This is a genomic window from Magnetospirillum sp. WYHS-4, assembly GCA_039908345.1.
In the GTDB taxonomy this organism is placed as follows: Bacteria; Pseudomonadota; Alphaproteobacteria; order Rhodospirillales; family GLO-3; genus JAMOBD01.
On sequence record JAMOBD010000025.1, the window covers coordinates 1 to 57671 of the forward strand.

The following is a 57671-nucleotide window of genomic DNA, read 5'->3' on the forward strand; positions in this document are numbered from 1 at the left end:
GGCAGGCTGTCGCCGCCCAGGGCCGCCGCCAGGAACGGGGCCGCCGCCCCCAGGCCGACGCCGACCGCCGTCCCCAAGGCCGCCACCGCCATCGCCTGCAGGAAATAGACGGCGAAGACCAGCCGGGCCGGCGCCCCCAAACCTTTCAGGATCGCGATGCTGCGGGTCCGGTCGTCCAGATGGGCCTTGATCGCGTTGCCGACCCCGACGCCGCCCACCAGCAGGATCGCCAGGCCGACGAACCCCAGGAACAGGGTCAGGCGGCGGATGAAGCGGGCCACGCCCGGCGCCGCCTCGTCGGTGGTGCGGGCCTGCCAGGCCGCGGCTTCGGGGATGGCGGCGCGCAGATCGGCGATCCAAGCCTCCCCATCGGCGCCGGATGGCAGAAGCACCTTTTCGTGGAAGCGGATCTGGCTGCCCGGCTGGACCAGGCCGGTGGCTTGCAGGCTGGCGGTGGAAATCAGAAGCCGCGGCCCGAAGGTGAAGACATCGGCCACCCGGTCGGCTTCCTGAAGGACGACGGCGCGCACCGTCACCGTGGCGTCGCCGACCCGGATGCGGCCCCCGATGCCGATTCCCAGGCGTCCCAGCAATGTCGCGTCGGCCGCCGCGCCGCCGTTGGCCAGGACCTCCCCGATGTCCAGCGGCGGATCGAAGCGCAACGGCTTGACCAAAGGATAATGGCCGTCCACCGCCTTCAGTTCGACCATGGACCGTCCGTCGCCGCCTTCTCCCGGGAAGGCCATGGCCTTCATCTCGACCACCCGCGACAGGGCCCGGGAATGGTCGCGCAGCCAAACCGTCTGGTCGGCCGTGGCCGGCCGGTGCAAAAGCCGCAAATCCACGTCGCCGCCCAGCAGGGCGCGGCCGTCGGCCTTCAGGCCTTCCAGCAGCGAGGCCCCCAGGCTGCCCACCGCCGCGATGGCGCCGACCCCCAGCACCAGGCAGGCGAGGAAGATGCGAAACCCGGCAAGTCCGCCGCGCAGTTCCCGCGCCGCCAGGCGGACCGCAAGGGCGATCATCGCCCTGCTCCACAGGGGGCGCGGCCCAAGTCGGTGCCGTCCGGCAGGCGGACGGCGGCGACGATGCGTCTTCCGTACTTGTCGGTCTGGGCTTCGAACAATTCCACTTCCCCTTCGCCAGGACAGCGGCCCCCCGGTTCGGGGGCGTCGATGTCGGCCACCCGTACCAGACGGCCTGCGTGCTGGTCCAGCCAGATGCGGATGCGGGCCTTGAAAGAATCGCCGGGCGGTCAAAAGAAAGGCGCGTCGGGCGGGGCGATGCGGCCGTCGGCCAAGCGCACCAGACGGCTGCACCGTTCCGCCAGGGCCGCTTCGTGGGTGACCAGCAGCAAGGTGGTGCCGCGCCGGGCATGCAGGTCGAACAGCAGGTCCATCACCCGCCGGCCGGTGGCGGCGTCCAGGTTGCCGGTGGGTTCGTCGGCCAGCAGGACGGCGGGCTCGGCGACGAAGGCCCGCGCCAGGGCCACCCGTTGCTGCTCGCCGCCCGAAAGCTGGCCCGGATAATGGGTGAGGCGATGGCCGAGGCCCACCGTCTCCAGCACCTCCCGCGCCCGGGCGAAGGCGTCCCCGCGCCCGGCGAATTCCAGGGGCAGGGCGACGTTCTCCAGGGCCGTCATGGTGGGTACCAAGTGGAAATCCTGGAAGACGATGCCGATGTTGTCGCGGCGGAACAGGGCCAGTTCATCCTCGTCCAGGCCTTCGATGGCCCGCCCCGCCACCTGGATGCGGCCCGAGGTCGGCTTCTCCAGGCCGCCGATCACCATCAACATGCTGGTCTTGCCCGATCCCGACGGCCCCACCACGCCCACCGTCTCGCCGCCGGCGATTTCCAGGTCCAGCCCGCGCAGCACGTTGACGGGCCCGGCGTGGCTGGGCAAGGTGAGGGTGACGTCCGAAAGGCGGACGGCCGGGGGCGTCTCGGTCATGGGGAAGTCCTGGTCATGGGTCGAATCCTGTCAACTCTTGGAGTCCTGGCGGCGCTTGTCAACCCGGCCGCGGCGGAACCGGTGCGCGTCGTCGCCCTGGGCGACAGCCTGACCGCCGGCTACAACCTGCCCCGCGACGCCGCCTTCCCGGTCCGGCTGGAAGCCGCCCTGCGGAAGGACGGCCTGGACGTCCGGGTGGAAAACGCGGGCGTCTCGGGCGATACCACGGCCGGCGGCCTGGCTCGCCTGGACTGGGCCCTGGGCGGCAAGCCGCAGGCCGTCGTCGTCGAGTTGGGGGCCAACGATGCGCTCCGCGGCGTCGATCCCCGCCAGACCGAGGCCAATCTGGATACCCTGCTCGCCCGTCTGAAGGCCAGGGGCATCAAGGTTCTGCTCGCCGGCATGAAGGCGCCGCCCAACTGGGGGCCCGAATACCGCCAAGCCTTCGACGGCCTCTATTCCCGCCTGGCGGAAAGGCACGGCGTCCTGCTCTATCCCTTCTTCCTGGAAGGCGTCGCCGCCGTGCCGGGGCTCAACCAGGACGACGGCATCCATCCGACGGCGGCCGGCGTCGACGAGATCGTGCGGCGCATCCTGCCCTTCGTGAAATCCTTGTTATCGCGCTGAAGGGGGCTGGAAAAGCCTGGCCGGGTCCACTACGTTCCCCTCCACCGTCCAAAACAACGAAGAGGCAAAGACCGTGAGCAGCACCGTGTTCAAGGATATGGTTTTCCCCAGGCACGTTTCCGACCTGATGACCATCATGCACATGATGGTCTTCGACGGGACGGACGGGGAGGAACGGTGGGACACGCTCCTCAGCAATGCCCAGAAGGAATGCGTGGCCCTGGGACTGGCGCTTTACTACCAGTGCGAACACTGCATCGACTATCACATGAAGGTCATGCTCCGGGTCGGCGGGATCGACCAGGACGTCCTGTCGAACAACATCAATTCCCTGATTCTGTTTCTGCGCACCGATGTGGAACGGATCGGCGAGAGCGAGAAAAAGCGCTGGGTACAGGCCTGGCAGGAATATGCGATGAAGGTCTCGCGCCGCAGCGGGGACGAAACGCGTCCCTACCTGATCGGCCTTGCCATCGGCATGGCGCGCGACGACGGCTTTCTCATCGACTACTGCGGCCGCGAGGTGAGACGGCGCTTCGAGGACGCGGGGATCGACGCCCGCCAAGCCATCGGCGAACTGGAATCGGTGGTCATCTTCATGAAGGCCGCCGCATCCAAGAACCGCATCGTGCCGAAGATCGAACGGATCTTCGCCGAAAGGGTGCAGGACGCCGTGGCCTGAAGCGGCCTGCCTGCGGAGAGTCGGTGAAAGGCATGCCGTCTTCCTATATAGTATGACCGTATGACCCTTTTCCGCTCCTCGCACGCCGCAGCCGACGACTGGGCCCATGCCGCCAAGGCCTGCGCCGATGGGCTGTTGCCCCTGCCGTCGGGTGCCAACCTGGGGTTCGTCTACGCCACCGACCATCTGGCGGCCGACCTGGGCAGCGTGCTCACCTACCTGAAGCAGAAGACCGGTATCGCCGACTGGGTGGGCAGCGTCGGACTGGGCATCATGGGCGACGGCACGGAATATTTCGACGAACTGGCGGTGGCCGCCATGGTCGGCGCCTTCCCACCCGGTTCCTACCGCCTGTTCCAGTCCCTCGCCAAAAGCGTCGACGAACTACCGGCCGCGGAGCGCGCCTGGATGAAGGCGGCGCCCGCGGCTTTCGCGCTGGTCCATGCCGATCCCTCCAACCCCCAGGCGCCCGACCTGGTTCGCCAACTGGCGGAGGCCGGCGACGCCTTTCTGGTCGGCGGCATGACCTCGTCCCGCGAGGCGACGCTGCAGGTGGCGAACCGGCTGACCGGCGGGGGCCTGTCGGGAATCCTCTTCGCCCCGGAGGTCGGGGTGGCGACCGGCCTCAGCCAGGGCTGCTCGCTGCTGGGCCAGAGCCACGTGGTCACCGATGCCCTGGACGACATCCTGATGGGCCTGGACGGCCGCCCGGCCCTGGACGTGCTGCGCGACGACGCCGGCACGCTGATGGCGGACGATCCGGCCAAGGCGGCCATGTTCCTGCACCTCGCCCTGCCGGTGGAAGGTTCCGACACCGCCGACTATCTGGTGCGCAACATCGGCGGCATCGACCCGGTGCGCGGCTGGCTCAGGGTGGGAGCCCACTTGCGGGCCGGCGACCGCATGCGGTTCGCCCGCAGGGATTCGGCATCGGCCGCCCAGGACTTGGCGCATATGGCGGAAAAGGTGATGAAGCGCGCCGGCGGCAAGGCGCGGGGCGCCGTCTACGTGTCCTGCCTGGGGCGGGGCGCCCGCATGTTCGGGGAACACAACCGGGAACTGGCCATCCTGCGCTCGGTGCTGGGCGACGTGCCCCTGGTGGGCTTTGCCGCGGGCGGCGAGATCTTCGCGGGCAGGCTTTACGGCTACACGGGCGTTCTCAGCCTCTTCGTGTAGAAGGTTTCCCTTCGCCCCCGATTTGGTCTAGAAGAGGCCCGCCGACAGGGAGGATACCGCATGGCCAGCTACCAGTACATCTACGTGATGAAGAACCTCACCAAGATCTTCCCCGGTGGGCGGGAGATCCTCAAAGGGGTGACGCTGGCCTTCCTGCCGGGGGTGAAGATCGGCGTGCTGGGCGTCAACGGCGCCGGCAAGTCGACCCTGCTGAAGATCATGGCCGGCATCGACCACGACTTCGGCGGCGAAGCCTGGGCGGCGGAAGGGGTGCGCGTCGGCTACCTGCGCCAGGAACCCGAACTCGATCCCGCCAAGGACGTGCTGGGCAACGTGATGGAGGGCCTGGGCGCCACCAAGGCCATGCTGGACCGCTTCAACGAGGTCAGCGCCCGCTTCGCCGAACCCATGGACGACGACGAGATGAACGCGCTGCTGGCCGAGCAGGGCGAGTTGCAGGAAAAGATCGACGCGGCGAACGGCTGGGAGCTGGAGCGCACGGTGGAAATCGCCATGGACGCGCTACGTTGCCCGCCGGGCGACGCCGACGTGACCAAGCTGTCGGGCGGCGAACGGCGCCGGGTGGCGCTCTGCCGCCTGCTGCTGGAAAAGCCCGACCTGCTGTTGCTGGACGAACCGACCAACCACCTGGACGCGGAATCGGTGGCCTGGCTGGAACGGCATCTCCACGACTACCAGGGCACGGTGATGATCGTCACCCATGACCGCTACTTCCTGGACAATGTCACCGGCTGGATCCTGGAACTGGACCGCGGCCGCGGCATTCCCTACGAGGGCAACTATTCCTCCTGGCTGGACCAGAAGGAAAAGCGCCTGGGCCAGGAGGAAAAGGAGGAATCCGCCCGCCAGCGCACCCTCAAGCACGAACTGGAATGGATCCAGGCCTCGCCGCGCGCCCGCCAGGCGAAAAGCAAGGCCCGCATCACGGCCTATGACAACCTGCTGGCGCAGGCCAACGAGGCCCGCGGCGACACCGCCCAGATCGTCATCCCGCCCGGGCCGCGCCTGGGCAACGTGGTGATCGAGGCGGAAGGCCTGACCAAGGGCTACGGCGACAGCCTGCTGATCGACCGGCTGGACTTCCGGCTGCCGCCGGGCGGCATCGTCGGGGTGATCGGGGCCAACGGCGCCGGCAAGACCACGCTGTTCCGCATGATAACCGGCCAGGAACAGCCGGACGCGGGCAAGCTGCGTCTGGGCGAGACGGTGGTGCTGGGCTACGTGGACCAGTCGCGCGACAGCCTGGAGGCCAACAAGACCGTCTGGCAGGAAATCTCGGGCGGGCTGGACGAACTGGAACTGGGCAAGCGCAAGATGCAAAGCCGGTCCTACGTCGCCCAGTTCAACTTCAAGGGCCCGGACCAGCAAAAGAAGGTGGGCCAGTTGTCGGGCGGCGAGCGCAACCGGGTGCATCTGGCCAAGATGCTGAAGTCGGGGGCCAACGTGCTGCTGCTGGACGAACCCACCAACGACCTGGACGTCGATACCCTGCGGGCGCTGGAAGACGCCTTGGCGGAATTCGCCGGCTGCGCGGTCATCATCAGCCACGACCGCTGGTTCCTGGACCGCCTGGCGACCCACATCCTGGCCTTCGAGGGCGATTCCCAGGTGGTCTGGTTCGAAGGCAACTTCCAGGACTACGAGGAAGACAAACGCCGCCGCCTGGGCGACGACGCGGTCGAACCCCATCGCATCAAATACAAGCCGCTGACAAGATAGAGGGCGGCGATGCCGCAGGGGGCCCTACCCGGCGCCCCCTTGGGCCCGCCTTATCTCTTTCGTTTGCCCGAATGCAGCTCCTGCCGACATGGTCGGCGGGATGATCCGCCGTGGAAGGAGAGGGGGGATGCGATAATTAGGAATTATCACAACACGGGAGGATGGTCGAGATATACGATATTAATCGTCACCGTATCGCACTTCAAGCCCTTGCGACCGGCCCTTGCGACCGGCGGCAGGCAGGTTGTGGAGCTTGGGGGGGCCGTCCGTCGCCGTGGCCGATGGGGGGATCGCACTCTGCAACGTCTCCCTGGCAAACCCCCCCCGACATCCCATATAGTAGGGCAGTGGACGGTCCTTGAGAAACGGATGGACCCGGAAAGCCCAAGAACATGGGAACAGCACCGATGAACGATCAATCGCCCGAGGAGGCCGTCGCGGCCGCCCTGCATGTCGCGTCGTCCGCCGCCGCCTGCAAGTCCTGCCAGCCCGATCCCGCCGCCGCCGATCCCGCCCGCAAGGAGCCGCTCGACCGTTATCTGATGGACGGCAGCAAGATGCTCTGGCACCTGGACCGGGTCATGGCCTGGCAGCGGGGCGAGCGCATCGCGCCCATCCATATCGACGCCGGCCTCAGCAAGGGCTGCAACATCCGCTGCCACTACTGCTACGGCGTCACCCAGGGCAATTTCTTCCGCAAGGGTTCCGACCGCGTGTTCCCGCGCGACGCCCTGCTGCGGTACATGAAGGACGCGGGCGAGGTGGGCGTGCGTTCCATCGCGCTCATCGGCGAGGCCGAGCCCCTGCTCAACCCCGCGGTCTACGAGGCTATCGTCACGGGCCGCAAGGCCGGCGTCGACATGTCCATGGGGACCAACGGCATCCTGCTGGACACCGGCGCGGCCGGCGAGGAAGCCCTGGAACACCTGACCTGGCTTCGCTTCAACATCTCGGCGGCATCCGACCATGCTTACCGGCGCATCCACGCCAGCAAGGAATTCGAAACCGCCCTGGACAAGATCCGTTTCTGCGTCGCCACCAAGCGCCGCAAGAACCTGAAGACCACCATCGGCCTGCAGATGGTGCTGACGCCCAAGAACGTGGACCAAGTGGTGCCCCTGGCCAGGCTGGGCCGGGAGCTGGAGGTGGACTACCTGGTCGTCAAGCAGTGCAGCGATACGGTGGAAGGCGACATCGGCGTCATCGACCAGTTGGACCGCTACGTGGATTTCTCCGATACCCTGAAGGAAGCCGAGACGCTGTCCTCGGGGGACTACCGGGTGATCGTCAAGTGGGGCAAGATCCTCAACGAGGGCAAGCGCGACTACGACAACTGCCTCGGCGCTCCCTTCCTGCTCTATACCTCGGGCGACGGGCGGGTCTATTCCTGCGGCATGTGGTTCGACAGCCGCGAGGCGGAATTCCGCATGGGCGATCTGACCGAGATGTCCTTCAAGGAGATCCTGGAAAGCGACCGCTACTGGGAAATCGCCGCCAAGCAGACTTCCTGCGTCGACGTGCACAAGGAATGCTACGCCAACTGCCGCACCCACATGGTCAACGATTTCCTGTGGAAGCTCAGGCATCCGCCCGAGCACGTCAACTTCGTGTGACGGAGGGCACTTCCAAGGGGCCCGCGGTTCTGGTATCCTAAGGCACGCTCAGATCAGAAGGATCGAGGCCAGCCATGTCCGATATCGTGAAGACGCCCTACACCGGCGGAATAACCGTTCTTTCCCAGGTTTCCCAGAAGGGTATCAGCCAAAGCCGCCTGCTTTCGCAAATGTCCTCCGGCCAGCAGAAGGTCGCCGAGGAGAAGATAGGGGCGATTTCGGGCCTTTACGAACAAAAGATCGCCCGGCTTGGCCGCGAGGAGGCCAAGTGGAAGGGCTTGGTCACCGACGTCGGCAAGGCGACTTCCGACATCAGCAACATTGTCGGCCGCCTGAAGTCCATGAGCGGCAAGATCGAAAGCATGATCCGGTCGGTCAACAAGGCCGACCAGCGGGATCAGGAAGGCCAATACGTCAATCCCGCCGGCTATGCCGCGTCCTTCGATTCGATCCTCAAGGGCCTGCACCAGGATGCCATCAAGGGCGACAAGCAACCCAACATGCTGGGCGCCGATGGCGTGTCCTATTCCTACCGCACGAGCATCAGCAACGACGGCAACAAGGTGATGGGGGCCTATCTGGGCTCCGAATACAAGATCACCGACAGCGAAGGAAAGATCTGGGCTGCCGACCTGAGCGCGGGGCTGGTCCAGCGATACGACGACTATCCGACCGACAAGGCGGCCGAGTCCGGCAACATCGTCAACGGCATCCGCCTCGATTCCCAAAGCGGCGATTCCGTCACCTTCACCACGGCGCCCGATACCGCCAGCCCCCAGCAGTTCAGCGGCACCATCGAACGCAAGGGGCTTCGGCTGGTCAATTCCTGGTTCTACGAGGGGTTCTCCACCGAAGGCGGACGCAGTCGCGCCCTGGCCGACCTGAACGACGCCAAGGAAGCCGTCAAGCTGGAAATTGCCCGCTACGAGCTTTCCCTCAAGACCGCCAAATTCTACGAGGCGCGTGCCCGCAACGAAGCCAAGGGCTATCGCAACCAGGGGAACGCGCTGCAAATAGAAAGCGCCCAGGAAATCGCCAAGGCCCAGAAAGCCCTCGCCCGGGAATATAATGCCGCGCAAGGTCTCGTCGCCCAGGCCCTGGCCCAGAAGACCGGTTACGCCAAGATGTTCCAATCCACGGGCGGCACGGCCCTGGGCAACAAGCTGGTCAATATCCTGACCTGAAATCGTTGAGAATGGCGGGGATCGGTATCGACGACCTGATCGGCGATTCCTTCCGGGCGCGGCATCTTCGTGACCAGGTGGCGGCCATGGTGGCCGCCGGCCACCTCGACGGCGCCTTGTGCCTTCAGGCGGCCCGGCTCTGCTTGGCCTGCGGGAATCCCGCCCGTGCCGGCTGGTTCCTGGCGGTCGGTCTCGGTGCCGGCGGTGCGACCGAGGACTGGTGCGAGCCGGTGTCCCTTGCCCTTGCGGCAGCCGGTCCCGCGACGCCTCCCGAGGTGTTCCGTAGCCTAGACCGCCTTGCCGGCCCTGCCCACTGGCGCCTGATGCAGGTGGCCGTCGAGGGCTTGGCCCGGCGGCATCCTCTTCCGGCTTTGCCGGCCGAACCGGCCGACGGCGAATCGCTTCTTGGGCTGTGCCTGGCGCGGTCGGTCCTGGCCGGAGACTTGGCGGCGGCGACGGAGGTCGGCGGCCGGTTGTCCCTTCTTCCCCGCCTCAAGCGATGGAGCCACCAGGCCCTCGGGAAACTGGCGGCCATGCAAGGAGACCTGGCCGGAGCCGAGGCCCGGTTTCGTGCCGGACTGGCTGCCGACGGCGAGGCCCTGCGGACTTGGGGGGACTTGGCCGCGGTGTTGTTCTGCCAAGGCCGGGAACGAGAAGCGCGCGAGGCCCTGTCCCGATCCTTCGTCGGTCGGCCGGAGGACTCGGATGATCCGCGCCAGCAGGCTTGGCGCGACCAGCTTGCCCAGGCCATGCGCGACGGCCTCCGGGACGGCGGCGAGGCGGGGCGCATCGGGGCCGCCCTCAACTACACCCATCCGGACCGCCTGCGGCGGTACTGGGACGCCCATCGCGAGGAGGCCGGGGAAGAAAACGGTCTTCGGACGGTCAGCGCCTTCACCAACGATTTCATGTTCGGCCGCATCGACGCCCTCCTTGCCGCCCATCCGGAAGTTGCCAAGGTGGTGAACTACGGCACGCTTTGCGGGGCGCGCGAGGCCGCCTTCGCCCGCCGCCATCCCGCCCGCCTGATTGCCGGCTACGACATTTCCGAAGAAGCGACGGCGCTCAATCGCCAAGTCTTCACGGCGCCCAACCTGGCCTTCGAATCCGATCTTGGCCACTTGGCCGCCCGTCTTGGGGAGCGGCCGGGCGACAGCCTGTTGGCCCACTGCCGGACCCTGGACATCATGTTTCCGGCGGCGGTGCGCGATCTCTACGCCTGGTGCCGGGGGGCAGGCGTCCGTTTCGTGCTGTCGGCCGAATACTTCGCCGCCCGCATCGCCACCTTCGACTATCCGGATTTCGCCGCCGATCCGGTGGATACGGTACAGTGGGAAGGCATCGTGATGATCCACGATATCCCCAGACTGCTGGCCGAGTCGGGCTACCGGGTCCGGGAGACGTCCTTCCATCCGCTGCCGCTGCTGGTCAGCGCCAGCGGGGAAGGCCTGCAACCCGCCCAGTTGATCCAGTACGTCCTGGCCGAGCTAATCCTTTAGGCGCTTGTCCAGGTAGGTCCCGACCTGCTTGCCCACGTTCTCCAGATGGTCCCGGAAGAAGTGGTCGCCGCCGTCGATCACCTTGTAGTCGATCTTGATGTTCTTTTGGGATTGCAGCTTCTGCGCCAGCTTGTCCACGGTGTTGACCGGGACCACCTCGTCCTTGTTGCCGTGCAGGATCAAGCCCGACGACGGGCAGGGCGCCAGAAAGGTGAAGTCGTAAAGGTTGGCCGGCGGGGCGACGCTGACGAAGCCGTTGATTTCCGGGCGGCGCATCAGGAGTTGCATGCCGATCCAGGCCCCGAAGGAGAATCCGGCCACCCAGCAGCCGGTGGCGTTGGGGTTGTAGCCCTGCATCCAATCCAGCGCCGAGGCGGCATCGGACAATTCTCCGTGGCCGCCATCGAACTGGCCCTGCGACCGTCCGACGCCCCGGAAGTTGAAGCGTAGCGTCGAAAACCCCCGATCCACGAATGCCTGGAACAAGGAGTAGACGACCTTGTTGTTCATCGTTCCGCCGTGCTGCGGGTGGGGATGCAGGATCAGCGCGATGGGCGCCGCCGTGCGCTTGGAATGATGATAACGGCCTTCCAGCCGGCCTTCGGGTCCGTTGAAGATAACTTCAGGCATGCGCGATTGCCCCGCCAGACGTTGCCATATCCGACAACTGAACTTGGATAAAAATTCCCCACAAATCGGGTCTGTTACCGGATATTCTTGACCACCCTTGTCGGGCATCATATATATTAGTCGACGACCAAGTACGGCTCGGGCGCTAAAATAGCCAAGGCACCCAGGCGAGCCAGCTTGTATCGACAACGCCCATAACATAGCCGACGGCCCATGGTTTTCAAGACCCTCCGCGAAGACATCGACGCCTTCATGAGCCGCGACCCCGCCGCGAGGTCGCGTTTGGAGGTCCTATTGTGCTATCCCGGCCTGCACGCGCTTCTCTTCTACCGCCTGACCAGCCGCCTTTGGCGGGCCGGCTGGTGGCTGACCGCGCGCTGGCTGTCGCACGTGGCCAAGATGGTCACCGGGGTGGAAATCCATCCCGGCGCGACCATCGGCCGGCGCCTGGTCATCGACCACGGCACCGGGGTGGTGATCGGCGAGACGGCCGAAATCGGCGACGACGTCACCCTGTACCAGGGCATCACCCTGGGCGGTACTGCGCCGTCGGTGGATTCCAAGTCCCAGGCCAACAAGAAACGCCATCCGACCCTGGAAAACGGGGTCATCGTCGGTTCGGGCGCCCAGGTGCTGGGGCCGATCACCATCGGCCACGACGCCCGCGTCGGGGCCAATGCGGTGGTCACCCACGACATGCCGCCGGAAGTGACGGCGGTCGGCATTCCGGCTCGCATCGTGATGCCCCGCGACCGCAAGAAGGCCCACGAATTCGTCGCCTACGGTACGGCCGAGGACATCCAGGACCCCATTCTCCGGGATCTGCACAGCCTTCGCAGCCAGATCTCGGCGCTCAAGGAACGGATCGGGGAACTGGAAGGCCAGCGTCCGGCACCCCAACTCAAGGAGGGCCAGGAGGTGGATTCCGCCGGCGCTATCGCCGAGGTCGCCGCCCCCAAGACACGCGGCCGGCGCGGCGCCACCGGCGCTCGCGGCGGAAGGAGGTAGCAGGTGAGACTCAGTACGAAGGGACGCTACGCGGTGATGGCCATGGTCGACTTGGCCACCCACAGCAACGGCAAGCCGGTCGCCCTGGCCGACGTGGCGGAACGGCAGGAAATATCGTTGTCCTACCTGGAACAGTTGTTTGGCAAGCTGCGCAAGGGCGGGCTGGTGCGCAGCGTGCGCGGCCCCGGCGGCGGCTACCTGCTGGCCCGGCCGGCCCCCGACACCCGGGTTTCCGACATCATCATGGCGGTGGACGAGCCCATCTCGACCACCCGCTGCCATTCGGGCTCGCCCATGGGCTGCCACCTCAACAAGAGCCGCTGCCTGACCCACGACCTGTGGGAGGAACTGGGCAACCAGATATACCTTTACCTCAGTTCGGTCTCGCTGGCGGACATCTGCGAACGCCGGGTGCTGGGCTCCAGCCGCGTCGGCCTGCGCCCCGGCTCCCAGGCTGCGGAATAGGGCCATGACCCAGACGGTCTATCTCGATCACAACGCGACCACGCCGGTGCGGCCCGAAGCCGCCGCCGCGGTCGCCGAAGCCTTGGCGGCGGGCGGCAACGCCTCGTCGGTGCACGGCTTCGGGCGGCGGGCGCGCCGCCTGATCGAAGAGGCCCGCGAACGTGTCGCCGCCCTGGTGGGCGCCCCGTCCGTCTCCGTCGTCTTCACCAGCGGCGGCACCGAAGCGAACGCTTTGGCCCTGCAAGGCTGCGGCCGTCGTCGCATCGTCGCTTCGGCCGTCGAACATCCCTCGGTGCTGAAGGCGGTACCCGGCATCCAGGCCGTCCCGGTGGATGGCGATGGCGTCATCGACCTGGAAGCGCTCGATCGTCTGCTGGGGGCGGCGGCGGAACCGGCCCTCGTCTCCCTCATGCTTGCCAACAACGAGACCGGCGTTCTGCAGCCGGTGGCCGAAGCCGCCCGCATCGCCCGCCGGCACGGGGCGTTGGTCCATTGCGACGCCGTCCAGGCGGCGGGCAAGATTCCTGTCGACATGCCCACGCTGGCTGTCGATTTCCTGACATTGTCCGCCCACAAGCTGGGCGGGCCCCCTGGCGTCGGCGCCCTGGTGGCGGCCGAAGGGGCGCCCCTGGCGGCCCAGGTCCGGGGCGGCGGTCAGGAACGGGGCTTGCGCGCCGGCACCGAAAACCTGCCCGGCATCGCTGGCTTCGGCGCCGCCGCGGCCGCCGTCGATCTGGGAGCCTTCGCCCGCCTGGCGGCTTGGCGCGACGATTTCGAGGGACGGGCGCGGGACCGGATTCCCGGCCTGCGGATCGCTTCGACGGGCGCGCCCCGCCTGCCCAACACCAGTTGTCTGCTGGCCCCTGGCCGGGACGGGGCGACCCAGGTGATGGCCCTTGATCTGGCCGGGGTGGCGGTGAGCGCCGGGGCTGCCTGCTCCTCGGGCAAGGCCGTCCCCAGCCCGGTGTTGCGTGCCCTGGGCAGTTCCGATGCCGAAGCGGCCTCGGCGATCCGGGTCAGTCTGGGCTGGACCAGCCGGGCCGAAGACCTGGAATATTTCTTGCTACGTTGGGCCGAAACGGCGGCACGACGCGCCGCGGCGTGACGAAGACCGACAACGGAAGGACCCGAGACCCATGACCGACAAGAAGAACCGCAAGTCCCCGGTCTACCTGGACTACCAAGCCACCACCCCCTGCGATCCGCGGGTCGTCGAGGCCATGCTGCCCTACTTCACCGAGAAGTTCGGCAATCCCCATTCGCGCAGCCACGCCTACGGCTGGGAAGCCGAGGCGGCGGTCGAACAGGCCCGCGAGCACATCGCCACGCTGATCGGCGCCGATCCGAAGGAGATCGTCTTCACCTCGGGCGCCACCGAATCCAACAATCTGGCGCTCAAAGGCGTGGCCCACTTCTACAAGGACAGGAAGAACCACGTCGTCACCCTGGTCACCGAACACAAGTGCGTGCTGGACACCGGCCGCCACCTGGAACAGGAAGGCTTCCAGGTCACCTATCTGCCGGTGAGGAAGAACGGCCTGGTGGACCTGGCCGAACTGGAAGCCGCGATCACCGACAAGACCGCCATCGTTTCCATCATGGCGGTCAACAACGAGATCGGCGTCATCCAGCCGATGGCGGAAATCGGCGCCCTTTGCCGCAAGAAGGGCGCTTTCTTCCATACCGACTGCGCCCAGGCGGTGGGGAAGATCCCGCTGGACGTGAATGCCATGAACATCGATTTGATGAGCATCTCGGGCCACAAGATATACGGGCCCAAGGGCATCGGCGCCCTCTACGTGCGCCGCAAGCCGCGCGTCCGCCTGGTGGCGATGATCAACGGCGGCGGCCAGGAACGCGGCATGCGCTCGGGCACCTTGCCCACGCCGCTTTGCGTCGGACTGGGCGAGGCCTGCGCCATCGCGACCCGCGAGATGGCCGCGGAAACCGAGCGCCTGCGCATGCTGCGCGACCGCGCCTACCGGTCCATCATGGGCCGGCTGCCGGAAGTCTACCTGAACGGCGATCTGGAAAGGCGCATCCCCGGCAACCTGAACATCAGCTTCGCCTTCGTCGAGGGCGAGGGGCTGATGATGGGCATCAAGGATCTGGCGGTGTCGTCGGGGTCCGCCTGCACCTCGGCTTCCCTGGAGCCGTCCTACGTGCTGCGCGCACTGGGCGTCGACGAGACCCTCGCCCATACGTCGTTGCGCCTGGGCTTCGGCCGGTTCACCACCGAGGAAGAGGTGGACTACGCCGTCGAACGTATCGTATCCGAGGTATCGCGGCTGCGCGAAATGAGCCCGCTCTGGGAGATGGCCCAGGAAGGCATCGACATCAAGTCCATCCAATGGGCCGAACACTGAGCCAATCCAAGGAGGTGCGACAATGTCGTACAGCGAAAAGGTCGTGGACCACTACGAGCATCCCCGCAATGTGGGCTCGCTCGACAAGAATTCCGGGGACGTGGGCACCGGCTTGGTCGGCGCCCCCGCCTGCGGCGACGTGATGCGCCTGCAGATCAAGGTCGGCGAGGACGGTGTCATCCAGGACGCCAAGTTCAAGACTTTCGGCTGCGGTTCGGCCATCGCGTCCAGTTCCCTGGTCACCGAATGGGTCAAGGGCAAGACCATCGACGAGGCGGCGACCATCAAGAACAGCCAGATCGCCGAGGAACTGGCCTTGCCGCCGGTGAAGATCCATTGCTCGGTGTTGGCCGAGGACGCCATCAAGGCCGCCGTCGAGGACTACAGGAAAAAGCGCGGCCTGTCCGGCAACAAGGGGGAGGCCGCCGAATGAGCGATCTTCCCGCGCCCCTCACCATCACCGAGGCCGCCGCCGAACGGGTCCGGCAGATGATCGCCAAACGGGGCAAGCCCTGCGCCGGGGTGCGCATCGGCGTGCGCACCAAGGGCTGCTCCGGCCTGTCCTACACCCTGGAATTCGCCGAGGAGAAGAACGAGTTCGACGAGGTGGTCGAAATCAACGGCGTCACGGTGCTGATCGACCCCAAGGCGACCATGTTCATCATCGGCACCGAGATGGACTTCGTCACCGACAAGCTGAATTCCGGCTTCGTCTTCCGGAACCCCAACGAAAAGGGGCGTTGCGGCTGCGGCGAGTCCTTCCACGTCTAGCATGATTGCCCAGGCCGCCCATCCCTGCTGGTCGTGCAAGGGGCCGGTGCCGGCCGGCGCCCCTTTCTGTTCGACCTGCGAGGCCGTGCAGCCGCCCGGCCAAGTCGACCATTTCGCGCGGCTGTCCGTCGAGGCCCGCTACGAACTGGACCTCGCCGAACTGGACCGCCGCTACTTCGCCTTGCAGCGCCGCCTGCATCCGGACCGCTTCGCCACCCGCACGCCCCGCGAACGCGCCTTGTCGCAACAACAGGCGACCAGCCTCAACGAGGCCTACGAGACCCTGAAGGACCCCTTGCGGCGCGCCGACTATCTGGTGCACCTGAAGGGCGCCGGAGTGCTGCCGGAAGGCTGCGACCTGATCGCCGATCCGGTGGTGCTGATGGAGGCCATGGAGATGCGCGAACGCTTGGGCGAAACCGAAAGCCCGGCCGAGGTGGACGCCATCGCCGACGAAACCTCCCGCGATATGCGCAATTGCGTGGACGAGCTGCGGTCGGCCTTTGCCGCCAACGAACTGGCCACCGCCTGCCGCCTGACCACCCGACTGAAATACCTCACCAAGCTGGCCGGCGAGGTCAAGGCCCGCCGGGCCCGCCTTGCCGCCTCGTGACCGGAGCGACCATGGAAATCCTGCTGCAGATCCACGAACCCGGCGAATCCCCCGCCCCCCACGAAGGGACCGAGGCCCTGGCGGTCGGCATCGATCTGGGCACCACCAATTCCGTGGTCGCCATCGCCCGCGACGGCAAGACCGAGGTGCTGCGCGGCCCCGCCGGCGACGCCTTGGTGCCTTCGGTGGTCTATTACGCCCCGGACGGCGCGGCGACGGTGGGCGAGACGGCGCGCGAGATGCTGCTGGACGCCCCCGAGCGGGTGGTGAGTTCCATCAAGCGTCTGATGGGCCGGGGCGTCGAGGATCTGAAGGCCCTGGCCGGCACGCTGCCCTTCGACGTGGAACCGGCGCCCGCCGGGGCCAACAAGATGGTGCGCCTCAACGTGGCGGGCCATCGCCTGACGCCGGTGGAGATTTCGGCCGACATCCTGAAGGCCCTGAAAGCACGGGCGGAGGACATGCTGGGCCAGACGGTCGAAAAGGCGGTGGTCACCGTGCCCGCCTATTTCGACGACGCCGCCCGCCTCGCCACCAAGGACGCCGCCCGCTTGGCGGGGCTTGAGGTGCTGCGCCTGGTCAACGAACCCACCGCCGCCGCCCTGGCCTACGGTCTGGACAAGGAGACCGAAGGCGTCTACGCGGTCTACGATCTGGGGGGAGGAACCTTCGACATTTCCATCCTGCGCATGGAAAAGGGGGTCTTCCAGGTTCTGGCCACCGGCGGCGACGCGGCCCTGGGCGGCGACGATTTCGACCATGCCCTGGCCGAGCACTTCCTGCAGGAGCGCGCGGCCCGCTTGGGTGCGGCGACCATCACCACCGCCGAGGCCAAGACCGCCCTGATGACGGCCCGTGTCGCCAAGGAATGCCTGTCGGCCTGCCAGAAGGGCGAATGGATGCTGGACGTGGGCGGCCAGCCGACCCGCCACGGCATGGAAAGGTCCGGTTTCGAGCACCTGATCTCCCCCTTTGTCGAACGCACGGTCAAGCTCTGCCGCGACGTGCTGGAGGATGCGGGACTGGAACCGGCCGAGGTCCATGGCGTCGTCCTGGTCGGCGGTTCCACCCGTGTACCGATGGTACGCCGCGCGGTGCACGACCTGTTCGGCCGCAAGCCTCTGGCCGACATCGATCCGGACGAGGTGGTGGCGGTCGGCGCCGCCTTGCAGGCCGAGGCCCTGACCCGGGGGTCCGATACCCTGCTGCTGGACGTGACGCCGTTGTCGCTGGGGCTGGAGACCATGGGCGGGCTGGTGGAAAAGATCATTCCCCGCAACACCCCGATTCCGGTCGCCAAGGCCCAGGAATTCACCACCTTCAAGGACGGCCAATCCGCCATGGCGGTGCATGTGGTGCAGGGCGAGCGCGAGATGGTCGACCAGTGCCGCTCGCTGGCCCGCTTCGAATTGCACGGCATCCCGCCCATGACGGCGGGGGCGGCGCGCATCCGCGTCGCCTTCCAGGTGGACGCCGACGGCCTGCTGACGGTTTCCGCGCGCGAGGAATCCACCGGCATCGAGCAGCAGGTGGAGGTCAAGCCCTCCTACGGCCTGTCGGAAGACGAAATGAGCAAGATGCTTTACGACAGTCTCAAGCACGCCAAAGAGGACATGGAAGCCCGCCTGCTCACCGAGGCCCGTGTCGAGGCCCGGCGCGTGGTCAACGCGGTGGCCGCCGCCCTGCAGGCCGACGGCGACCTGCTGGCCGGCGCCGAGAAGGCCCCGATCGAAGCCGCCATGGCGAAACTGGAAGCCGCCATCGCGGGTCCGGATCGCGATGCCATCAACGGCGGGGTGGAAGCCCTGGACGTGGCCACCCGCGATTTCGCCCAGCGCCGCATGGACCGCGGCATCGCCAAGGCCCTCACGGGGCACAAGGTGGACGAGTTCGGAAGCTGACCGGCGACCGTCTTGATTCGGGACGGGGTAAGTGGTTCTCTGGCGTCCGGTTGCCGGATTAGCTCAGCTGGTAGAGCATCTGATTTGTAATCAGAGGGTCGCGGGTTCGAGTCCTGCATCCGGCACCAATATTTTCAATGATGCCGTCTCCGGCCGGTCCCGGTCGCCTGTTCCTTATGGCCAAAAAAAGCCGGGCCACGAGGGCCCGGCGAGTCCAACAGGGAGGTTTTTCGTCGCGAGGACGAAGGGGCCGGTACCGCAACGGGAGGAAGACGGTGCGCGGTCCCCGTCGACCGTGCGGCAAACATGGGGCGTTGCTGCACGGCAACATGTGTATTTTCTAATATACGCATATACAAACCGCAAGAGCTTTTTTCACCGGTCTCCCCTCCCGCCGTTGGCCTGGGCGGCCCGGGCGTTGCGGACCAGACGGTCCCGCCCGGTCCGTTTGAGCGGCGAGCCGGCGAAGACCTCGCGGAATCCTCCGTCGTCAAGGTCGATCAGGTCGGCCAGCCGGGGCGCCAGAAGCTCGGCACGGGGAAGGAAGGCCTCCTCGCGGGCCGGGCGGGCGAACTTGTTCCACGGACAAGCGGCCAGGCATTCGTCGCAGCCGAAGACGCGGTTGCCCAGGCGCGCCGCCAAATCCGGCGGAATTTCCCCCTTGTGTTCGATGGTCAGATAGGAAATGCAGCGCCGGGCGTCGATTCGTCCCGGATGGTGGGGATCGAGGGCACCGGTCGGGCAGGCCTTGACGCAGCGGTCGCAGAACCCGCAGCGATTGGTCTCCGGCGCGTCGGCCGGCAATTCAAGGGTGGTGAAGACCTCGCCCAGGAACAGCCAGGAGCCGAACCTGCGCGACACCAGATTGGTATGCTTGCCCTGCCAGCCCAGGCCGGCCCGCGCCGCCAGGGGCTTTTCCATCACCGGAGCGGTGTCGCTGAAGACCTTGACCTCGCAGGGCCAGCGTTCCGCCATCCAGCGAGCCAGCCGTTTGAGCCGCGTCTTCATCACGTCGTGGTAGTCGCGGCCCCGGGCATAGAGGCTGACCGCTCCCCGGTCCGGCTGGCGCAACACCGCCAAGGGATCGCCGCCCGGCATGTAGTTCAGACCGAGGACCACCACCGAGCGCGCCTCGGGCCACAAGGCCTGGGGCGAGGCCCGCCGGTCGGCGTTGGCGGCCATCCAGTCCATGCCGCCGTGACGGCCTTCCGCCAGGTAGGCGGCCAAACGGCGCCCGTCCTCGGGATCGGCGGCGGAGGAGGCGAAGCCGACGGCGTCGAAGCCCATAGCGAAGGCCTCCTCGCGGATCGCCTCCCTGGCTTCCATCAGGCGCCGCGCAAGGGCCGCATGCGGTCGAGCAGCCCGTCCTTCAGCCGGTACTGGTGGCGCAGCGCCGCCGCCACATGGGCGACGAACAGGACGGCCAGCACCCAGCCGAAGGCGCTGTGCATGGTCTCCATGGCCTTGTGCAGGGCCTCGTTCTTTTCCACCAGGGTGGGCAGCACCAGACCGAAGACGGAAACCGGCCGGCCCCCGCTCTGGGACATGACGATGCCGCCCACCGGCAGGCCGACCATCAGGACGTAGAGCAACGCATGCCCCGCCTTGGCGGCCAGGCGCTCGACCGGACCGAGGCCGCCCGGCAGGTCGGGAACGGGACGCAAGGCCCGCCAGGCCAGGCGTGCCGCCACCAAGGCCAGAACGACGACGCCGATGGCCTTGTGCAGGCCGAAGACCTGGGCCCGATAGTCGCCCTTGGGCAGGCCCTCCATCCAATGGCCGAGGATCCAAAGGCCGACGATCAGGGCGGCGATCAGCCAATGCAGGCCGATCATCATGCCATCGTAGCGGGCGGGCGCGGCGGGCTCGTTCATGGAGCGATCTCCTTGAGGGTGACAGGGCCGTTCCATGCTGCCGCCCGGGGGCTGAACGGCGGCTGAACGTTATCCGGAGCCCCGCAGGGTTTCCAGCACGAAGACGCGGATGGCTCCCGACAGGCTGCCGCTCCGGTCCGCGTCGACCTCGGCGATCAGGTCGTTGAGGGACAGGCCCCGCCGGACGGCGATCTCCTTCAGTCCTTGCCAGAAGGCGTCCTCCACCGAAACGCTGGTGCGATGCCCGCTGAGCAGCACGGAACGCTTGCGAAGGGTCGTCGGAGGCATGGCGTCCATCTCGGGTCGGGGGTTGACGGCGCTTCCCGGCAAAGTGCCCCCTTATCGCACGATTCCAGTGGCCGGAAATCAAGTTTCGCCCCTTCAGGAATCGTGAGACGCGTGTTATATGTCCCGACCTATCAACAAAGTCTCGCCACATTCAGGTGGCAGACGAGGGAAACCGGTCATCACTCTCAACGGGAGGAATATCGAAATGAATCGTTCCATTCTTCGCGCGGGCCTCGCCGCCCTGGCCGTCGTCGTCGCCGCGGGCCTGGTCGTGCCCGCCGCCCTCGCCGACGGGCCCGCCGACATCGTCGACAAGCGCATCAAGCAGATGAAGAAGATGCGCACCGCCATGACGGGCATGAAGCAGGTGGTCGCCGAGTCCGCCCTCGACAAGGCCAAGGCCGAAGACTTTTCCAACACCGTCGCCACCGAGAGCAAGGTCGTCGTGACCCTGTTCCCCGCCGGCTCCAACGTGGCGCCGACCGAAGCGCTGCCCGCCGTCTGGGACAAGCCGGCCGACTTCAAGGCCGCCGCCGACAAGGCCACCGCTGCCGCCGATGCCATGCTGGCCGCCGCCAAGTCGGGCGACATGGGCAAGGTCAAGGAGACCTACGAGGCCATGCGCAAGGCCTGCGACGGTTGCCACGACAATTTCCTGAAGAACTAGGCCCGCTCGACATTCCGGCCCGGCCTTTCCGCCAAGCGCCTGAGACCTTGGTGGGAGACCGGGCCGGATTTCGGTTGCGCGCCCGCCCCATGATGGGGCACCTTTCAGCGACGGGTCGGCTGAGGGGACCGAGATGACATGCGCGTCCTGATAGCGGATGACCATTCCATCGTTCGCAGCGGCTTGAAGCTGCTGCTCGCGGAACTGGCGGACGACGTGACCGTCGTCGAGGCCACCACCTTCCCGCAGGCCCACGAAGCCGCCGAGGGAACGGAGGCCTTCGACCTTGCGGTGGCGGATCTGCGCATGCCCGGCTTCGCGGGTCTCGACAGCCTGACGGAACTGGCCGACAAACTGGCGCCGGCTCCGGTGGTGGTCTTTTCCATGTACGAAAATCCGGACGAGATGCGGGCGGTCCTGGGTTCCGGGGTCAAGGCCTTCATTCCCAAATCGACCGACGACGGCCTGATCGTCAGCATCCTGCGCCTGGTGCTGGCCGGGGGAACCTACGTGCCGCCGGTGCTGGGCGGCATCGGCGCGGCCACCGCCATCCCCGCCATTTCCGCCATGGCGCCGGCCGCCGCGCCGCCGGGCGCGCTGGCCAACCTGACCCGCCGCCAGCAGCAGGTGCTGGGCCTCCTGGCCCAGGGGCTGTCCAACATGGAAATCGGCCGGCGGCTGGGGTTGAACCTCAGCACGGTGAAGACCCACGTCACCGGCATCCTCAAGGCCCTGGGGGTGGAAAACCGCACCCAGGCCGTCCTGGCGTTGCGCGAGATGGGACGCGAGGATTAGGGGGAATGTCGGTGCCGGGGATTCCCGGCGCCGTTCGGAATGCCCCTCAGGGACCATAACAACGATTGCTTACGAATACATAAGGCGCGAATAAGTCGATTTAGTGTCGTATCATGACGGGGCCCGTGGGTATTTATATCAATGTACCGCCTTGTCTCCCCTCATGCTTTACGGCTTAATCTCCTTCTGCGGAGAGGCGAGCGGACATTTCCGTTTCGCTTGCTTTGGGGTGGAGGTAATACATGGCTCCGAGGGATGGCTGGTTCGACGTTGGCGATGGCGGAACAACGGGGCGGCTCTGTCTTCTCGCCCTGGAACCCCGCATGATGTTCGACGCCGATTCCCGGTCCGACGTCTCGGGAGCCCTGGCCGAGGCGCCGCCGTCGGCGTCCGAGCGCAAGGAAGTGGCTTTCGTCGATACGTCCCTTGCCGATTGGCAGACCTTGGCGAACGGCCTGCGCGCGGGCATCGAGGTTATACAGATCGACGGTGGCCAGAGCGGCCTGGCGCAGATGGCCCAATGGGCCGCCACCCATTCCGGCTACGACGCCATCCATATTCTTTCCCACGGGTCGGAAGGCCAAATCGCCATTGGCACCGACATCCTGAACGATGCCAGCCTTTCTTCCCCGGTGGCACAGGCCGGGCTTACGGTTCTGGGGCAAGCCCTGAACGGGGAAGGCGACATCCTGGTCTATGGTTGCGACGTGGCAGGGGGGGCCGACGGCCTTTCCTTCATTGGCCGGCTGGCGGCCGCCACAGGCGCCGACGTCGCCGCTTCCGACGATATCACCGGCGCCAGCGGTGACTGGGTTCTGGAAGGAACTAGCGGAACGGTCGCGACGGAAACCGGGCTCACGGCCGCCACTCAAGTCGTTTACAGCCATGACCTGTTGAGCGTGAACCTTGGTTTCGGGGGAACGTCGAGCGACACGGCGTCGGCCATCACGGTGGACAGCTCCGGTAACATATACGTCACCGGCACCTTCGAGGGCACGGTGGACTTCGATCCCAGTTCCTCCGTTTCCAGTTTGACCAGTGCCGGCGGCGCGGATGTCTATGTGCTGAAACTGACGTCGGCCGGCGCCCTTTCGTGGGCCAAGTCCATTGGCGGCACATCCGGCGAAGGCGTTAACGGGATCGCCGTCGACAGTTCCGGCAACGTCCACGTCACCGGCTTTTTCCAGGACACCGCGGATTTCGATCCCAGTGCGGGAACCTCGAATCTGACCAGCGCGGGCTCCTACGACATGTTCGCGTTGAAGCTGTCGTCGACCGGCGCCCTGTCCTGGGTCAAATCCGCCGGCAGTACGGGGGCCGACAACGGCAACGGCATTGCCGTGGATAGTTCCGGCAACGTCTATATCGCCGGGTATTTCTCGAATACCGTGGATTTCGATCCCGGGGCGGGAACCACGAACCTGGCCAGCGCCGGCGGTTACGATATTTTCATCCAGAAGCTTGATGTGAACGGCGATCTGGTCTTTGCCAAAGGCATGGGCGGGGCCAGCGACGATATCGCCAAGGCCATTGGGGTGGACGGTTCCAGCAACATCTACACGACCGGATCCTTCCTCGGCACGGCGGATTTCGACCCGAGCGGCGGAACCAGCAACTTGACGAGCGCGGGCGGGTCCGACGTCTTCATTCACCAGCTCGCCGCGGCCGGCGGGCTTGGCTGGGTCAAGCAGGTCGGCACGACATCGAGCGAAACAGGCCGTGCCATCGCGGTCGTCGGTTCCAACGTGTATACAGCCGGCGAATTCCTGGGCACGGTCGATTTCGATCCCGACGCGGGAGACACCAGCCTGACCAGCAGTGGCAGCGCCGACATCTTCGTCCAGAAGCTCGCCACCGCCAACGGCGCTTTAGCCTGGGCCAAGAACATGGGCGGGACAGGCTACGACACGGGCCTGGGCATCAGCGTGGACGGTTCGGGCAACGTTTACACCACCGGGTATTACAGCGGCACCGCGGATCTGGATCCCGGTGCCGGAACGTCCAACGTGACCAGCGCGGGGAGCGAGGACGTCTTCGTCTCGAAGCTTGATTCGACCGGCGCCATTGCCTGGGGCAAGTCCCTGGGCGGGACATCCAGCGATTATGGCTTCGGCATCGCAGCGGACAGTTCCGGCAACGTCTACACCACCGGCTTTAGTGGCGGTTCCGCTGACTTCGATCCCGGAGCCGGAACCTTCAACCTGCTTCCATTGGGCAGCAACGACGTCTTCATTTCCAAGCTCACATCGGCCGGCGCCCTTCCCACCCTGACCTCGGAAACCCTGGAAAACGGGAAGCTGCGGTTCGGCACCGGAAGCGAAGCCTCGGTCAACAGCAAGGGCACGCTGCAACAGCCCTTCTACTACAATACCGCCGCGACAGCGTACCGTAAGCTCACCTACAGCACCAATCCCATGAACTACGCCATCGGGTTGGGTGGGGATGGGACCAATACGTTCAACAGCAATGGGACGACGATCAACTCGGACGCGGATGCGGCCGCGACGACCTGGTCCAATCTGAATGTCGACACAACCGGATTCACGGCCACGTCGGGGAACGTGGGCTACGGGACCATCATCGTCACAGGTAGGTTGTCCATCGGCGGGTCGATCATCGACGTGGAAAACAAATACGAGTTGGGCCAGACCGCCAACTTCGTCAAGATCACCTCCAAGGTCACCAACAATACCGCCGGCGCCCTCGCCAACATCCGCTATTGGGTCGGCACGCGGGATGACTGGATCGGCACGACGGATAGTCCGACCAAGACGCGCGGCAATGTAACGGATTCCGGGGCGACGTTCGCGGCCGTCGGCAGCGCTGCGACCCAGTCGAACGGCATCCGCATTTCGTCGGGCACGGAAATCGTCCAGTTCTATTCGGACTCGGCCAGCGCCTACACGGTCCTGAATGCGACCCTTGGCTTTTCCAACGTCATCGGCCAGAATCCCACCACCTCGGCCACTTCCATGACCGGAGACAATTCCTACGGCATGTTCGTGCGCATGAGCGACCTGGCCGCCGGGGCCAGCGATAATTTCGTGTGGTATTACAAGGCGGCCACCCTCTCCGACTTCGGGGTCTCCACCACCACGACCGCCCCCACGCCGCCCGTCAACAACCCCGCCCCGCCGCCTCCGCCTCCGACCAGCTTGCCGGGGGGCTTGACGGGTGCCACCGGCGGTGTCTCGGTGACCAGCGGGCTGGCGGTTTCGGGTTCCACCATCAGCCTGGGCGGGCCGGGCGGGATGGCCGCCACGACCGCCAACATTGGCGACAGCGGTACCCCGGTGACCGCCGCGACGGCAAGCTTTGGCGCGCCCACCGGCGGACTGGCGACGGTCGCCCCCGTCCAGGGCAACTTGGGATCGGTCAGCGCCATCGAGGGACGCACGCCGGTCACGGCGGCGCTTTCTTCCCTGGGCGGACCGACGGGCGGTTTCGGGGGCGGCCTGGCCAGCGCGCCTTCCGGCTTCGGCGGTTTCGGAGGCGGTTTGACCGGCGCGCCTTCTTCCGGCTTCGGCGGCCTGGGCGGCGCTTCCGGCGGTATCGGCGGGGGACCGGGCGGCTTTGGCGGCGGCCTGGGCGGCGAACGGACGGGCCCCGGTCCCGAGGGCCGCGAAGGACCCCGGCAACTGGAAGGGCCGGGGGAAGGCCAGCCGACGGCGCCGACCGGCGGAAACGTCCAGGGTTCCCTGGAACCGGCGGCACGTCCGGGCCTGTCCCGGCAGATCGCGCTGTGGCACGGTCGGGGGGATGTGACGGCCGGATTGATCGCGGAGGCTTTGCGGGATCATGTCCTGCCCGCCGCGTGACGTGGATTCCTGAAATTTCTGATCGTGTCTTCGAGAGGGGAAAAGCTTTGATGATATCGTTCGGTTCGAGGGGTTCCTTGCGCAGGGTGTGCCTGACCTCGTTGATGGCTTTGATGGCTGCCGGGTGCTCTCTGTCGCCGGTACCGTTCACCGATGAGGAAACCGGGGCCCGGGTCGCGGCCGACCGCCTCAACATGTTCGACAACCAGGAAAAGGTCGCCGAGGCGATCTCCCTCGAGGAGGCAACGGCGCGGGCGATCAAGTACAACCTGGACTACCGGCTGAAGTTGATGGAAAAGGCGGTGGCCCTGGAAGAGGTCGATCTCTCCCATTACAGCCTGCTGCCGCAGGTGGCCGCGGATGCCGGATACAATTACCGCGACAACGACGACGGCACCCAGACGGTTCCCGGGGGTACGCCATCGATCACCAAGGAGCGCGTCCACAACACGGCCGGCCTGACGGCCACCTGGAACGTGCTCGACTTCGGCATCAGCTACATCCGCGCCAAGCAGCAGGCGGATATGTCGCTGGTGGTCGAAGAGCGCCGCCGCCAGGTGGTGCACAACATCGTCAAGGAAGTGCGTGCCGCCTTCTGGCGGGTGGCGGCGGCGGAGCGCAACCTGCCGCGCCTGGAGACCCTGCTGGAACGGGTGCGCGGCGCCCAGAGGAATTCCGAGAAGCTGCTGTCCGAAGGGCTCGGCAAGCCGTCCGACCACCTGAACTACCAGAAGGACCTCCTCGACACGCTGTCCCAGCTCGAAGTGACCAAGCGCGACCTTCAGGCGGCGAAGACGGCCCTCGCGGCCTTGATGAACCTGCATCCGGGAGCCAAGTTCACCGTGACGGTCGACGAGGCCACGGTGGGCGATCCCTTGTCTTTCCAGGCGTCCGTGGAGCGGATGGAGGACGTCGCGCTTGCCAACCGTACGGAAATGCGTGGCGAAGCCTACCAGACCCGCGTCTATGCCCAGGAATCGAAGATCGCCATCCTGCGCATGCTGCCGGGTCTCAGCTTCTCGGGCGGCCTGAAGTATGACGACGACCATTACCTCTTGAACAGCAGTTGGAAGACCATGGGCGTGTCGCTCGCCTGGAACCTGCTCAATGTCGTCAAGTTGCCGGCCGCGCTGGAACTGGCCGAGAAGCAGGAGGAACTTTCCAACGTCCGGCGCATGGCTCTCAACATGGCGGTGATCAGCCAGGTCCACGTTTCGGGGCTGAAGTATGCGTCCTCGGTCCAGGAATATGCCCTGGCCCGCAAGCGCTTCGAGGTCGAGGACCGGCTGCGCGCGCAGTCGGCGGCGGCCAAGTACGCCCAGCGGGGCGGCGAACTCAACGAAATCCAGAACGAAGTCCGCTCCCTGCAGGCCCGCCTGCGGCGCGATCTCGCCTATGCCAGCGTTCAGGAGGCCTACGGCAGCTTGTTCGCCACCATGGGCCTCGACCCCCTTCCCCAGGCCATGAGCGACCATTCCCTGGCGGCGGTGAAGACCGAACTGGGGAAGACCTTCAATTCCTGGCGGACCGGCAAGTTCGGCAAGGGCTCGTAGGGAAGCGGAGCGGGCATGGGGAGCAGGGGCGCGCTTTGTATCGTCGCCGCGGTTCTGGCATCCTCGGCCGCGAACGCCCAGGGACATCGTGATCCCGGTCCGCCCACGGACCGGGATTTCGTCGTCCGGGCCATGGTGACCGCTCCCAACAAGGCCCTGCTTTCGGCTCTGATCTCGGCCCGGGTCCTTGGCGTGTCCAAGCGCGTCGGCGAGACCTTCCGCCAAGGCGAGACCCTGGTATCCTTCGACTGCATTCCGTTCGAAGCCCGGTTGGCGGCTGCCCGGGCTGGCGTCTCGGGAGCCGAGACCACGCTGGAATCGACGACCCGCATGTTCGACCTTCGCTCGGTGGGCAAGCACGACGTCGACCTGGCCAAGGCGGCGGTCCAGAAGGCCAAGGCCGAGGCGGCGATCCAGGACCACGACGTCCGCAATTGCAAGGTCGCCGCCCCCTACGACGGCCGGGTCACGGATCGCAAGGTCGGGCCGCACGAAACCGTGAAGGCGGGCGATCCGTTGTTGAGCGTTCTCGACCACCGGGAACTTGAATTGGAACTGCTGGTCCCGTCGTCCTGGCTGCGTTGGCTGAGGCCGGGCACCGCTTTCTCGGTAACGCTCGACGCCACCGGCCGGGGCTATCCCGCCGAAATCGTCCGGACCGGCGCCCAAGTGGATACCGCCAGCCAGTCCGTCCAGGTTTTCGGCCGTTTCAAAGGTGCGGCGGAGGACGTTCTCAGCGGCATGAGCGGCGACGTGGCCTTCCCGTCCCAGCCGCCGATGGAGCGGCGATGAGCGATACTCAGGTCTTCGGGCTGTTCATCGACCTGGAAGCCGAGGCGCGCGCCGCGGTCTCCGAGGAGGCCCTGATCTTTCATATTATCAACGGGACCCGCCGCCTGGTCGCGTGCCGGCAGGCCCTGGCCGTGGCCCTGGGACCGGACCATCGCCCCGAGGTCAAGGCGGCCGCCAACGTGGCGGTGGTCGATCGGCGCTCGCCCTTCCTGCAATGGTTCGAAACCGGACTTTCGCATCTCGCAAGGGACGGCGGCCTGCATCGGACGCGGATCGTCGCCGGCGGGGACTTCCCCCCGGAAACCGCCGGGGCGTGGCATGACTGGTGCCCGTCGCAGGCTCTCTGGATTCCCCTCAAGGGGGCGGAGGAGACTCTGCTCGGCGGGCTATGGCTGGCCAGGGACGAACCTTGGCAGGAAGCTGAACAAGCCCTCCTGTCGCGGCTTGGGGGGTGCTACGGCCATGCCTGGGAAGCGCTCGCCCTGCGTTCCGGCCGCCGGTCGGGGGGCAGGCCGCGCCGCCACGTCATCGGCGGCGCGTTGCTGGCCGCGGCGATTCTAGTCCTGGCGGTCCCGGTCCGTCAGTCGGTTCTCGCGCCGGCCGAGGTGGTGGCCGAGGTGCCCCATGTCGTCGTGGCTCCTCTGGACGGCGTGATCCGCAGCGTCTTCGTGCGGCCGAACCAGCCCGTGGCCCAGGGAGAAGCCTTGTTCGCCATGGACGATACCAGCCTCCGGGCGGAGGCGGAACTGGCCCGCCGGGCCCTCGATCTCGCCCGTGCCGAACTGGACAAGGCCCGGCAGGGGGCGTTTCTCGATGCCCGATCGAAGGCCGAGGTCGATGTGCTCGGCGAACGGGTCCGTTTGCGCAAGGCCGAGGTTTCCTACGCCGACGAGCGCCTGGCAAGAATTACCGTGCGGACGGAGGTGGCCGGCGTCGCCATCTTCTCCAGCGATCAGGACTGGATCGGCAAGCCGGTCCGTACCGGCGAAAGGGTGATGACCGTCGCCGCCCCGGAAAAGGCGGCGCTTCGCATCGACCTTGCGGCGGAGGACGCCATCGATCTGCCCCAAGGCGCCGGGATCTCCCTTTTCCTTGGAACGGCCCCCCTGTCGCCGGTCGCGGCGGAGTTGGTGCGGATCAGCTATGAAGCCCGCCCCTTGCCCAACGGAACCATGGCCTTCCGCCTGGACGGGCGTTTCGTCGATGCGGATCGCCCCCGCATCGGCCTCAGGGGAACCGCAAAGGTTCACGGCCGGCCGGTTCCCTTGATCCTTTTCCTTTTCCGCCGTCCGCTTGGGGCGTTGCGGCAACTGCTGGGGGTTTAGATGGCCGCGGCGCTTTCCGCCACCAAGCATCCCCCGCTTCCACACCTGCGCGAGGACGTCGCACTGTTCCAGGGATGCGACGATACCGCCGGAGCACCGACCTGGCTGCTTTACGACCCCCTGCGCCATCGCTATTTCCGGATCGATCGCCTCGGTTTCGAGATGCTGGCACGCTGGGGCGAGGGAGAGGGGCGGAAGTTGTTGCGGAAGGTCCGGGAACAGACCTTCCTTCTTCCCCAGGAAGAGGACTTGTCGACCCTGATCGCCTTTTTGCGGCGCAACTGTCTGGTCGACGTTCAGGGCCCGTCCGCCGCCGCGGCCTTCCTGGAAATCCGGAACGCGGGCCGGGAGAAGTGGTATTCCTGGCTTCTCCATCGCTACCTGTTCATCCGGGTGCCGATCCTGCGGCCACAGCGGCTTCTCGATGCCGTCGCGCCCTGGGTCGCGCCCCTTTATTCCCCCGCCGCCCTCTGGAGTCTGGTCCTTCTGACCCTGACCGGCCTTTATCTTGCGGGACGGCAATGGGAGACCTTCGTTTCGACCTTCACGGCCTTCGGGACCTGGGAGGGGCAGGTGGCCTTGGCGGTTGGACTGGCGGTATCCAAGCTCCTGCACGAGTTCGGCCATGCCCTGACGCTGCATCGCTTCGGCGGCCGGGTCCCCACCATGGGAGTGGCCTTCCTGGTCATGCTTCCCGTCCTCTATACGGACACCAGCGACAGTTGGCGCCTGCGTTCCCGCCGCCGGCGCCTGGCGGTCGGCGCCGCCGGCATGGCCGCCGAACTGGGACTGGCCGGTCTCGCGCTGTTGCTGTGGAGCTTCGCGCCCGACGGCGGCGCCAAGGGGGCTCTGTTCGTCCTGGCGACGACGGTCTGGGTCGCGACCCTGTCCATCAATGCCAGCCCGTTCATGCGCTTCGACGGCTATTATATCCTCAGCGACTACCTCGACATCCCGAATTTGCAGGATCGGGCCTTCGCCTTGGCACGCTGGCACCTGCGGGAGTTCCTGTTCGGCCTGGGGGAAGCTCCACCCGAACGCTTCCCCATGGGCCGGCGGCGGATGCTGCTGGCCTACGCCTATGCGACGTGGCTCTATCGCCTCGTGCTGTTCCTGGGCATTGCGCTGCTGGTCTATCACTTCTTCTTCAAGCTTCTGGGCATTATTCTATTTGGGGTCGAAATCTGGTATTTCGTCACGCGCCCCATCGCCCTGGAACTTCGACGGTGGTGGACCCGCCGGGAGCGGCTGCGTTGGACTCCCGCCAGTTTTCGGAGCCTCGTCCTCTTGGCTTGCCTGATCGCCGGCTTGGCCTTTCCCTGGCGTGCCACGGTGTCCGTGCCGGCGGTGTTGAACGCCGCGGGGCGGATGGAGGTGTTTCCACCCGTTCCCGCCCGGATCGAGGAAATCCTCGTTCCGCCGGAAGGAACGGTGGCCGAGGGGCAGGCGATCTACCGCCTCGCCTCCCCCACGCTCCGGTTCGAACTGGAGCAGGCAACCCACGAACTGGCCCTCGCCCGCATCCTACAGGATCAGGTAGCGGTGACGCGGGACCGCGCTCAGGACACCGGCGTGGCTCGGCAGGAAATGATCCGCCTGGATGCCAAGATCCGTGGGATCGAGTCCCGGATGGCGCTGTTGACCCTTGCCGGAGCCTTCGACGGGCGTCTGGCCGACGTGCCGGACTTCCTGCGTCCGGGATTATGGGTGAACGAATCGACGAGCCTTGGGGTTGTCGTCGCGGATGGGGGGGCGACCCTGACGGCCTATGCCCAGCAGGAGGATTTGGAAGCCCTCGAGGCCGGAGCGGACGTGACCTTCTTTCCGGACGATCCGCTCGGCCGGGCCCTTTCGGGGCGGGTGGGCGAGATTTCTCCGGTCGCGACAGAACAACTCGCGGACAGGCTCCTGGCCTCGGTTCACGGCGGCCCGGTCGACGTTCTGCGGGGGGAAGACGGGGCCTTGCGGTCCGTCGCGGCCATCTACCGGATTACGGCGGCCTTTTCGGATCGGACGGTCGCCCGACAGACCCGGGGCGTTGCAAGAATCGACGGCGTGCCGCGCAGCCTGCTATCGCGCTTCCTGCGCGGTGCCGCCGTCGCCTTGGTCCGGGAAAGCGGCTTTTGATGTCAATCGAGAAGGGAACGGGGAATGCGAAGCATGGGTAATCACCTCGGAAGGGTGGCGGCACTGGCCGTGGCCATCGCTTGGTCTTTTGCGGCCTATGCGGGCGGCAAGGAGCAGGGATCGGGGGCGGAGGGACCCGCCTCGCTGGTCATCACCATCGACGGACTGAACAAGGGCCAGACCTTGTCGGTCGGCATCGAAATGCCGGTCGGCGAACCGCGGATGGACGTCATCACCTTATCTCCGGGAAATAACCGCATGACCTTCCCCGCCGCGAAGGCCGCGGGAGCCCCCTCGGCGCCGAGGGCGAAGGCTTCGGCCGGTCCCCGGAAGCAAAAGGCCGCGGAGAAGCCGCCGGCTGTCGTGAAAACCCCAGAACCTCCTTCTCCCAAGATCGCGGCCGAGGAACCCCGGCAACCGGTTCCCGTTGCGCCGGAACCGGCCGTCCAGTCGGTTTCCGCCCCCGAGCCCGCACCGGCCAAGTCCACCATGCCGGCTCCTCCGCCTTCGGTTCCGGAACCCGCGCGGGCTTCGGTCGCGCCGGCCATTCCGGCCTCGACCGCGGACGGAGCCGGGTTTCGCGACTGTCCGGAGTGTCCGTCCATGGTGATGGTTCCCGCCGGCACCTTCGTTCTTGGGGCGGGCGATCCGATCGAGGAGGTCCGCAAGCTTCCCGTCCCCATCGTCAGGCCTTTCGCCGCCGGGCGTTTCGAGGTCACTTACGGCGAATGGTCCGCCTGCGTCCGGGACGAAGCTTGCGGAGCCCATGTGCCGAAGCCCGACGAGGGCGACCGGGTTCCCGTGACCGGCGTGAACTTCGGCGATGCGAAGCGGTACGTCCAATGGCTTTCGGGCAAGACGGGCAAGACCTATCGGCTGCCGACCGAGGCGGAATGGGAATATGTGGCGCGGGCCGGGACCGGCACGGCCTTCTGGTGGGGTGACTCGCCCCAGAAGGGCAAGGCCAATTGCGTGGGCTGCGGCAGCGTCTGGGATGGCAGGAAGGCCGCCCCGGTGGGTTCCTTCGCGCCCAATCCCTTCGGCGTTCACGACACGGCGGGCAACGTCTGGGAATGGGTCGAGGATTGCTTCGAGGCCAACGCCTACGAAACCCACAAGGACTATCCGTCCGCAGTGAAGGGCGGAGGATTCTGCGACCGCGTGCTGCGCGGCGGCGGCTGGGACATCGGCCCGACCGCGATCCGCTCCACCTTCCGCTTCGGGGCCGATCCGCAGAACCGCTTCAATTTCTACGGCTTCCGTGTTGTCCGGGATTAGCCTAAGGCGGTCATATCGTCTGTTAGCGCCATTGCGAGGCGGATGCCTTGGAGCTATGATTGCCGCCATGCTTTTCAAAGCTTCCGGTAACGGGGACATCCTGCGGCTGGGCTTCGCGGCCCTGCTGTTGGGCGTTCTGTTTCTGGTTCTGCCGGGCCGGGCGGAGGCTCACGACCACGGCAATCACGGCCATGGTGCGGCGATGGCGGACGAGCAGGCCATGCCGGCCGCTTCCCCGAAAGGCGACCTTGATGGCCACTGCGGCGGACAGGGCGACGGCTGCTGTTGCGTCACGGCTTATTGCCACGCGCCGCTGCTGACCGAACGGGCGGCCGTGGCCCTTCCGATTCCGCTGGCCCTCGTTCTCCCCTTGCCGACCGAGGCCGGCCTTCGCGCCCTCGCCGACGAGGGGCCTCCGCCTCGACCCCCGCGCGCCTGACGCATCCGGCCGCCCATCGGCGGCTTTCGGAGCTTTGCGTCATCGGCTGATCGCGGGGAGTTGCTTTCATGATCCGTAAGATCCTTTTCGGCACCGCGCTGGCGGTGTCGGTCGCCGCCTGTCCGGGTGGCGCCCTGGCCCATTCCGGCCACGACCACGGGGCTCCGGCGGCGCCCCCTCCCCCGGCGACCGAGGCGCCCGGTTTCGGCGGGGAGGGGTTCGCCTTCCAGGCCGTGCTGGTACCCGAGGTGGAGCGAACGCTTTTGTATCTGGCCGGCCTGGACGACAACGCGCCCGTCGCCGGTGCGGCCATCGCGGCGGAAGCCGGGACCTGGAAGGGCCGGGCCGAAGCGACGGCGGCCGAAGGCGTCTACCTCCTGGCCTGGACACCACCGCCCGAAGGCGCCGCCGTGACCTTGACGGTGGCGGCGGACGGGCGCGACGACCTCCTCCTGGTGGCCGAGGTCAAGCCCCTATCGCCGGCTGCCGCATCCCCGGGCGCCGTGGCGCCGGTCGAACACTGGCGCCACTGGGTGGGCGGCGGCGGCATCGCGCTAGCCGTCTTGGCGGCTCTCGCGTTTCTGGCCCGGCTGTTCCGTGGCCGGGGAGCGGTAGCCCTGCTGGCTCTATTCTGGGCGACGTCGGCGGCGGCCCATTCCGGCCACGACCACGGCACGCCCGAGACGACGGTTCCTTCCGTCCAGGCCGGCCGCTCCTTCGCCATGTCCAAGGCGACCCAATTCCTGCTGGGCATCCGTACGGTCCGGGTGGAACCCCGCGAGGCGGCCGAGACCCAGCGGGTGGTCGGCCGGGTTGTTCCAGACCCCGCCGGCTATGCGCGGGTGCAGTCATCCCAGCCGGCGCGGGTGGTGGTCGATCCGTCCTTCGCCTATCCGGTACCTGGCCAGAAGGTGACGCGGGGCGACGTGCTGCTGGTCCTGGAGCCGACGTTGACATCTCTGGAGCGCAGCGAGAAACGCGGTGCGCTCTATCGCACCGAAAGCGAGATCGCCCTCCTGGAACGGGAACTCGGCCGTCAGGAGGCCCTGGGAGGCGTGGTGGCCGCCAAGACCGTCGAGGCCAGCCGCATCCGCCTGGAACAACTGCGCAAGGAGCGCGGCCAGATCGCCGGCACGGCGCTGGGCCGCGATCTGGTGGCGGCACCGGTCGACGGGGTGGTGACCGACGTCCACGTCGTGCCGGGCGAGGTGGTGACGCCGGACCGCGTGCTGGTGGAAATCGTCGACCCCACCCGTCTGCGGGTTGAAGCGGTGATCCACGACCTGGCGGTCGCGGACCGGGTGACCGGCGCCACCGCGGCCACCCGGCTGTTCCCCGACCGGACCTTTCCCCTGGAACGGCTGGGGGCGAGTCCGAAGATCGACTCCGCCGACCACGGCATCCACATGCATTTCCGGGTGGCGGAGGGCCAAGCCGACGGCCTCAGGATCGGCCTGCCGGTCGACGTCCACTTGGCGGTCGGATCGACGCGGCTCCGTCTGGCTGTGCCGCGCGAGGCGGTCGCGGAGGTCGGGGGCCGCCCGGTCGTCTTCATCCGGGTGGGGCCGGAAGCCTTCGTGGCCCGGCCGGTCGGCGTGGGCCGGGTGGTCGGGCCGATAGCCGAGATCGAGGACGGCCTTTCCCCCGGCGAGCGCGTGGTGGTGCAGGGCGTCCAGCAACTTCGGGCGGCGAGGTAGACCATGTTCGACCGTATCATCGAATTCTCGCTACGGAACCGGCTGTTCGTCCTGGCCGTCGCCTGCGCTCTCCTGGCCTATGGCGGCTTCGCCCTGCAACGCCTGCCGGTCGACGTCTTTCCCGATCTGAACCGGGCCACGGTGACCGTGATGACGGAGGCGCGCGGTCTGGCCCCCGAGGAGGTGGAGGCCCTGGTCACCCGGCCGGTCGAAACCGCCATGAACGGCGCCCCCGGCGTGATGCGGGTGCGGTCCAGTTCCGGCGTCGGGCTGTCCATCGTCTTCGTCGAGTTCGACTGGGGCACCGACATCTATCGCAACCGCCAACTGGTCGCCGAACGCCTGGCGACCGTCAGGGAACGCCTGCCGGCGGGCATCCTGCCCGTCATGGGGCCGGTCAGTTCGATCATGGGCGAGATCCTGCTGGTCGGCATGCGCTCGGAATCCGGATCCACCCCATCCATGGAAGTCCGAACCTTGGCCGACTGGCTGGTGCGGCCACGCCTTTTGTCCATTCCCGGCATCGCCCAGGTGATCCCCATCGGCGGCGAGGTGCGCCAGTATCAGGTTCTGGTCTCGCCGGCCCGCCTGTCGGCCCTGGGGCTGTCCTACGCCGACCTGGAAAAGGGCCTGGCCGGATTCGCCCGCAACAGCACGGGCGGCTTCCTGGAACAGCGGTCCAGCGAATTCCTGATCCGCAATATCGGCCAGACCACCCGCATCGAGGATCTGCGCGACACGGTGATCGCTTGGCACGGCGAGGCCTCCGTCACCGTGGGCCAGGTGGCTGAAGTCCGCCTGGGCGCGGCGGTCAAGCGCGGCGATGCCGCGGTGAACGGCAATCCGGCGGTAATCCTCGCGGTGCAAAAGCAGCCGGGCGCCGATACCATCGCCCTGACCCGGGCGGTGGAAGCGGCACTGGAGGAGTTGAAGCCGGCGCTGCCGCCCGACGTGACGGCGGACCGCATCCTGTTCCGCCAGGCCGACTTCATCGAACGCGCCGTCGCCAACGTCTTGGAAGCCCTCGGGGACGGCGCCATCCTGGTGACCCTGGTTCTGTTCGCCTTCCTGCTCAACCTGCGTACCACCTTCATCAGCCTGACCGCCATTCCCTTGTCGATAGTGGCCACCGCCCTGGTCTTCCAGGCCTTGGGTCTGACCATCAACACCATGACCCTGGGCGGGCTGGCGGTGGCCATCGGCGAACTGGTCGACGACGCGGTGGTCGACGTGGAGAACATCCTCCGCCGCCTGCGCGAGAACGCCCGCCTGCCCAGTCCCCGTCCGGCCTGCGACGTGGTGCGGGCGGCGTCTTCCGAGGTGCGCAACTCCATCGTCTACGCCACCGCGATCGTGGTGCTGGTGTTCCTGCCGCTGTTCGCCCTGTCGGGCATCGAAGGCCGGCTGTTCACCCCGCTGGGCATCGCCTACGTGGTGTCCATCCTGGCCTCGCTGCTGGTGTCGCTGACCGTTACGCCGGTGCTCGCCTATTACCTGTTGCCCAAGGCCCGCGCCGTGGCCCACGGCGATTCCTGGCTGGTGCGCGGGCTCAAGGCGGGAGACCGCCGGCTGCTGCAGTGGTCCTTCGCCAATCCGGTGCTGGCGATCGGTCCCGCGGTGCTGCTGGCGGTCGCGGCGGCGGCCTCGGTCCCCTTCCTGGGCCGCGCCTTCCTGCCGGCCTTCAACGAAGGCACGGTGACGGTCAACGTCCTGCTGCCGCCCGGGACCTCGCTGTCGGAATCGAATCGCATCGGCACCATCGCCGAGACTCTGTTGCTTGGCGTTCCCGAAGTCGCCTCGACGGGGCGGCGCACCGGGCGGGCCGAGCTGGACGAGCACGCCGAAGGCGTCCACTACAGCGAGATCGACGTGGACCTGAAGCCGTCGGCGCGCGGCCGGCAGGCCATCCTGGCCGACCTGCGCGGGCAGTTGGCGCGGCTTCCCGGCGTTTCGGCCAATATCGGCCAGCCCATCTCGCATCGTCTCGATCATCTGCTGTCGGGGGTGCGGGCCGAGATCGCGGTCAAGATCTTCGGCGACGACCTGGATGTCTTGCGCGGCTTGGCCGAGGAGGTTCGCCGCCGCATGGCCGAAGTGCCCGGCATCGTCGACCTGCAGGTGGAAAAGCAGGTGCTGATCCCGCAGCTACAATTGCGCCTGGACCGCGCGGAGGCTCGCAAGTTCGGCCTCACCCTGGACCAGTTGACCGAAACCTTGGAAGCTGCATTGCAGGGCCGCGTGGTGTCCCAGGTCCGCGATGGGGAGCGGACCTTCGACGTGGTTCTGCGCTTAGCCGATGACTGGCGGGCCCGCACGGCCGACTTCCGCCAAATCCTGGTGGACACGCCGTCCGGCAAGGTGCCCCTGGCGCTGCTGGCCGAGGTGGTGGAAACCAAGGGCCCCAACATCATCAACCGCGACGACCTGCGTCGCCGTATCGTGGTTTTGGCCAATACCCAGGGTCGTGACATGGGCGGCGCCGTGGCGGATGTCCAGGCGCGCCTGGCCGGCTTGGCGCTGCCGCAGGGCACCTTCCTCGCCTACGAGGGCCAGTTTCGCAGCCAGCAGGAGGCCAGCCGTCTGATCGGTCTGCTGGCCCTGGTCTCGCTGGGTGGCGTCTTCGTGGTCCTCTACGGCCATTTCCGCTCCGCGGCCTTGGCCCTGGTGGTCATGGCCAACGTGCCCATGGCGCTGGTGGGCAGCGTCGCCGCCGTCTGGCTGACCGACCAGACGCTCAGCGTCGCCACCCTGGTTGGCTTCGTCACCCTGACCGGCATCGCGGCGCGCAACGGTATCCTCAAGGTGTCCCACTACCTCAACCTGATGGCCCGCGAAGGCGAGTCCTTCGGCCCCGCGATGGTGATCCGGGGCTCCCTCGAACGCCTGACGCCGGTGCTGATGACCGCGTTGGTGGCGGCACTGGCCCTGCTGCCCCTGGTGATGGCGGGGGGCGCGCCGGGCAAGGAGATCCTCCACCCGGTGGCGGTGGTGATCTTCGGCGGCCTGCTGTCCTCGACCCTGTTGGACAGCCTGGTGACGCCTGTCCTGTTTCTGTGGGCCGGCCGCAAGGCGGCCCTATCCCTCTCGCAAGGCAAGGAGAAATGACATGAGGAAGTTCGCGATTGCGGCCGCGCTGCTGCTGGCCGGACAGGCGCAGGCCCATGGCCCCATGGCCCCCGCCTACGGCGGTCAGGTCGTCGAGGTGGGCAATGCCTGGCGCATCGAATTCGCGGTGCGCGACGGCGGCATCCGGGTCTGGCTGCGCGATCATTCGGACGTGGCGGTGCCGCCTGCCCGGCTGGCCGGCAAGGCGACCTTGCTGGCCGGCGGGCGGCGGCTCGACCTGGCCCTGGCGCCCGACAAGGAGTTCTTGAAAGCCGATGCCGACGTCAAGGCGGCCGAGCGTCTGGCCGCCGTGGTGACCCTGGTCGTCGAGGGCCAGGCGGTGGCCGCTCGCTTCGAGCAGCCGCAACTGGCGATGCCCGCCCTGGGGCCGGCGACGCAGGCCGGCAAGGCGGTGTTCGACCAGATCTGTGCCGCCTGCCATGGCACCAGTCTGCGCGGCACCGACAACGGCCCGCCGCTGCTGCATCCCTTCTACGCCCCCGGTCATCACGACGATGCCATGATGGTGGCGGCGATCAACGTCGGGGCCAAGAGCCACCACTGGAAATTCGGCGACATGCCGAAGCCCGAGGGCGTCAAGCCCGGCCAGGACAAGGCGTTGGTGGCCTATATCCGGGCCGTGCAGGCGGTCAACGGCATCGCGCCGACGCCAGCCATGACCGGCGCCGGCGGCCATGCGGGGCATTGAAGCGGGGCTCCCCGGCGGCATAGACTGGAGGCCATCGAAGCAAGGGAGGCCGACATGCTGATTACCACCACCGACGGGGTCGAAGGGCGCCGCGTCACCGCTTACCTGGGTGTCGTCACCGGCGAGGCGGTGATGGGCACCAATGTCTTCCGCGACCTGTTCGCCGGCATCCGCGACATCGTCGGCGGGCGGTCCGGATCTTACGAGAAGGAACTGCGCAACGCCCGCGACATGGCCATGGACGCCATGGCCGAGCAAGCCCGCGACCTGGGCGCGGACGCCATCGTCGCCGTGGACCTGGACTACGAGACCATCGGCGGCGACCAGAAGTCGATGCTGATGGTCGTGGTCAACGGTACCGCGGTGAAGCTGGGCTGATCAGCCGTCGGCGTTGATGCGCTGGACCAGTTCGGCCAGCACCCGGTCGGCCTCGGCGTGCGGCACCCGGCAGGTGCCGGCGCCGGCATGGCCGCCGCCGCCGTATTCCAGCATCAGGGGGCCGATGTTGGTCTTCGAGGACCGGTCGAGGATCGACCTGCCCACCGCCAGGATGGTGCGCGGCCCGTCGTTTTCCTCGCGGGTCACCTGGATGGAGACCTTGGTCGCCGGGTTCAGGGCGTAGACCATGAAGCGGTTGCAGGCGTAGATGACCTTTTCCTTGCGCAGGTCGGTGACCACGACTTGGCCTTCGACCCTGGAGCAGCGGCGGAGTTGGTGCTCCGACGGTTCGTCGTGTTCGATGTAGGTGTGGATGCGCTCGACGATGTCCGGAAGTTCCAGGATTTCCTTCACCGAGTGGCGCTGGCAGTAGATCATCAGGTCGCGCATCATTTCATCGTTGGGGACGCGGAAATTCTTGAAGCGTGCCAGACCCGTGCGCGGGTCCATGATGAAGTTGAGCAGCGTCCAGCCGGTGGGGGCCAGGATGTCTTCCTCGGTGTACTGGGCGGAATCGGCCTGGTCGACGGCATCCATCATCTCGCGCGAGATCAACGGGAAACCTTCGTGCCCGCCGTAGTAGTCGTAGATCACCCTTGCGGTGGATGGCGAATTGGGCTTGATGACGTGGTTGTGGTTGTCGCCCACCCGCGTCAGTTCGCTGACGTGGTGATCGAAGCAGAGGTGCACGGCGGCACAGTAGGGCAGGTTGGCGGTGATGTCGCCGCCGTCCACCGGCACGACCCCGTCCTGCATGTTCTTGGGCTCGGCGAACAAAACCTCGTTCACGAGGTTCAGTTCCATGAGAAGGCTGCCGCAGACGATACCATCGAAATCGGCGCGGGTGACCAAGCGGTACTTCTTTTCGCTCATGTGCCTATCGCGATCCCATCCCAGATCCTCGACGTCCCCATTCAAAGGCCGTCCGGATTGCCCTTGCGCACGGTGAACGTGGACGAAAGCTCCCCCTCCGGCGTGCGCATCTCGAAACGCCCATGGCCGGCATCCCGCACCTGGAAGCACTTCCGCATTCCCTTTCGGGTCTGTGCATACTGGCTGCAGTATTGCCCATCGGCCGTGACTTCCCAGGTGCCGCCATCCTGCCGGCCATCGAAGTTGACGATGACCAGCGTTCCGTCAGCCCTGAGGTGGAGTCGGAAGGGCTGCCCCTCGAAGCGCTTCAAGGCCGTCACGGCATCCAGGGTGTTGCCACCCAGCAGCGAACGCACCGCCGCGACGTCGAGCGCAGCCGACTCGGCCGCCAACGCCCCTTGCGCCGCGAACAAGACACCCGCCAAGACAGCCGGCAAACGGCTCGCCATGGGAAGCTTCCTCCTTCTCACCCGTCCGCTATAACCGAAATCCATCGCGAAGACGATGATATTCTTGCGTAACGTGGGTTTTTCCGGGGCGGCCCCGCGACCGAGGTAAGGAGCCTTGCAGGCATTGCACGGAGAAGCGATGGAGCCGGCTATTTATCACAGTATATAAAATGTAGAAAGAAAATTTCCACTTGAAACCACGGAAATCGCTTCCTATACGTATTTATGAAGATATGCATGCGTGGCCCCGGCTCGGGCCGCGCCAAAAGAAGGATATCGCACATGGATATGGTTTACGATCGGCTGGAATGCCGCGCCCAGGACGCCGCCGACCTCTTGCGGGCCATGAGCAACACCCACCGTCTCGCCATTCTTTGCCATCTGGCGAAGGGAGAGAAGTCGGTCGGCTGGCTGGCCGGCGCGTCGGGCATCGGGCAGTCGGCGGTCTCGCAGCACCTGTCCATTCTGCGGGCTCAAGGTTTGGTGAAGAGCCGGCGTTCGGCCCAGACCGTCTACTATTCCGTCGACGGTCCGGAGGTGCAGGCGATTCTCGAGGCGCTCTACAAAGTCTTCTGCGCCGGAGAATCGGCTTCGATACCGGAAGCCGCCTGAGGCGCCAGCATCTCCGGCCGATTGTCGGGGGTCCAACCCTTGAACGGTTCAAAAGCTTGACAAGCCGCCGCATGGGGGTAAGGCTGGCCCCGTCGCGTCGGCTTTTCGCGGCTTGATACCAGGGGGGAGACCATGGGGAAAGAGGTGTTTCTGTCCGGAGTGGAGCGCTTCTTCAACAAGGACGAGATCATCGTCAGCAAGACGGATCTCAAGGGGCGAATCACCTACGCCAACCGGGTTTTCCAGAACGTGGCCGGCTACTCGGAGCAGGAATTGCTGGGAGAGCCCCACAGCATCGTGCGCCATCCCGCCATGCCCCGATGCGTTTTCAAGCTGCTGTGGGATACCATCGAATCGGGTCAGGAAATCTTCGCCTATGTGATCAACCGCGCACGAAACGGCGATCACTATTGGGTATTCGCCCACGTCACGCCCAGCTACGACGTTTCCGGTACCATGGTCGGGTACCATTCCAGCCGCCGCGTTCCCGACCGCCGGATCGTCGAAGGCGCCATCGTTCCTCTCTACCGCACCCTGCTCGACGTGGAGACTTCCCATGCCGACCGCAAGGAAGGCATAGCCGCCTCGTTCGGCGCGGTGGTCGACCTCTTGACCAGCAACGGAATCACCTACGATGAGTGGATCTTCTCTCTTTAAGGCCCAGATACTGGCCGGCGTCTCCGCCGCGCTCGTGGCAGCGCTGGTCGTCGCAGGGGTGCTGATCGGCGGGCTGTCGACGCCCCTGGCCGCCTTGGGGGCGGGTGCAATGCTCCTGGCCGGCGGCACGCTCGTCTTTCTCAATCGGGTCGCAGCGGACATCGCCAAGGCTAGCGAGGCTTGCCGGGCCGTGGCGCGCGGCGATTTCGAGGCGCGCATCACCGACATCCGCGAGGGCGGCGAGTTGGGGGAGATGATGTGGGCCTTCAACGAGATGGTCGACCAGACCGACGCCTACGTGCGCGAGGCCACCGCCGCCATGGAGGCGGTCAGCCGGCATAAATACCATCGCCGCATCATCCCGACCGGCATGTTGGGCGCCTTCGGCCGGTCGTCGGAGACCATCAATGCGGTGCTCGACGGTTTGGCGGCTCGCCAAAAGGAACAGCAGGCCATCGAGACCGAAGTGGAAGGCTTGGTCAGCGCGGCCGCGGCCGGAGACTTCACCCAACGTATTCCCACTCAGGGCAAGGCCGGCTTCATGCTGAGTCTGAGCGAGGGAATCAACCGCATGGCCGGCACCGTCCAGTCGGGACTCGACGAAGTGGTGCGGGTCATCGAGGCCTTGGCCGAGGGCAATCTGACTCGGCGCATGGACGGCGATTACCAGGGCGCCTTCGCCCATCTGAAGGACGACTCCAATGCGATGACGGATCGCCTGAACGGGGTTCTGCGGACGATCATCGCCACCACCACCGAGGTGGAAAACGGCGCCGCCGAGATTTCCGCCGCCAGCCGCGACCTCGCGGCGCGCACCGAGCAGCAGGCGGCCAGCCTGGAGAAGACGGCCTCGGCTATGGAAGAACTTTCGGCCACCGTGCGCCAGAATGCCGAAAATTCCCAACAGGCCAACCAGTTGGCCTTGGCCGCACGGGCGACCGCCGACGAAAGCGGCTCCGTCATGAAGGATTCCGTCGAGGCCATGCGGACCATCGAGGAATCCTCGGACAAGATTTCCGAGATCGTCAGCATGATCGACGAGATCGCCTTCCAGACCAACCTTCTGGCCCTGAACGCCGCCGTCGAGGCGGCGCGGGCGGGCGACGCCGGCAAGGGCTTCGCCGTGGTGGCCACGGAGGTGCGTTCCCTGGCCCAACGGACCAGCCAGGCATCGCGCGAGATCAAGGACCTGATCCTGGCCAGCAACCATCAGGTCAAGCAGGGCGTGGACCTGGTGAACGGCGTCGGCCGCAAGCTGGGCGACATCGTCGTTCAGGTGAAGAAGGTGACCGACATCGTGGCCGAGATTGCGTCGGCAAGCCGTGAACAAGCCATCGGGCTGGACGAGATCAACCAAGCCATGAGCCAGATGGACGACATGACCCAGCGCAACGCGGCATTGGTCGAGGAGACATCGGCCTCGGCCGAATCCCTCAAGCATCAAGCCGAGGAACTGGTTCGCATGGTGGCGTTCTTCGACGCCGATCATGTCGGCGCGGCTTCAACCCCGGCCCCGGCTCCCAAGCCGGTCCTTGCCGCGCCGCCGAAAAAGGCGGCCGCGCCCTTGCCTCCCGCCAAACCGGCCGCCGCAGCCGCCAAGCCGGCCGCCGCTTCCGTCGCCAAGACCGACGACGAGTGGGAAGAGTTCTAATCCGAATTCAATGCGGGATGTTGACCGGGATGGGCGAGGCCGAGGCCGTCCGTCCGCCCAGGGCGGGCCGCAGCAGGTCGGACAGGTAGCGCACCACGCCGCTCCGGCTCTGGCCATCCAGTTCCACCCAGGTCGCATAGAGACCGCCGCTGGGGTCCAGAGCGGCGAAGGCGGGATCGGACCGCAGCCGGTCAAGCGTGGCGCCGATGTCCTCGGCGTCGCCGATGGCGATCCATTCGGGCGGACTGCCAAGATGCCAGATCAAGTAGACGCCGCCCACGCCCCGCACCTCGGGACTGGCGGTGTCCATGGTCATGACGTGGTGGTGATAGCCCGACGCCGCCCTCTGCCAGACCAGCCATAGCGCCTTGCCATCCGGTTCGGCCGACCTCGCGAACATCGTCCCTCCCCAGCGCGAATCGCGAGGTCATGCTGCCCCCTGGCCGAATCGCTGTCAACCAGGAATGGTGGGGGACGGCAAGAACGTCCGCAAGATGTGGGAACGGGCAACGGCTTGCCGCCGGATGCCGCCCCTCACGGCGCCAATTCGTTCAGCAGGCGCAAGACTTCTGCCGAGGACGTCTCGACCTCGTGCAGTTCGGCCACCGCACCGTCCAGGTCGCCGGAATTGAACATCTCCACCGCTCTCTTGCCGTGGGCATGCACCGCCTCGTGGGGGGCGATCATGGCGCGGAACGCGGGATGCTCGCGCATTTCGGGCTCAGTAACATGATCATACCACTTTCCGAAGCGGCATTGGTGGTGGTCGGCCAACTCCTCGCTCTTGAGCTTGAGGCGGCCGGCGAGCATGGAGGCGATGCGCTTCTTCCACAACACGTGGTCCGACTTCGCGAGATGGATCAGCTTCCTCGGCAGGGCGCAGGTCGCCAGTTGGTCCAACTGCTCGGTGATCTTGGCCCCGGATCGGTCCAGAGTGTCCAGGGTGTTGCGGATCTGCCCCTCGGTATGATCGGTCATGTCGGCGATGACGCCGATACCCTGCGCCACCTCGCTCACCGCCGCCTGCTGCTGTTCAAGGATGGCCGCCACGTCGTGCATGCGGTCGGCCACCTGGTCGGCGCGGCCGGATACCGCGGTCATGCTGCCGCTGGTCTCGTCGATGGCCTGCCGACCCTGGATGACCACGCTGCGCACCTCGCCCATGGATCGCACGATGCCGTCCATCTCGGTGCGCAGGTCATGGACGCGCCGGGAAATCTCGACGGTCGCTTCCTTGGTCTGGCCGGCCAGCCGCTTCACTTCGTTGGCCACCACGGCGAAGCCCTTGCCGGCATCGCCCGCCCTGGCCGCCTCGACCGAGGCGTTGAGCGCCAGGATATCGGTCTGGAAGGCGATTTCCTCGATCATGCCCAGGATCTTGCCTATATCGGCCGAAGCCTCCGCCAACTTGTGCACCCGGGCCCCGGCCACGTCCACCGCCTGGCTGACGTCGCTCATGTTCTCCACCGCCCGGTGCGCCGCCGCGAGGCCACCGCGAATGGCGCCTTGCACCTCCCCGGCCTCCTTGGCCACGGCGTTGCTGTTGGTGGCGATCTCGTGTACCGAGGCGACGAGTTCCTCCGCGGCCGCGGCGATGGTCTGGCTGCGCGTGGCGGCTTGGCGGACGCCACGCAGCATTTCCACGGCGGCGACCACGCCGTCGTTGGTCTCCGTGGACAGCGACACCATTCGCTTCAAGGTGCGGGAGTACTCGCGCCCCAAGGTCCCGGCCAGCTTCCGCAAGGCCTCCGACAGGCGGCAGGTGCCCTTGGGGACGTCCAGCAGGCGTCCCTCGCCGATCATCGCGATGGTGGCTTCCAGTTCCGCGATCCGCGACGGCGGAACCCATCCCTCGGCAATCAGGTTTCCGCCATCGGAACCGACGGTTTCCGTCTCGTTGTCGATCGGCATCGTATCCATTGGTCTCTCCCTGGCGACGTTCTCATCGACTTTTCCGACGCATTTCCGCGGCTTACATCTCGGCCAGCATCTTGTCGATCTCGTCTTGCGAGATCTGGACACCGCTTTCTTCCGCCACCGTCTGGTCCTCCTGCCGCCGCGCCACGCCGGCCTGGAACGGATCGCGGCGGCGGCGACGATCCGGTCCCCGATAGCGGGCAGCCTGCACGAACTGGCGGGGCTTTTCGATCACCGAACAAATCCGGCCATAGAGTGTGGTCGCCGACACCGGCTTGGCAAGGAATTCGGTAACCCCCGCATCGCGGGCTTCCATCACCCGGTGCAGTTCGGTGAATCCGCTCAGCATGATGACCGGAACGAAGGCATTGGGGCTGTCGGGGGCGGTACGCAGGATGCGCACGAACTCGATCCCGTCCACCGGCGCCATCATCCAGTCGCAGATCACGATGTCGGGCGGGGTGGCCCTCATGACGACCAGCGCATCGGCGCCGTCGGCGGCTTCGGATATCAGGTTGACGCCAATGGAGCGCAAGATATTGGCCACGAGGTCCCGCATGTGGGGATCGTCATCGATAATCAGGAAGCGCAACTTTTCCAGCACGTAGGCGGGGAGTTTGGCCATCCCGTCGCTATCCCAAAGATTCTTGTCGACCCCGATCCCGGCGTATACGCCCGCCCAGACCCTTCCCTTGCCGGATTGTAGGGAGAGGGCCCCGGAGTAGCAAGCAACAGAGTGCGATGAAACAGGGAGTCCGTGGATTCCCAACCCAAAGTGTTGTGCTTCCAAACTTCATCTGTGTTATACAAAACGCCGAATCGCGCCTGTCGGCCGGCGTGGCTGGGGCATGGGGAAGGGATCCGGGGTCCGGCTGGCTGGCGCAGGGCGCGGGTGGGCTTGGCAGCCGGAGGCGTGTGGACTTGTTCGCTCTCTCGGACAGTGGAACGGGATGCCGAATCGATCTTCTGCCGGTCATGGACCTGCGGGCGGCGGGGCCATTCAAGGGCATCCTGGAACAGGCCATCGGACGGGGAGTCGAGGTGACCATCGCCGCCGCCGATGTGGAACGGCTGTCGACGCCCTGCATACAGGTCCTGCTGGCCGCGACGGCCGCCATGGAGAAGGGAGGCATCGCCTTCAGAATCGTCGGGCCGACCGATGCCTTCATTTCCGCTTTCGACGACCTGGGTCTGTTTCCGGTCATCATGAAGTGGAAGGTGGAATGATGGTCAAGCGCGTCCTGACCATCGACGATTCGAAGACCATCCGCGACATGCTGGCCTTCACTCTGGGCCGCGCCGGGTTCGAATTCGTCCAGGCGGTCGACGGCCAGAAGGGACTGGAGGCGGCGCGGGCCGATGGCTTCGACGTCATCATCACCGACATCAACATGCCGGTGATGGACGGCATTACCTTCATCCGCGAGGCACGCCGCTTGCCGCACTGCAAGGCGACGCCGATCCTGGTGCTGACCACCGAAACCTCGGACGAGAAGAAGGCCCAGGCGCGCCAAGCCGGCGCGACGGGATGGATCGTCAAGCCCTTCGATCCGGCGAAACTGCTCGCCGTGATCGCCAAGGTCAGTCCCTGAGGGAGCGGGCCGTGGACGAACTGGCACAATTCAAGCAGACATATTTCCAGGAATGCGAGGAACTGCTTTCCGATCTGGAACAGCACCTCATGACCATGCAGGACGGCAACACGGAAGCCGAAACCCTGCACGCCGCCTTCCGCGCCATCCATTCCATCAAGGGCGGCGCGGGAGCCTTCGGTTTCGAGCAGTTGGTCGCCTTCGCCCATACCTTCGAAACCACTCTGGATCTGATGCGCGACGGGCGCCTGGCGCCGTCCGAGGAAGTGGTGAGGGTCTGCATTCGGGGCGGCGACGTGTTGGCCGACTTGGTGCGCGCCGCCCAGTCGGGTTCTCCCATGCCGGCCGATCATGGCGCGGACGTGCTGGCCGCCCTCAAGGCCCTGGCGGGCGGCGGCGCCGATTCCGGCGAACTGGGCCAGGACTTCGACGAGATCGACTTCACTCCCGTTCCAGCCGACGAAACCGGTGCCCCTGCGCCGTCCGCGGCGCCCGAACCCGAGCCCGAGCCCGCGGCGAAGACGGCCTTCACTACCTATCGCATCCTGTTCACGCCACACACCGAGTTGCTGCGCCGTGCCAACGAGCCGCTTTTGCTGATCCGCGAGTTGAAGACCCTGGGGGCGATCCGGCCGGTTCCCGACCTGGGCCGTCTGCCGGCCCTCGACGACCTGGACCCCGAAGCGGCCTATATCGGCTGGACCATCGAGTTGGAGACATCCCGCGACAAGGCGGACGTCGAGGAAGTCTTCGAATTCGCCGCCGGCGATTGCGACCTGACCATCGAGGCGGTCGGCGATTCGGAACCACCGGCAGCCGAGGAAGTGGTCGTCGTCCCGGCCCCTCCGGCCGCTCCGGAAGGCCTGCGCCGCGAAGCGCCCCCGCCCCGCCCCGCCCCGCCCCCGCCGCATCCGGAAGTGGAACATGCAGGCACCGGCCCGGCAGGCCCGGCCGGTGCCGCCCGGGCGAGTTCCATCCGCGTCGACCTGGACAAGGTCGATCGCTTGGTCAACATGGTTGGCGAATTGGTGATTACCCAGGCCATGCTGATCCAGCAGTCGGGAGGCCTCGCCACCGAGGAACATCCGGAACTGATGCGCGGCATCGAGGAATTGTCGCACCACACCCGCGATCTGCAGGAAAGCGTGATGGCGATCCGCGCCCAGCCGGTGAAGTCGGTGTTCCAGCGCATTCCCCGTCTGGTGCGCGAGACCGCCCTGGCCTGCGGCAAGAAGGTGAGGCTTGTGACCAGCGGCGAGAACACCGAAATCGACAAGACGGTGATCGAGCAGTTGGGCGATCCGCTCACCCATATGATCCGCAATGCCGTCGACCATGGCATCGAAACGCCGGAAAGGCGCATCGCCGCGGGCAAGCCCGGAGAAGGCACGATCCATCTTTCCGCTGACCACCGGGGCGGACGTATCGTCATCGAGATCGACGACGACGGCCAGGGCATCCCGCGCGACAAGGTGCTGAAAAAAGCCGTGGAACGCGGACTCGTATCGCCGGGCGTGCAACTGACCGAGGAGGAAATCGACAATCTGATCTTTCTGCCCGGGTTCTCGACCGCCGAGCAGGTGACCAGCGTCTCGGGACGCGGTGTCGGGATGGATGTGGTCCGCCGCAATATCCAGAACCTGGGCGGACGGGTGATCGTTCGCTCGCGGCCCGGCCACGGATCGACCTTCCTGCTCACCCTGCCGCTGACTCTCGCGGTGATGGACGGCATGATCGTGCGGGCGGGGTCCCACTCCTACGTCCTGCCGCTGGCCAATATCATCGAAAGCCTGCGGCCCAAGCCGGCCGAATTGCATCGCATGGTCAACGGCAACGATGTCCTGTCGATCCGCGGCGACTACGTGCAGCTCATTCCCTTGCACCGCCTGTTCAACATCCGCGATGCCGAACGGGACCCCAGCCGTGCCCTGGTGGTCATGGTGGAGACCGAAGGCGACCATCGGGTTGGCCTGGTGGTCGACGAGATCCTCGGCCAACAGCAAGTCGTCATCAAGAGCCTGGAAGACAATTTCGATCCCGTCGAGGGAGTCGCGGCCGCCACCATCCTGGGCAGCGGTCGCGTGGCCCTCATTCTCGACGTGGTCGGACTCAAGGTCATGGCGGATCGCCTGACGGCCGTCCACATGCGCCATGAGCGCACCCGCATCGAACACGTCGAGACCCTGGAGGCTTGAGCCATGATGGACCTCGCCAACGAATTCCCTTCGGCCGGCATGCCGACCCGGAAGGAGGAAAAGCCGGTCGGCCCCACCGTCCAGCTCATCACCTTCACCATCGGCGACGAGGAATACGGCGTCGACATCATGGCGGTGCGCGAGATCCGCGCCTGGGCGGAAACCACGCTCTTGCCGAATACGCCCAAATACGTGCGGGGCGTCATCAACCTCCGGGGCACCATCGTGCCGATCTATGACCTGCGGGCCCGCTTCGGCATGGGGGCCACCGACGCCAGCAAGACCCACGTGGTCATCGTGGTGGGTATCGGCGGGCGCACCATCGGCATCCTGGTCGATACGGTCTCCGACATTCTGACCGTGACCGAACACGATGTCCGCCCGGTTCCCGACATGGAACTGACGGTGGACGGAGCCTTCCTGAGCGGCCTGATCACGGTGCAAGACCACATGGTGGCCTTGATCCAACTCGACAAGCTGTTCGACACGACGCTGGCGGTTGCCGGCACTGCGACCAAGGGGGCGGAGAGCCTGCCGTCCCCGGGAACCTGAAGGACCGAGAATTGGGGGGCGATATGAATGCTGCCAAGAGCCGTTCCGGATTTCGGCTCCGGCACCGGTTGGGCGTGCTGGTGCTGGCGCCGCTGCTGGGCATGGCTTCGTTCTCCGGCATCCTGGTGGCGGAGAAGCTCAGCCAGCACGACGCGATCGAGGAACTGCACGAGGTCATCGATATCGCCCCCGCCCTGGGCGGCCTGGTGCACGAACTGCAGAAGGAACGCGGCTTGACGGCGGGCTACCTGGGACCCGGGGGCGCCGCGAAATTCAAGGACAAGCTGACAGCCCAGCGACAGGCCACCGACAAGGCCCTGGCAGCCTTCGCCAAGGCCGCCGGGCCGCTCAAGGCGACCGCGGACGGCGGCCTTTCCGAAACCTTCAAGACCGTCGACTCCCTGTTCGGCGCCATGGCCGACCGGCGCGGTGCGATTCTGGACGGCACGATCCCGGTTCCCGAGGGGACCGGCTATTACACCACCCTCGTCGACCGTCTGCTGCACATCGTCGGCGGCCTTGCCCATCTCAGCATGGACGCGCGGGTCAGCAGCCAGATCGCCGCCTATGTGGCGATCCTGCAGGGCAAGGAAGCGGCGGGCCAGGAACGGGCCGTGGGAACGGCGGGGTTCACCGGCGGCTTCTTCGGGCCCGCGGCGCACCGCCAATTCATCAGCCTGGTGGCGGCCCAGAAGGCCTATTTCGCCGTTTTCGCCGAATTCGCCAACGCCGGCCAGAAGGGCTTCTTCGAGGAAACCCTGCGCGATCCCGCCATCGCCGAAATCGACCGCCTGCGTAAGATCGCCATGGAAAGCCCGGACAACGGCCATACGGGCAGTGTCGATCCCGCTCGCTGGTTCGAGGTGACGACCACGCGCATCGAACTGCTGAAGAAGATCGAGGACCGTCTCGCCGGCGACATCAACCGACGGACAGAGGAACTGCACGACGCCGCCGAACGGCACGTCTATGGCTTCGGCGGTTTGGCCGTGGCGATCATGATCGGGACCGTCGCCCTGGTGATGGCGATCCTGCGCGGTCTGACCGGGCCGATCAACACCATGGTCGGCGTCATGGACCGTCTGGCCGCCGGCGAGACCGTGGACATCCCGGCCGCCGACCGCGGCGACGAAATCGGCGACATGGCCCGCGCGCTTTCCCAGATCCACGAGACCGGCGCCCGCGCGGCCCGAGTCCAGGCGGCGCTCGACGTGGTTTCCTCCATGGTCGTCCTGATCGATCCGGAGCACCGGATCAGCTACGCCAATCGGGCGGCGCAGCGCCACGCCTCGGAGAACGGCGCGGCCCTGGGCGCCGCCCGTCCAGGATTCCCGACCGGCGGCTTGGTGGGCTGCGACTTCGACTCGTGCCATACCGATCCCACCCTCGGCCGCCAAGCCTTGCGCGGTCTCCGCGGCGAGCACCGCAGCCGCTTCGAGATGGGCGAGCGCACCTTCGACGCCGTCGCCAATCCGGTGGAAGTGGGCCGCGGAGAAAGAGTCGGCACGGTCGTCGAGGTCGTCGACATGACCCATCAACTGGCGATCGAGAAGGAGGTGTCCGACCTGGTGGACGCGGCCGCCGCCGGAGACTTCAGCCGCCGCATCGACCTGGCCGATCAGAGCGGCTTCATGGCCCGTCTGGCGCAAGGCGTCAACCAACTGGCCGATACGGTCGAAAAGGGCCTGGAATCGGTGATCGCCGTATTTCACGCCATGGCCGAGGGCGACCTGACCCAACGCATGGCCGGCGACTACCAGGGCGCCTTCCTTCGCCTGCAGGAGGACTCGGCGCAGATGGCCGAACGCCTGGCCGGTATCGCCACGCGGATCATCGAGGCCACCTCGGCGGTGCAGACCGCCGCCGCCGAGATCTCGGAGGGCACCGCCGATCTGGCCCAGCGGACCGAGCACCAGGCTTCCAGCCTGGAAGAGACGGCGGCCGCCATGGAAGAGCTGTCGGCCACGGTGCGCCAGAATGCCGGCAACGCCCAGCAGGCCAATCAGTTGGCCGTCGCGGCCCGCGAGTCCGCCAACCAAGGCGGAACCGTCGCCAAGGACGCGGTGGAGGCGGTGACCGGTATCGCGGCCTCGTCGCGCCAGATCACCGAGATCGTCGGCATGATCGAGGAGATCGCGTTCCAGACCAACCTGCTGGCACTGAACGCGGCCGTGGAGGCCGCACGGGCCGGTGACGCCGGCAAGGGCTTCGCCGTGGTGGCCGCCGAGGTCCGGTCCCTGGCGCAAAGGACCAGTCAGGCCTCCAAGGACATCAAGGGCCTGATCGATTCCAGCAATAAGCAGGTGGGACGGGGCGTCGGCTTGGTCACCCAGGCCGGAACCGTGCTGGGAGAGATCGTCACCGGCGTCAAGAAGGTGGCGGACATCGTGTCGGAGATCGCCGCCGCCAGCCGCGAACAATCCACAGGCCTGGACGAGGTCAACACGGCCGTCTCGCAGATGGACGAGATGACCCAGCAGAATGCCGCCATGGTCGAGGAAAGCACGGCAGCCGCCCAGTCCCTGGCCAATCAGGCGCAGGAACTGCTGCGGCTGGTCGCCTTCTTCAGGACGGGCGACGTCGCACTGGACGGGGCTCTCGCACCGCCACCCATCGCTCCAGCCCTCCCGCAGCCGGCGCCGAAGCCGGCCCCGGCCGCCAAGCCGGCACCTGTCGCCGAACTCAAGCGGCCCCCGGCCAAGGGCACCGCGAATTCCGATTCCGACGCGGATCCGGAGTGGCAGGAGTTCTAGGAATGGCCGTTTCCAAGGGAGGCACGGTCGCCGAGCGGGAATTCCACCTGGGCGAGGAAGAATTCCGCTTCCTCGTCGACATGGTCCATCAACGCACCGGCATCGTGCTGGGCGAGCACAAGCGGACCATGATCTACGGCCGTTTGGCGCGCCGCCTGCGCCAGTTGGGCATGAACAGTTTCCGGGACTATTGCGATCTGATCGCCGGCGATCACGGAACCGCCGAAATCGGCTTCTTCGTCAACGCGGTGACCACCAACCTCACCCGCTTTTTCCGCGAAGGCCATCACTTCGACCACCTGCGCGACGAGTTCCTGCCCGCCCTGGCCAGGCGGGCGGAAGGCGGGGCGCCCAGGCGGCTGCGCATCTGGTCGGCCGGCTGTTCCTCGGGCGAGGAGCCCTACACCATCGCCATGACCCTGCGCGAAGGTCTTCGCGATCTGGACCGCTGGGACGCCCGCATCCTGGCTACCGACATCGATACCGACATGCTGGACAAAGGAGAGGCCGGGCTTTACCCGGCGGATTCCCAGGAAGGCATCCCCGAAGCCTACCGCGGGCGCTATACGGAAAGCCAAGGCGGCAAGATCAGGATGAAGGACTCGCTGCGTTCCCTGATCGCCTTCAAGCGGCTCAATCTGTTGGGCCGCTGGCCGATGAAGGGCCCCTTCGATGCCATCTTCTGCCGGAATGTGGTCATCTACTTCGATCGCCCGACCCAGACCGCCTTGTTCGGACGCTATGCCGAGTTGCTGGCCGACCACGGCTTTCTTTACGTCGGCCATTCCGAGAATTTGTTCAACGTTACCGACCGCTTCCGCTTGGTGGGACGGAGCGTCTACCGCAAGGCACCTGTTTGAAAATGGAATCATCTTGATCGAATCGCGGCGGGCCGGTAAGCCGAACCTCGGCTTCTCGCCAATCCGATAGGGGACCACACGATGGCTGGCAAGATACGCGTTCTGATCGTCGACGACTCGGCGTTGATCCGCCAGATGCTGACGGCCATGCTGAGCGAAGACCCAGAGTTGGAGGTCGTCGGCTCCGCTTCCGATCCCTTGATCGCGCGCGAGAGGATCAAGGAACTCAATCCGGACGTCATCACCTTGGATGTCGAGATGCCGCGCATGGACGGCATCAGCTTCCTGCGCAAGATCATGAAATTGCGGCCGATGCCGGTGGTGATGGTTTCCACCCTGACCCAGAAGGGGGCCGAGGTCACCCTCGAGGCTCTGGAAATCGGCGCCGTCGACTTCGTCGGCAAGCCGACCATCGACATGCAGCAGGGCATGGCCGGCAAGAAGGAGGAGATCATCTCCAAGGTCAAGGCGGCCGCCCGTGCCCGCGTGCGCGTCCCCGCCGACCTGAATTCCCCGGCGCAACGGCCGAAGGTTCTGGCCGTTCCGGCCGGCCCGGGCTTCCGCACTACCGATCGCATCGTCGCCATCGGCGCTTCGACCGGCGGCGTGGAGGCGCTACGCGAGGTGATCTGCGCCCTGCCCGCCGACTGCCCGCCCATCCTGATTACCCAGCACATGCCGGTGAAATTCACCGAAAGCTTCGCCAAGCGGCTCGATTCCATGGCGGCGCTGGCGGTTTCGGAAGCCCGTGATGGTGAACGGGCCGTGCCGGGCCACGTCTACATCGCGCCCGGCGGCCAGCATCTGGAACTGGTCCGGTCCGGCGGCACCTACGGCTGCAAGGTCTACGACGGACCGCTGGTGTCCGGTCACCGGCCCTCGGTCGACGTGCTGTTCCGGTCGGTGGCCGCCCAGGCCGGTCCCAACGCGGTGGGCGCCATTCTCACCGGCATGGGCCGGGACGGGGCCGAAGGCCTGATGGCCATGCGCGAGGCCGGCGCGATGACCCTCGGCCAGGACGAATCCACGGCCCTGGTCTATGGGATGCCGCGGGTCGCCAAGGAAATCGGCGCCGTCCAGGTCGAATTGCCCTTGAGCCGCATCGCCGAAGGAATCCTTAAGCACAGCAGCGGCGGCTGAAGAAAGAAATTGATCGATTCCCGGTCTTCACAGTAAGGAAGCATTGAGCCGATTTGGGGGAAGAAGCAGCCATGCCGCAAGCGCACAATCTCAAGATCCTGATCGTCGACGACCAGCAGAGCATGCGGGGCTTGCTCCGCTACGGCCTGCAGCAGCTGGGCGTCCGCAACGTGGTCGAGGCCAAGGACGGAGGAGAGGCGCTGCAGGCGCTGCTCGCCAACAAGTTCGATCTGGTGATCTCGGACTGGAACATGGACGGCATGGACGGCCTGACCTTGCTGAAGACCATCCGCTCCAATCCGCTGATCAAGAAGACGCCCTTCATCATGTCGACGGGGCAGAAGGACCAGGAAAAGGTCCGCGAGGCCATCCAGGCCGGCGTCAACAACTACGTGGTCAAGCCCTTCAACGTCGAAACCCTGAAGAAGAAGATGGAAGCCGTCATCGGCAAGCTCGAATAGTCCCATGGTCGGACCGGCCGGCACCCATATCGTCGTGGTCGGCAACGAAAAGGGCGGGGCCGGCAAGACCACGGCGGCGATGCATTTGGCGGTAGCCTTGATGCGCATGGGTTATCCGGTGGGGACCATCGATCTCGATCCCCGCCAGCGCACCTTGACCCGCTACGTCGAGAACCGGTCGCGCTGGATGGAAGAAAACCCCGTTCGCCTGCCGCGACCCGAACACCGCCTGGTGATCCGCAGCACCCTCGACAGCATTCAGGACGCCGCCCGCGACGAAGAAGACCGCCTTGCCGCCACGGTCGAGGAACTGGGCCGCACCTGCCCCTTCCTGGTGGTGGATTGCCCAGGCAACGACGTGCCGCTGGCCCGCTTCGCCCATACCTTCGCCGATACCCTGATCACGCCGATCAACGACAGCCTGGTCGACCTGGACCTGTTGGTCGAATTGCATCCCACCACGCTGGCCCTCGAACGGCCGGGAGTCTATGCGGCGATGATCCTGGAGCAGCGCCGCGCCCGCCTGGGGGGCTGGCGGCGGGGGTGCGACTGGATACTGCTGCGCAACCGCTTGTCGGCGCTCAACGACCACAACAAGCGGCGCGTCCTCGCCACGCTGGAAAGCCTGTCCAAGACCCTGGGCTTCCGCATGGTGCGCGGATTCGGCGAACGTATCGTCTTCCGCCAGCTTTTCCTTGCCGGGCTGACGGTGCTGGACCTGCGCGAACCGGGCACCGGCATCCCGCTCACCATGTCACACGTCGCAGCCCGCCAGGAAGTGCGCCAACTGGTCGAAGCCCTCTGGCTGCCGCGCCTGGAGGGCAAGCTGGATATGATCTGATCAGAACAGCTCGACGTCGGGAACGGCGGCCGAAGGGGTGGCCGGGTCCGTGCCACGCAGGCGGGCGGCCAAGCGCTGGCGCATGGCTTCGAGGGGTAGTCCGTCCAGCAGGCCGGCCGCGATTCGGTCGCGCAGATCCGCATCCGACCCCGCGGCCGGCGTCATGGCTGCCAGATCGACGACGGCGCTTCTCAGGCGGGCCAGGAGCATCGCGACCTGTTCCTGGTGCTGGCGGATCAGATCCTCGCTCTGCAGGGCCCCGATCACCTCGGGAAAGTGGCCTTCCTCCCCTCGCAGGTGCGTCCCGATGGTCTGGGCGCACCGTTCCTGTTCGGCGGCCACGGCGACGATTTCCGCTTCCGCCGCCTCCAGGCCGGCAACCATCACCTCGCCCAGGGCGAGCCATCGTTCCAAGGTTGGCTTCATGGTGGACTTCTACCGTTACGTCCGATCCCCGCCTCCAGCATACCCGGCCTGTCTAGAGCAAGTCTAGGAAGTTGGCGAATCTTCGAGTATGGTGAACATACTTGTGGCTGGGGAGCCCCGTTCCGTCTAGCCGGAACGGAAAAAGCAGGGCCGACGGAAAATCGCGATGGAACGCTGGCAAGTCCAGGAGGTGCTTTATTTGCATCGGCTGTGGACGCTGGGAAGTCCCGGCGGCCGTCGTGCGGATTTGTCCGGACAGGATCTGGGCGGCCTACCCTTGGCCGGGGCCGCCCTGGAACGCGCCAAACTGGCCGGAGCCAATCTCGCCAGATGCGACCTGCGCGCCGCCAAGCTTGGCGGGGCCGACCTGTTCGGCGCCAACCTGGCTGGAGCCGACCTCGCCGGAGCCGATCTGGAAAACGCCGATCTGCGTGGCGCCGTGTTGCGCGATGCGAACCTTTCCGTCGCCAACCTCAAGGGCGCCAACATGCGCCGCGGGCTCAGCCTGGGCGGCGGCGCCGATGCCCCGCCCCAGGTTCTCCGACAGGACTTGCGCGGCGCCACCTTGGACGGCGCCGACTTGGCCGGGGTTGACGCGGCTTCCGCCGATTTCACGGGCGCCAGCCTCGATTCCGCCAACCTGGAGAACGCGTCCCTGGCCGATGCCGAAATGGAGGGTGCCGTTCTCGCCCACGCCAATTTGGCCAACGTCGAGCTAGGCGGCGCCAACCTGGAAAACTGCGACCTCCGGGGCGCCGTGCTGGATGGTGCCAACCTCGATGGCGCGACGATGCGCGGCGCCAATCTGGCCGGCGTCGACCTGTCCACCGCCGTGGTCGATGGCGCCGACCTGGCCGGAGCGGTCCTGGAAGGGGCGACCATCCCGGAGCCCATCGACCGCCGGCCCCGCGATCTGGCGGCGCTGCTGGTCGACCACCGCGCCTGGCTGGCCGACCAGGGGGGGCGGGCCCTGGTCCTGGATCGGGCGGACCTCAGTTTCGTCGATCTGGCGGGAAGGAACCTGTCCGGGGCCATCTTGCGCCAAGCCGATCTGCGCGGCGCCGAACTGACCAAATGCAAACTGGTCCTGGCCGATCTGACCGGATGCAACCTGACGGGGGCCGTGCTGCGCGGGGCCGACTTGCGCGGCGCGATTCTCCGGGGCGCCGACCTGACCGGAGCCGACCTCGGAGACGCCGATCTGCGTTCGGGCCGGGTCGCCGAGGGGGCCAGCATCCTGGAACGGCCGGTCGACCTGACCGACGCCAACCTGGCGGACGCCAATCTGGAGGGAGCCGTAGGCCTTCCGGCCGACGCCAAGGGGGGGCAGGGGGAATGATGAAGCCGGCAGCGACGGCACGCGTCATCGCCGCGGACGACATCGACGACACCCGGCGTCGCTATTTCGATCCGGTGCTCAAGGTTACCGTGGTCTCCGTCTTCCAGGGCGATTTCTACATCACCGCCCGGCCGGGGGAGATGCTGTCCACGGTCCTCGGGTCCTGCATCGCCGCCTGCATTCGCGATCCCATCGCCGGGGTCGGGGGGATGAACCATTTCCTGC

53 protein-coding genes, 1 tRNA gene and 1 pseudogene (1 of these 55 running past the window's edge) are annotated in these 57671 nt (G+C 66.6%); 43 read left to right on the forward strand and 12 right to left on the reverse strand.

Features of this window, described 5'->3' with window-relative positions; translation table 11 throughout:
- Together H7841_08850 and H7841_08855 are read right to left on the reverse strand one after the other, a co-directional pair.
- Positions 1–1022, reverse strand: a 1022-nt coding sequence (locus tag H7841_08850) for an ABC transporter permease (protein MEO5336988.1), incomplete at its 3' end; no start/stop codon positions are given.
- Positions 1023–1252: 230 nt separating this feature from the next.
- A complete protein-coding gene (locus tag H7841_08855; protein ID MEO5336989.1) occupies positions 1253–1948 on the reverse strand; it encodes an ABC transporter ATP-binding protein in 696 nt (231 codons plus the stop codon).
- Between the two features lie 15 nt (positions 1949–1963).
- On the opposite strand from H7841_08855, the gene H7841_08860 reads away from it, so the two are divergent.
- From H7841_08860 to H7841_08890, 7 genes are all read left to right on the forward strand, one after another.
- A complete protein-coding gene (locus tag H7841_08860) occupies positions 1964–2575 on the forward strand; it encodes an arylesterase (GenBank protein ID MEO5336990.1) in 612 nt (203 codons plus the stop codon).
- A 73-nt stretch (positions 2576–2648) separates the two neighbouring features.
- A complete protein-coding gene (locus H7841_08865) occupies positions 2649–3257 on the forward strand; it encodes a carboxymuconolactone decarboxylase family protein (GenBank protein MEO5336991.1) in 609 nt (202 codons plus the stop codon).
- Positions 3258–3317: 60 nt separating this feature from the next.
- Entirely contained in the window at positions 3318–4433 is a 1116-nt protein-coding gene (locus H7841_08870) for an FIST C-terminal domain-containing protein (protein MEO5336992.1), read from the forward strand.
- Between the two features lie 60 nt (positions 4434–4493).
- A complete protein-coding gene (gene ettA / locus H7841_08875) occupies positions 4494–6173 on the forward strand; it encodes an energy-dependent translational throttle protein EttA (protein MEO5336993.1) in 1680 nt (559 codons plus the stop codon).
- A gap of 407 nt (positions 6174–6580) precedes the next feature.
- The gene (locus H7841_08880; GenBank protein MEO5336994.1) at positions 6581–7786 is read left to right on the forward strand and encodes a radical SAM protein; all 1206 of its coding nucleotides are present in this window, start codon (positions 6581–6583) and stop codon (positions 7784–7786) included.
- Between the two features lie 74 nt (positions 7787–7860).
- The gene (locus H7841_08885; GenBank protein ID MEO5336995.1) at positions 7861–8970 is read left to right on the forward strand and encodes a hypothetical protein; all 1110 of its coding nucleotides are present in this window, start codon (positions 7861–7863) and stop codon (positions 8968–8970) included.
- A gap of 11 nt (positions 8971–8981) precedes the next feature.
- Positions 8982–10469: a hypothetical protein gene (locus H7841_08890; protein MEO5336996.1), complete on the forward strand. Its 1488-nt coding sequence runs from the start codon at positions 8982–8984 to the stop codon at positions 10467–10469.
- On the opposite strand, the gene H7841_08895 is transcribed toward H7841_08890, so the two are convergent.
- On the reverse strand, positions 10458–11099 hold the full coding sequence (locus H7841_08895; GenBank protein MEO5336997.1) for an alpha/beta hydrolase: 642 nt from the start codon (positions 11097–11099) through the stop codon (positions 10458–10460). The genes H7841_08890 and H7841_08895 overlap by 12 nt on opposite strands.
- A 213-nt stretch (positions 11100–11312) precedes the next feature.
- Here H7841_08895 and cysE point away from each other — a divergent pair, with 213 nt between their 5' ends.
- The 9 genes from cysE (at position 11313) to H7841_08940 (ending at position 18351) form a co-directional block, all read left to right on the forward strand.
- Positions 11313–12107 (forward strand): serine O-acetyltransferase, encoded by a 795-nt coding sequence (cysE, locus tag H7841_08900; GenBank protein MEO5336998.1) that lies wholly within the window; start codon positions 11313–11315, stop codon positions 12105–12107.
- Positions 12108–12110: 3 nt separating this feature from the next.
- A complete protein-coding gene (locus H7841_08905; GenBank protein MEO5336999.1) occupies positions 12111–12572 on the forward strand; it encodes an Rrf2 family transcriptional regulator in 462 nt (153 codons plus the stop codon).
- Between the two features lie 4 nt (positions 12573–12576).
- Complete coding sequence (locus H7841_08910; GenBank protein ID MEO5337000.1) at positions 12577–13677, forward strand: cysteine desulfurase; 1101 nt, start codon at positions 12577–12579, stop codon at positions 13675–13677.
- A 31-nt stretch (positions 13678–13708) separates the two neighbouring features.
- Positions 13709–14938 (forward strand): IscS subfamily cysteine desulfurase, encoded by a 1230-nt coding sequence (locus tag H7841_08915; GenBank protein MEO5337001.1) that lies wholly within the window; start codon positions 13709–13711, stop codon positions 14936–14938.
- Between the two features lie 22 nt (positions 14939–14960).
- Positions 14961–15371: a Fe-S cluster assembly scaffold IscU gene (gene iscU / locus H7841_08920; GenBank protein MEO5337002.1), complete on the forward strand. Its 411-nt coding sequence runs from the start codon at positions 14961–14963 to the stop codon at positions 15369–15371.
- A complete protein-coding gene (locus H7841_08925) occupies positions 15368–15709 on the forward strand; it encodes an iron-sulfur cluster assembly accessory protein (protein MEO5337003.1) in 342 nt (113 codons plus the stop codon). The genes iscU and H7841_08925 overlap by 4 nt, the downstream gene beginning before the upstream one ends.
- Position 15710: 1 nt before the next feature.
- Positions 15711–16322 (forward strand): Fe-S protein assembly co-chaperone HscB, encoded by a 612-nt coding sequence (gene hscB, locus H7841_08930; GenBank protein MEO5337004.1) that lies wholly within the window; start codon positions 15711–15713, stop codon positions 16320–16322.
- Between the two features lie 11 nt (positions 16323–16333).
- Positions 16334–18223, forward strand: a complete 1890-nt coding sequence (gene hscA / locus H7841_08935; GenBank protein MEO5337005.1) for a Fe-S protein assembly chaperone HscA — start codon at positions 16334–16336, stop codon at positions 18221–18223.
- A 52-nt stretch (positions 18224–18275) separates the two neighbouring features.
- Positions 18276–18351, forward strand: a tRNA-Thr gene (locus H7841_08940).
- 247 nt (positions 18352–18598) lie between these two features.
- Here the strand turns inward: H7841_08940 and queG are convergent.
- From queG to H7841_08955, 3 genes are all read right to left on the reverse strand, one after another.
- Positions 18599–19510, reverse strand: coding sequence for a tRNA epoxyqueuosine(34) reductase QueG (queG, locus tag H7841_08945; GenBank protein MEO5337006.1), 912 nt, complete (start codon positions 19508–19510; stop codon positions 18599–18601).
- A 38-nt stretch (positions 19511–19548) separates the two neighbouring features.
- Entirely contained in the window at positions 19549–20097 is a 549-nt protein-coding gene (locus H7841_08950; GenBank protein MEO5337007.1) for a cytochrome b, read from the reverse strand.
- A gap of 69 nt (positions 20098–20166) precedes the next feature.
- Positions 20167–20394: a ribbon-helix-helix domain-containing protein gene (locus H7841_08955; GenBank protein ID MEO5337008.1), complete on the reverse strand. Its 228-nt coding sequence runs from the start codon at positions 20392–20394 to the stop codon at positions 20167–20169.
- Positions 20395–20590: 196 nt separating this feature from the next.
- Here H7841_08955 and H7841_08960 point away from each other — a divergent pair, with 196 nt between their 5' ends.
- The 13 genes and pseudogenes from H7841_08960 (at position 20591) to H7841_09020 (ending at position 39068) form a co-directional block, all read left to right on the forward strand.
- Complete coding sequence (locus H7841_08960; protein MEO5337009.1) at positions 20591–21052, forward strand: cytochrome c; 462 nt, start codon at positions 20591–20593, stop codon at positions 21050–21052.
- Positions 21053–21190: 138 nt separating this feature from the next.
- Positions 21191–21847, forward strand: coding sequence for a response regulator transcription factor (locus H7841_08965; GenBank protein ID MEO5337010.1), 657 nt, complete (start codon positions 21191–21193; stop codon positions 21845–21847).
- A 326-nt stretch (positions 21848–22173) separates the two neighbouring features.
- A pseudogene (locus tag H7841_08970) lies at positions 22174–23973 on the forward strand (DUF4347 domain-containing protein).
- Positions 23974–25751: 1778 nt separating this feature from the next.
- The gene (locus H7841_08975; protein MEO5337011.1) at positions 25752–27218 is read left to right on the forward strand and encodes a TolC family protein; all 1467 of its coding nucleotides are present in this window, start codon (positions 25752–25754) and stop codon (positions 27216–27218) included.
- 15 nt (positions 27219–27233) lie between these two features.
- On the forward strand, positions 27234–28010 hold the full coding sequence (locus H7841_08980) for an efflux RND transporter periplasmic adaptor subunit (protein ID MEO5337012.1): 777 nt from the start codon (positions 27234–27236) through the stop codon (positions 28008–28010).
- Positions 28007–29335: a hypothetical protein gene (locus H7841_08985; protein ID MEO5337013.1), complete on the forward strand. Its 1329-nt coding sequence runs from the start codon at positions 28007–28009 to the stop codon at positions 29333–29335. Before H7841_08980 ends, H7841_08985 begins: the two co-directional genes overlap by 4 nt.
- Positions 29336–31462 (forward strand): HlyD family efflux transporter periplasmic adaptor subunit, encoded by a 2127-nt coding sequence (locus H7841_08990; GenBank protein MEO5337014.1) that lies wholly within the window; start codon positions 29336–29338, stop codon positions 31460–31462. It begins immediately after the preceding gene.
- 33 nt (positions 31463–31495) lie between these two features.
- Positions 31496–32740 (forward strand): SUMF1/EgtB/PvdO family nonheme iron enzyme, encoded by a 1245-nt coding sequence (locus H7841_08995; protein ID MEO5337015.1) that lies wholly within the window; start codon positions 31496–31498, stop codon positions 32738–32740.
- 67 nt (positions 32741–32807) lie between these two features.
- Positions 32808–33179, forward strand: a complete 372-nt coding sequence (locus tag H7841_09000; GenBank protein MEO5337016.1) for a hypothetical protein — start codon at positions 32808–32810, stop codon at positions 33177–33179.
- A gap of 68 nt (positions 33180–33247) precedes the next feature.
- The gene (locus H7841_09005; protein ID MEO5337017.1) at positions 33248–34876 is read left to right on the forward strand and encodes an efflux RND transporter periplasmic adaptor subunit; all 1629 of its coding nucleotides are present in this window, start codon (positions 33248–33250) and stop codon (positions 34874–34876) included.
- A 3-nt stretch (positions 34877–34879) separates the two neighbouring features.
- On the forward strand, positions 34880–37981 hold the full coding sequence (locus H7841_09010; GenBank protein MEO5337018.1) for an efflux RND transporter permease subunit: 3102 nt from the start codon (positions 34880–34882) through the stop codon (positions 37979–37981).
- A gap of 1 nt (position 37982) precedes the next feature.
- Entirely contained in the window at positions 37983–38690 is a 708-nt protein-coding gene (locus tag H7841_09015; GenBank protein MEO5337019.1) for a cytochrome c, read from the forward strand.
- 54 nt (positions 38691–38744) lie between these two features.
- Positions 38745–39068, forward strand: coding sequence for a heavy metal-binding domain-containing protein (locus H7841_09020; protein ID MEO5337020.1), 324 nt, complete (start codon positions 38745–38747; stop codon positions 39066–39068).
- Here the strand turns inward: H7841_09020 and H7841_09025 are convergent, their stop codons facing one another.
- Positions 39069–40001, reverse strand: coding sequence for an exopolyphosphatase (locus tag H7841_09025; protein MEO5337021.1), 933 nt, complete (start codon positions 39999–40001; stop codon positions 39069–39071). It lies immediately after the preceding gene.
- Between the two features lie 41 nt (positions 40002–40042).
- The gene (locus H7841_09030) at positions 40043–40450 is read right to left on the reverse strand and encodes a hypothetical protein (protein ID MEO5337022.1); all 408 of its coding nucleotides are present in this window, start codon (positions 40448–40450) and stop codon (positions 40043–40045) included.
- Between the two features lie 288 nt (positions 40451–40738).
- Between H7841_09030 and H7841_09035 the strand changes: the two genes are divergently transcribed.
- From H7841_09035 to H7841_09045, 3 genes are all read left to right on the forward strand, one after another.
- Positions 40739–41062 (forward strand): metalloregulator ArsR/SmtB family transcription factor, encoded by a 324-nt coding sequence (locus tag H7841_09035; protein MEO5337023.1) that lies wholly within the window; start codon positions 40739–40741, stop codon positions 41060–41062.
- 132 nt (positions 41063–41194) lie between these two features.
- Positions 41195–41719 (forward strand): PAS domain-containing protein, encoded by a 525-nt coding sequence (locus tag H7841_09040; protein ID MEO5337024.1) that lies wholly within the window; start codon positions 41195–41197, stop codon positions 41717–41719.
- Positions 41697–43370, forward strand: a complete 1674-nt coding sequence (locus H7841_09045) for a methyl-accepting chemotaxis protein (protein MEO5337025.1) — start codon at positions 41697–41699, stop codon at positions 43368–43370. The genes H7841_09040 and H7841_09045 overlap by 23 nt, the downstream gene beginning before the upstream one ends.
- 7 nt (positions 43371–43377) lie before the next feature.
- Here the strand turns inward: H7841_09045 and H7841_09050 are convergent, their stop codons facing one another.
- The 3 genes from H7841_09050 to H7841_09060 form a co-directional block, all read right to left on the reverse strand.
- Positions 43378–43770 (reverse strand): hypothetical protein, encoded by a 393-nt coding sequence (locus H7841_09050; protein MEO5337026.1) that lies wholly within the window; start codon positions 43768–43770, stop codon positions 43378–43380.
- A 134-nt stretch (positions 43771–43904) separates the two neighbouring features.
- Positions 43905–45290 (reverse strand): methyl-accepting chemotaxis protein, encoded by a 1386-nt coding sequence (locus tag H7841_09055; protein ID MEO5337027.1) that lies wholly within the window; start codon positions 45288–45290, stop codon positions 43905–43907.
- Between the two features lie 52 nt (positions 45291–45342).
- Entirely contained in the window at positions 45343–45912 is a 570-nt protein-coding gene (locus H7841_09060) for a response regulator (GenBank protein MEO5337028.1), read from the reverse strand.
- Between the two features lie 296 nt (positions 45913–46208).
- Between H7841_09060 and H7841_09065 the strand changes: the two genes are divergently transcribed.
- The 9 genes from H7841_09065 (at position 46209) to H7841_09105 (ending at position 55681) form a co-directional block, all read left to right on the forward strand.
- Entirely contained in the window at positions 46209–46514 is a 306-nt protein-coding gene (locus H7841_09065) for an STAS domain-containing protein (GenBank protein MEO5337029.1), read from the forward strand.
- Positions 46514–46879 (forward strand): response regulator, encoded by a 366-nt coding sequence (locus H7841_09070; GenBank protein MEO5337030.1) that lies wholly within the window; start codon positions 46514–46516, stop codon positions 46877–46879. The genes H7841_09065 and H7841_09070 overlap by 1 nt, the downstream gene beginning before the upstream one ends.
- Positions 46880–46890: 11 nt before the next feature.
- The gene (locus tag H7841_09075) at positions 46891–49074 is read left to right on the forward strand and encodes a chemotaxis protein CheA (GenBank protein ID MEO5337031.1); all 2184 of its coding nucleotides are present in this window, start codon (positions 46891–46893) and stop codon (positions 49072–49074) included.
- A gap of 3 nt (positions 49075–49077) precedes the next feature.
- Complete coding sequence (locus H7841_09080) at positions 49078–49626, forward strand: chemotaxis protein CheW (GenBank protein MEO5337032.1); 549 nt, start codon at positions 49078–49080, stop codon at positions 49624–49626.
- A 23-nt stretch (positions 49627–49649) separates the two neighbouring features.
- Complete coding sequence (locus H7841_09085) at positions 49650–52379, forward strand: nitrate- and nitrite sensing domain-containing protein (GenBank protein MEO5337033.1); 2730 nt, start codon at positions 49650–49652, stop codon at positions 52377–52379.
- A 2-nt stretch (positions 52380–52381) separates the two neighbouring features.
- Positions 52382–53239 (forward strand): protein-glutamate O-methyltransferase, encoded by an 858-nt coding sequence (locus H7841_09090; protein MEO5337034.1) that lies wholly within the window; start codon positions 52382–52384, stop codon positions 53237–53239.
- Between the two features lie 81 nt (positions 53240–53320).
- Positions 53321–54379: a chemotaxis response regulator protein-glutamate methylesterase gene (locus H7841_09095; protein ID MEO5337035.1), complete on the forward strand. Its 1059-nt coding sequence runs from the start codon at positions 53321–53323 to the stop codon at positions 54377–54379.
- A 71-nt stretch (positions 54380–54450) separates the two neighbouring features.
- Positions 54451–54840 (forward strand): response regulator, encoded by a 390-nt coding sequence (locus H7841_09100; protein ID MEO5337036.1) that lies wholly within the window; start codon positions 54451–54453, stop codon positions 54838–54840.
- A 4-nt stretch (positions 54841–54844) separates the two neighbouring features.
- Entirely contained in the window at positions 54845–55681 is an 837-nt protein-coding gene (locus H7841_09105) for a division plane positioning ATPase MipZ (protein ID MEO5337037.1), read from the forward strand.
- Here H7841_09105 and H7841_09110 read toward each other — a convergent pair whose 3' ends face one another.
- Positions 55682–56107, reverse strand: coding sequence for a hypothetical protein (locus H7841_09110; protein MEO5337038.1), 426 nt, complete (start codon positions 56105–56107; stop codon positions 55682–55684).
- A 166-nt stretch (positions 56108–56273) separates the two neighbouring features.
- Here H7841_09110 and H7841_09115 point away from each other — a divergent pair, with 166 nt between their 5' ends.
- Positions 56274–57446, forward strand: coding sequence for a pentapeptide repeat-containing protein (locus H7841_09115; protein ID MEO5337039.1), 1173 nt, complete (start codon positions 56274–56276; stop codon positions 57444–57446).
- Positions 57443–57671 carry the start of a chemoreceptor glutamine deamidase CheD gene (locus H7841_09120; GenBank protein ID MEO5337040.1) on the forward strand. 407 nt of this gene lie beyond the right edge of the window, so 229 of the gene's 636 nt are visible here — the first part of the coding sequence; it begins with the start codon at positions 57443–57445; the stop codon falls past the right edge of the window. The genes H7841_09115 and H7841_09120 overlap by 4 nt, the downstream gene beginning before the upstream one ends.

What these genes read in the sequence shown, in the direction of transcription:
- H7841_08855 (MEO5336989.1), bottom strand. Translation starts at nt 1,948, where the DNA reads ATGACCGAGACGCCCCCGGCCGTCCGCCTTTCGGACGTCACCCTCACC.
- H7841_08860 (MEO5336990.1), top strand. Translation starts at nt 1,964, where the DNA reads ATGGGTCGAATCCTGTCAACTCTTGGAGTCCTGGCGGCGCTTGTCAAC.
- H7841_08870 (MEO5336992.1), top strand. Translation starts at nt 3,318, where the DNA reads ATGACCCTTTTCCGCTCCTCGCACGCCGCAGCCGACGACTGGGCCCAT.
- ettA (MEO5336993.1), top strand. Translation starts at nt 4,494, where the DNA reads ATGGCCAGCTACCAGTACATCTACGTGATGAAGAACCTCACCAAGATC.
- H7841_08880 (MEO5336994.1), top strand. Translation starts at nt 6,581, where the DNA reads ATGAACGATCAATCGCCCGAGGAGGCCGTCGCGGCCGCCCTGCATGTC.
- H7841_08885 (MEO5336995.1), top strand. Translation starts at nt 7,861, where the DNA reads ATGTCCGATATCGTGAAGACGCCCTACACCGGCGGAATAACCGTTCTT.
- H7841_08890 (MEO5336996.1), top strand. Translation starts at nt 8,982, where the DNA reads ATGGCGGGGATCGGTATCGACGACCTGATCGGCGATTCCTTCCGGGCG.
- H7841_08895 (MEO5336997.1), bottom strand. Translation starts at nt 11,099, where the DNA reads ATGCCTGAAGTTATCTTCAACGGACCCGAAGGCCGGCTGGAAGGCCGT.
- cysE (MEO5336998.1), top strand. Translation starts at nt 11,313, where the DNA reads ATGGTTTTCAAGACCCTCCGCGAAGACATCGACGCCTTCATGAGCCGC.
- H7841_08910 (MEO5337000.1), top strand. Translation starts at nt 12,577, where the DNA reads ATGACCCAGACGGTCTATCTCGATCACAACGCGACCACGCCGGTGCGG.
- H7841_08915 (MEO5337001.1), top strand. Translation starts at nt 13,709, where the DNA reads ATGACCGACAAGAAGAACCGCAAGTCCCCGGTCTACCTGGACTACCAA.
- iscU (MEO5337002.1), top strand. Translation starts at nt 14,961, where the DNA reads ATGTCGTACAGCGAAAAGGTCGTGGACCACTACGAGCATCCCCGCAAT.
- H7841_08925 (MEO5337003.1), top strand. Translation starts at nt 15,368, where the DNA reads ATGAGCGATCTTCCCGCGCCCCTCACCATCACCGAGGCCGCCGCCGAA.
- hscB (MEO5337004.1), top strand. Translation starts at nt 15,711, where the DNA reads ATGATTGCCCAGGCCGCCCATCCCTGCTGGTCGTGCAAGGGGCCGGTG.
- hscA (MEO5337005.1), top strand. Translation starts at nt 16,334, where the DNA reads ATGGAAATCCTGCTGCAGATCCACGAACCCGGCGAATCCCCCGCCCCC.
- queG (MEO5337006.1), bottom strand. Translation starts at nt 19,510, where the DNA reads ATGGGCTTCGACGCCGTCGGCTTCGCCTCCTCCGCCGCCGATCCCGAG.
- H7841_08950 (MEO5337007.1), bottom strand. Translation starts at nt 20,097, where the DNA reads ATGAACGAGCCCGCCGCGCCCGCCCGCTACGATGGCATGATGATCGGC.
- H7841_08955 (MEO5337008.1), bottom strand. Translation starts at nt 20,394, where the DNA reads ATGGACGCCATGCCTCCGACGACCCTTCGCAAGCGTTCCGTGCTGCTC.
- H7841_08960 (MEO5337009.1), top strand. Translation starts at nt 20,591, where the DNA reads ATGAATCGTTCCATTCTTCGCGCGGGCCTCGCCGCCCTGGCCGTCGTC.
- H7841_08965 (MEO5337010.1), top strand. Translation starts at nt 21,191, where the DNA reads ATGCGCGTCCTGATAGCGGATGACCATTCCATCGTTCGCAGCGGCTTG.
- H7841_08980 (MEO5337012.1), top strand. Translation starts at nt 27,234, where the DNA reads ATGGGGAGCAGGGGCGCGCTTTGTATCGTCGCCGCGGTTCTGGCATCC.
- H7841_08985 (MEO5337013.1), top strand. Translation starts at nt 28,007, where the DNA reads ATGAGCGATACTCAGGTCTTCGGGCTGTTCATCGACCTGGAAGCCGAG.
- H7841_08990 (MEO5337014.1), top strand. Translation starts at nt 29,336, where the DNA reads ATGGCCGCGGCGCTTTCCGCCACCAAGCATCCCCCGCTTCCACACCTG.
- H7841_08995 (MEO5337015.1), top strand. Translation starts at nt 31,496, where the DNA reads ATGGGTAATCACCTCGGAAGGGTGGCGGCACTGGCCGTGGCCATCGCT.
- H7841_09000 (MEO5337016.1), top strand. Translation starts at nt 32,808, where the DNA reads ATGCTTTTCAAAGCTTCCGGTAACGGGGACATCCTGCGGCTGGGCTTC.
- H7841_09005 (MEO5337017.1), top strand. Translation starts at nt 33,248, where the DNA reads ATGATCCGTAAGATCCTTTTCGGCACCGCGCTGGCGGTGTCGGTCGCC.
- H7841_09010 (MEO5337018.1), top strand. Translation starts at nt 34,880, where the DNA reads ATGTTCGACCGTATCATCGAATTCTCGCTACGGAACCGGCTGTTCGTC.
- H7841_09015 (MEO5337019.1), top strand. Translation starts at nt 37,983, where the DNA reads ATGAGGAAGTTCGCGATTGCGGCCGCGCTGCTGCTGGCCGGACAGGCG.
- H7841_09020 (MEO5337020.1), top strand. Translation starts at nt 38,745, where the DNA reads ATGCTGATTACCACCACCGACGGGGTCGAAGGGCGCCGCGTCACCGCT.
- H7841_09025 (MEO5337021.1), bottom strand. Translation starts at nt 40,001, where the DNA reads ATGAGCGAAAAGAAGTACCGCTTGGTCACCCGCGCCGATTTCGATGGT.
- H7841_09030 (MEO5337022.1), bottom strand. Translation starts at nt 40,450, where the DNA reads ATGGCGAGCCGTTTGCCGGCTGTCTTGGCGGGTGTCTTGTTCGCGGCG.
- H7841_09035 (MEO5337023.1), top strand. Translation starts at nt 40,739, where the DNA reads ATGGTTTACGATCGGCTGGAATGCCGCGCCCAGGACGCCGCCGACCTC.
- H7841_09040 (MEO5337024.1), top strand. Translation starts at nt 41,195, where the DNA reads ATGGGGAAAGAGGTGTTTCTGTCCGGAGTGGAGCGCTTCTTCAACAAG.
- H7841_09045 (MEO5337025.1), top strand. Translation starts at nt 41,697, where the DNA reads ATGAGTGGATCTTCTCTCTTTAAGGCCCAGATACTGGCCGGCGTCTCC.
- H7841_09050 (MEO5337026.1), bottom strand. Translation starts at nt 43,770, where the DNA reads ATGTTCGCGAGGTCGGCCGAACCGGATGGCAAGGCGCTATGGCTGGTC.
- H7841_09055 (MEO5337027.1), bottom strand. Translation starts at nt 45,290, where the DNA reads ATGGATACGATGCCGATCGACAACGAGACGGAAACCGTCGGTTCCGAT.
- H7841_09060 (MEO5337028.1), bottom strand. Translation starts at nt 45,912, where the DNA reads ATGGCCAAACTCCCCGCCTACGTGCTGGAAAAGTTGCGCTTCCTGATT.
- H7841_09070 (MEO5337030.1), top strand. Translation starts at nt 46,514, where the DNA reads ATGGTCAAGCGCGTCCTGACCATCGACGATTCGAAGACCATCCGCGAC.
- H7841_09080 (MEO5337032.1), top strand. Translation starts at nt 49,078, where the DNA reads ATGATGGACCTCGCCAACGAATTCCCTTCGGCCGGCATGCCGACCCGG.
- H7841_09085 (MEO5337033.1), top strand. Translation starts at nt 49,650, where the DNA reads ATGAATGCTGCCAAGAGCCGTTCCGGATTTCGGCTCCGGCACCGGTTG.
- H7841_09090 (MEO5337034.1), top strand. Translation starts at nt 52,382, where the DNA reads ATGGCCGTTTCCAAGGGAGGCACGGTCGCCGAGCGGGAATTCCACCTG.
- H7841_09095 (MEO5337035.1), top strand. Translation starts at nt 53,321, where the DNA reads ATGGCTGGCAAGATACGCGTTCTGATCGTCGACGACTCGGCGTTGATC.
- H7841_09100 (MEO5337036.1), top strand. Translation starts at nt 54,451, where the DNA reads ATGCCGCAAGCGCACAATCTCAAGATCCTGATCGTCGACGACCAGCAG.
- H7841_09105 (MEO5337037.1), top strand. Translation starts at nt 54,845, where the DNA reads ATGGTCGGACCGGCCGGCACCCATATCGTCGTGGTCGGCAACGAAAAG.
- H7841_09110 (MEO5337038.1), bottom strand. Translation starts at nt 56,107, where the DNA reads ATGAAGCCAACCTTGGAACGATGGCTCGCCCTGGGCGAGGTGATGGTT.
- H7841_09115 (MEO5337039.1), top strand. Translation starts at nt 56,274, where the DNA reads ATGGAACGCTGGCAAGTCCAGGAGGTGCTTTATTTGCATCGGCTGTGG.